This window comes from Paenibacillus sp. FSL P2-0173 (genome assembly GCF_038008045.1).
Lineage (GTDB): Bacteria > Bacillota > Bacilli > Paenibacillales > Paenibacillaceae > Paenibacillus > Paenibacillus polymyxa_B.
Genome location: NZ_JBBOYK010000005.1, coordinates 173,015 through 230,685, shown reverse-complemented (window position 1 = coordinate 230,685; position 57,671 = coordinate 173,015). Strand labels below are relative to the sequence as shown.

Sequence of the window (57,671 nt, the reverse complement as noted above, 5' to 3'; positions counted from 1 at the left end):
GCGTAGCATTTTGTCATCCTTTAGATTCATCAATAGGGATTGACACCGCCTTTCCTATTGAATCGGAATACGATAATACTAAGTACGGCAATCATTGCACCGACAATTAAGCCAAGCGCAGAAGCATATCCAAAATTGAACTGCTCCATGCCCTTTTGAAAAATATACAAGCTGGATGTCAACGTGGCCGTTCCCGGTCCACCCTTGGTTAGTACATATACTTCATCAAATACACGAATAGCTGACATGAGTGATATAAGGGTACAGAACAAAACGTAAGGTCTTAACAGTGGAAGAGTAATATGAACAATCAGACGCCATCGGCTTGCTCCGTCGACTCTAGCGGCTTCGTACAGATCTTGAGGAATATTTTGTAATCCAGCCAGATAGAGCATCATATAATACCCGAGTCCCTTCCACATTGTGATGAACATCAGTACATACAAGGCCAAGTTGCTGTCCGATAACCAGTGTATGTCTTTGCTAATCAAGCCGACCTGCATGAGCAAGTAGTTCACTACGCTGTTATTGCCCAATAGCCAGCTCCAAATTAAGGCTACAGCTACCATCGAAGTCACAACAGGGATGTAGTAGGACGTACGAAATATTTTAATTCCCGGGATACGGCTGTTCACAAGCACAGCCATCAGGATGGAGAAAATTTGGAGAAAGGGGACAATGAGCACGTACAACAATGAGTTCCAAATTGAAATAAGAAAGTTACGGTCCTTAAACGCCGCTTCAAAATTATCCAAGCCGACAAAATGGGTATCTGATATGACAGAGTAGTCTGTCAATGCCAGCGGGATGCTGTAAATAATAGGCCAAAATACAAAGACGGCAAGCAATAACAGTCCTGGCGTCATAAAGGCCCAGGCCGTAAAGGACTCCGACCTTAACCATTTGATCATGCTGCATCACCACCTGATTTTGATAAATGAACAGGGGAGTATTCACTTACTCCCCTGTCAAACCTATTGCTTTAAAATATCGTTCACTTCCTGCTCTAGGGCAGTAAGCGTCTGCTTCGTATCCGTGCCGTTCAATACAATATTTTGCAAAGCTCGCGCGATGGCACTGTTCACATCTTTGGCATTAGGCACACCGACCATATAATCTGTCGCCTTATCCAAGCTTTGCGCGGATACTACCTTGGCTTGTGCTTCTAATGATTTGTCAGACTGAGTAAAATATGGATCTTTAATGGAGTCTTTCGTGGAAGGTAGTGTATTCGCCGCTTTAGAAAAAGCTGTTTGACTCTCTGCGTTTGTCAAGAAAACAGCAAATTTCACTGCTTCGTCCACATGTGCAGACTTAGCAGGTACGACCAGGTCCATGGAGTTGGAGAGCCGCACATCAGCTTTACCGGTTGGGACAGGAACAGCAATTGTGTTCTTATAAACATCCGGCGCTGCCGTTTTGATAAAATTGATGAACGTTGGGCCTGCCAGCTCGAAAGCAACCTGCTCGCCGGCATAATATTTCACTTGTTGTGAGAAGTCAGCGTCTTCCTTGAGTACAACGCCATCTTCCATCTGTTTTTTTAGATTATCAATCATAGTGACTGCTTCTGGTGTATTGAACGCCGCTGCTGTCTTTTCTTTATTTAGAATAGGAATGCCGTCCACAGCGAAAAGCTTGGATACAAGCTGCTGAGCATAGCCTGCTTTGCCAATTTTTCTATTGATTTGACGGCCCCAATCAGACAATTCCTCCCGGGTTTTGGGCGGATGAGCAGGGTCCAATCCGGCGGCTTTGACCAGCTTTGTATTCATGTAAAGCACTTCTGTACCGGTATACCAGGGTAGCGCATAAGCTTTACCGTTAATGACTGTGGAATTATAAATACCCTCGAAATAAGCAGCCTTTTCCTCGGGCGACAAATGCTCATTCATATCAACAACAGCACCCTTGGAGCCCATTTGGCTAGCAAATTCTGTATTGAGATTGACTACATCCGGACTGCTGTTACTAGCGATACTTGTCAACAGCTTGTTGGTCACTGCATCATAAGGGTAATCCTTCCAGTCAATTTTGACATTGGGGTTCTTCTGCTCATAATCGGCAATCACCCGATTGAAATACGGGGTAAATGTAGGTTGTAGTGCAATGGTCCAAAATTGCAGTGTTACTTTCCCTCCGTCAACCTTTTCCGACTTTGATCCTCCACCACCGCAGCTGCTCAGCAGTACAACCAGCGCCAGCATAGATACAAGCAACCGTAACCTGCCTTTCGCTTTCTTTGTCACATGGTGACCCCCTTGTTCTTAGTTGATTAAGGCAAATTATAGCAGAAATACCGCTAAAGAAGGAACGTTTTTTCAATAAAATAAATTTAGAAGGAATAATTTTTCTTTTATTGGATACAAAAAAGACGCCTCTTCAGCAGAGACGCCATTTTCCTAAATCAACCCGCAAAGGGTTCACATCTATTAATAGTATGGGGCCATGAACACGTACACCAGTACCCCGGTCAAGCTCACATATAGCCAAATTGGCATCGTCCAGCGCGCAATCTTACGATGTTTTGCTACCTGCATCGTCCATCCCCATACAACCGTGAACAGTGCCAGCGGTACAATAATCGCAGCCAGTATGCTATGCGAAATCAACAGCGTAAAGTAGATCGGCCGAAGGATACCCACCCCACCATATTTTGCAGTTTCCGGCGAAATGTAGTGAAAGGTCAGATAGGAAAATAAAAATAAAACGGTACTGGCGAAGGCCAGCAAAACAAAGGTTTTATGAAGCTTAATGTTCTTTTTGAAAATAGCAACCAGTGCAGCCACCAGAAAAATAAATGTGAAGCTGTTAAAAATCGCATTCAGCCTTGGGAAAATAGTGAGATCAAAACTCACACTACCCTGGTATCCGATCGGCGAAAAGAACAGCAGCAAAATAATCACGTTGGCTATAATGGAAACGGTGATAATCAAGGCTGTAAAATTACGATTGCTCGTTGGAACGTACTGCTTGTCCTCACTCGCTTTATTCATCATGAGCGTCTCCTTCGTTAAATTCAGGTTTTCGTTACTGTTGTAGTCATAACCATAATATATTATATAGAACTCATGGACAGCCTGTGAAGTGACAACAGTATGAACAATTTCACAGCCATCTGTCAGAAAATATGCTTCAACATTTGAAAATAGCCCTTTACTTCCCTATATCAACGGTAGAATGCATTGATTTTACAAGCTTTATGCACACAAAAAAACACCGGGAAGGTCTGATTACCCGCTCCGGTGTTGTGTCGGTTATGCAATTAAACAGCCTTGATGATCCATATTCATTGCTGCCATACGTCACTGTATTCCTGATGGCGCTTGAACAGAGCAAGCGCGTACGAGCAAGCAGGAATAACCTTTTTATGCTGATTCCTTGCCATATCAACCACTCGGTCGATGAGCTCCTTGCCGATTTTTTGACCCCGTAACTGCTCGGATACAAATGTATGGTCAATGACCAATGAGTGGTCATCTATGGATTTATAGCCTACTTCTGCAACTACCTGTCCATCATCCACCATGACTACTGCATGGTCCTCCTCGCGAATTTGTCTCATGAAACCAATCTCCTTTCTGACTGAAGAAAATCCCGTTACAACTCCATGCTAACGTATTACTGCAATCACTTCATGCCGACGCTAGATATCCTTATCATTCCCCTATTTAGGAATCAGCGAAACATTACATACGAGGATTTTGCAAAAATCCCATAAGCGACTTCCAATGAACAAGATATAGATCGAAATGGTTTAGTTCGTCTATATCTTGCACTTCGGAGCGACTGGAATCGAATTTTTCAAAATCCTGATACATAAAATAGGATCTATCGTCGACACTATATTTATTCCAATTAAGGCAAGGGAGGTGCTGCGTTGCGTACGGAATTAAAACCTGTCATCCCGTTTGAACCGGAACTGAGCGAAAAAGTACCTGTAGATCCGGGCCTTTGGCGTTACGAAATAAAATGGGACGGTACGAGAATTATGACGTATCACGACCAGGGCGGTACGCGTCTGTTCAACCGCAAGCAGCATGAGCGAACGCTTTTATACCCGGAGCTTGCTCTCTTCCCCTCCTACTGTAAGGCTGATTCGGTCATATTGGACGGGGAAATGATCGCACTCGGTGCCGACGGTAAGCCATCGTTCCATGAAATTATGCGACGGGATCTGATTCGTCGGACGGATCGAGTTCAGTCAGCCTATGAAGCTGTACCCGCTACTTACATGTTGTTTGATATTGTTTATCTGAACGGGGAGTGGGTTCATCTTAAACCGTTACAGGAAAGGCTTGAACTGCTGCATCAGATCATCATACCGAATGAACGGATTCAACTGGCTCCCGCTCATCCTGATGGACAAGCTCTATTTCAGGTCATGTGCAGCCAAGGAATGGAAGGCATTGTGTGTAAAAAGCTAGATAGTCCGTACACATTGGGCGGAAAGGACGGACGATGGCTCAAGGTCAAAAATTATGGCGATATCATTGCCGTTATCGGTGGCTATACCCTAAACGGAGGCATTATCAATGCTGTGTTGCTGGGCCAATATGATAAACAAGGAATGCTGCGCTATATCGGGCATGTGGGGACGGGTAAGCTGACTCGGGAAGATTGGCGTCAGCTTACCGAGCGCCTGCTACCACATACCATATCGGAGCGACCTTTTAGCAATAAACCGGATCGGCATCAAGACGCATTTTGGGTGAAACCCATGTATACCGCCAAGGTTCAATATAGTGAATGGCGGTGGCAAGAAGGACGTACCCTGCGTCAGCCCTCCATACAAGCCTTTGTGAATCAGGGCCCCGATCAGTGTATCGGCCCCTGGATGTGACGTTTTACAGATATATTTTCAAAAAAATGCGGAACAAAGTTTGTATAAATCATTGCAACCAGTGGTTAATTAAATTACAGTTAACTAATTAACTACATCGAGGTGGATCGCATGTTCTTTTTTTTGGACTCCGAAATTCGTCAACTGGCCTATAATCTCTTTCCAGGTGGCAATAAACCGATTGGTGTTTTGGTAGATTTATTTTCCATAACGTATGAAATACGTAAAAACATGGAAAAACGTTCGCGTGAATTTGGTCTGTCCTACGGGCAATATATCGCGCTTTGTGTACTTTCAGCGCAAAGAGATGAAATGTCATCTCCTTCTGCTTTGGCTGAAAAGATGGGGGTAAGCCGGGCAGCAATCAGTTCTATGGTTATTTCTCTCGAACAAGAGGGATTCATTAATAAATATGACGATCCCAATGACAAGCGGGGAGTGTTCGTGTCCCTGAACGATAAAGGAAGAAGTAAAATTCAACAGATGGACCCCTTTTTCGTAGGGCTGGCTTCACGTCTGATGTCAGACTTTAGTGAGTCGGAAATCTGTCAGTTCCAAACCTATTTGTCACGCGTACGTTCTGCGTTTGAAGATGTCAAAGGTTCGCGTCTAACCGACTCCAGAGAGGAGAGAGAAAAATGGTGCGAAGACTGAGACAAAAACTGTTCGTCAAACTTGCCCGCATATCGGCTGGCAGAATGGTAGCTGCGTCCGATTTCAAACCTTCGCATTCTCCCAAAGTACATCGGAAAGAAAGGATCATTCCCACCTCTGTTGGTGACTCTAGGGTGATTGTATATGAACCTTCTCACCGGTCTGCTGATCCACTCCCTGTATTTGTAAATTTCCATGGCAGCGGCTTTGTAATGGGCAGCGCCGAAATGGATGATCCCTGGTGTCCGGTCATTACTGAACGTGCGAATTGCGTTGTCGTTAATGTCGATTATCGCTTGGCCCCGGAGCATAAATTCCCTATCCCGCTACAGGAAAGCTATGATGTAACCCAATGGTTGTACGAGCATCCTGATGTGCTCAACGTAGATCCTCAACGCATTGCGGTCGGGGGACACAGTGCAGGTGGTAATCTAGCGGCAGCGCTGTGTCTTATGGCCCGGGATCGCAAGGAATTTCCGATTGTATATCAGGTACTGGATTACCCACCATTAGATATTGCTACAGATCCCAAATTGAAGCCCCAATTCGAGAAAGCGATTCCGCCACGAGTAGCAAAAATCTTTAATGAAAGTTATCTGCACTCACCAGATGAGGCGCGGAATCCGTTAGTTTCCCCCATTTTTGCAGAATCACTACATAATCTCCCTCCTGCTTTGATCATAACCGCGGAGTTGGACTCCTTGGCTGACGAAGCCGAGTTGTACGCCAAACGGCTGATTGAAGCAGATGTGCCCGTGACGTATAAAAAATACATGGGTGCCGCACATGCATTTACCCATAGCGGCGATCTCGCTGTAGCTGAAAACGCCTGGCACCTGATGAGCGATCAGTTGAAATTGGCATTTGAATTCCGCATCGGAGACGTCCTGGCAGAACTGAAGAAATAGAAATAAGCCTCCTGCTTCCACTGCCATTATGCAGGGGTTCAGGAGGCTTATTTTTTATCCTTACAAACTGTTAAAAGCGTCAGTCAATACAGGCACAATTTGCGATTTTCGCGATACAACGCCTTTTAGAACAGCCTTGTTGTCATCCAACTGTACATTATAGGCTTTCTCAACCGCTTGTGCTTGGCTTCCCAGGGCAATACCAATGGAATCACTGTTCACAATGTCTGTTACAACGAACAGGAACAGATCGAGATTTTTGGCCTCAATGGTTTGGGATAATGCAACTTCTAGGTCAGCTTGACGCGATAGCACATCGTTGACGTCTACTGCGTTCACTTGAGCAATTTCCACTTTGCGACCATTCATCTGAAATTCTTTGGCATCCAGACTTACTAACTGTTCAATGGTGTGACCACTCAAATCAGCCCCCGCTTTAAGCAAGTCAAATCCGTAACGATCTGCATCCACACCAGCAATTTCAGCCAGTTCACGAGCAGCAGCTACGTCTTGATCCGTGCAGGTTGGGGATTTGAACAACAGGGAATCGGAAATAATCGCGGACAACATTAGACCTGCGATTTCTTTCGGAATCGCTACACCATTTTCCTTGTAGAGCTTGTTCAAAATGGTGGCTGTGCAACCCACTGGCTCAGCGCGGAAGTATAACGGCTGGCTTGTTTCAAAGTTAGCGATCCGGTGATGGTCGATGACTTCAGTTACACGTACTTTGTCAATATCAGCGGCGCTTTGCTGGCGCTCATTATGATCGACCAGAATGACGTTGTCCGTTTCAGCAGCAACCTGCTCAACTAGACGTGGCGCGCTCACTTTGAAATAATCCAGTGCATACTGCGTTTCCCCGTTCACCTCGCCCAGACGAACCGGCTCTACGTCCGCACCCAGTTTGGTTTTTAAGTCTGCATAAGCAATAGCTGAGCAAATGGTATCCGTATCCGGATTTTTATGCCCAAAAATCAATGTTTTTGCCAACATAATCGACTCCTTTGCCTTAGGCATTTTACATGATTGTGAAACCTCAACAATTCCAATGCAGATTATATCATTAAATCTCGCATTCTCCCATTCCCCTTCGATTGTTTTCAAAAATAATCTAGTAAATTCATAACATTTCCATGGAATCTATATGTGATGTTACCCTTATTTTTTCTAAAAATATAAAAAACATATAGTAATATATCCCACCAATATGGTAAGATATGCCTCAAAACTGGCAAGTTAGTCACCAGTGGTCAATTCTATTATTTTAGATATTAAGGGAGGCGTGAGAACAACGGCAGTGGCTTCAAATCCTAGTATGTAGACATATCATATTTTGATTGAAAAGAGGGAAATCTTTGAAAAAGCCGATCATTTTGCAAAAAATACCTGTCGTATCACTCGCTCTTGCCTTGACGGTAAGCTTGTCTCTGCCGTCTGTCAGTTCTGCTGCTACCGCAGATCTGCAAATCAACTCATTTTTGGAAGCTCAGCAAGCATTGACTATTGAGGCGGCTCCGGCCTTCATTTCGCCAGAGCTAAGCACAGATTCTTCCCGCCAGGTCAGAGTCATCGTACAGCTTGATGGTGAGCCCTTAGCCGTGGACAAGTATGCGGCACGTTCAGGCTTCCAAGCTTTCACAGCTCAATCTGAGCAAAAAGCGGAATCCGCGATTGCCACCGAGCAAACTACGTTCGTAGACCAAGCCGCTGAGCATGGTATTTCTCTTCAGGTGAATTACCAGTACAACACGGTGCTTAACGGCTTGGAGGTCACACTACCAGCCAATAAGATTCCAGAACTGGCTAAACTGCCAGGTGTAAAATCCATTCATGAAAACAAAACGTATTATTCCATCCCCGTACAGGACCCGCCAACACTTACAGCCAGTGAAGCCACTTATGATAACGCACCGCTGGACCAGATTGGTGTTCCTGAAGCCTGGGCCAAAGGATTGAATGGCGAGGGAATCAAGGTCGGGGTTATTGATACTGGTATCGATTATGAGCATCCGGATTTGAAAGAAGCCTATAAAGGCGGATATGACTCTTTTGAACAAGACAACGACCCTTACGAGGAACCGTTCCTTGAAAAAGAAAATGACCCATACGGCACAGGTTTTAGCGGAACGACACATGGTACTCACGTCTCCGGCACAATTGCCGGTAAAGCCGCAAATAAATCCTCGGATATTGTGCAAAAGGGTATTGCCTATAAATCGGACTTATACGTGTATAAAGTGCTTGGACGCAATACCAAGACGGGACGCTCCTCCGGTTCCTCCGCACAGGTCATTGATGGCATTGAACGCGCTGTCAAAGATGGTATGAACGTCATTAACCTGTCGCTGGGCTCGGATTCCGAAAAGGACCCGAACTCCCCCGACTCCATTGCTATTAATAATGCTGTACTTTCCGGCGTAGTCGCGGTCATAGCGAATGGTAATGCGGCACAGGAAGGCCCCTATTTTTATTCCATGGGTTCTCCCGCAACATCACAGTTGGCGATTTCCGTCGGTGCAGCCACTTCGCCGAGCAAAAGCTTCTCGGGTACAGCTTCGGTCACCCGTGACTCCTATTGGGAGGCTAACGGTGAATTGAAAAAGACCGTAACTGATGATGCTTATGTACATTATGATTTTAATTTGATGGGCTGGGAGACAGGCAGAGAAGACTTTGCCTCCATTTTGGGAACTGCCCCTTATGAGCTCGTATATGCGAATCTGGGACAACTTGATGATTTTGAAGGGAAAGACGTAGCAGGAAAAATCGTCCTCGTTTCACGCGGCAACTTGGCATTCGTGGATAAAATCGCAAATGCGAAAAAAAACGGTGCGAAGGCTGTTATCGTTTTTAATGGGAATACGAAAGCGGGTGACATCACCAAAGCTGATTTAGGGGAAAGTATTTCAGGTCGTAATGACTACGTAAATTCCAATTTGGGTGACAGCTTTGACTTTATTCCGACCTTTGACATGAAAGGTAAGGAAGGGCGCGCGCTGGCTAAACAACTTGTGGACAATGCTGGAGAGAAGTTCTCCGTCTCCTTTGGGGCAGATTATATTCGTACAGATAATGCAGGCGATACGATGGCCGGTTTCAGCTCCCGTGGACCGAACGGAGATGAACTGCTCAGCATCAAGCCGGATGTGAGCGCACCGGGTGTGGGCATTTTATCAACCTACCCTGCCTTCGCCAAGTTCTATCCGGATGCATCTTATGAGCAAGCCTACAAACGCAGCAACGGTACAAGTATGGCGTCTCCGCATGTGGCTGGACTTGCTGTGCTGCTGAAACAACAGCATCCAAACTGGACACCGTTTGATATCCGCGCTGCTCTGGCAAACACTTCGGTTACACTCTTTGATGAGGATAAAATCCAATATGATGTGTATTCCCAAGGTGCAGGCCTTGTAAACATCGCTAATGCGATTCAGACGCCAGCCCTGCTGGAAACCGTCGAAAAGATTACGATTCTCGACAAAAACTTTAATCGGCAGGAGGTTGTGAATTACAATCCTTCCGCCAGCTTCGGGGTGTTACGACCTGGTAGTGATGCGAAGCAGATTCAGCTTCAACTCAAAAACTTGTCGGCTAACACTGTGCAATATGAAGCCAGCACCGTTTTACATGATAATGTAACTTCTGATCCAACTAAGCCGATTGCTACACCTGACGTGAGCAACATTGCCGTTCAGTTGCAAGGTGTGGGCGCGAATGGAGCAATCTCGGCAGAACCGGGTAAATCGCAACCGTTCTTCCTGTCTGTACAACCAAATTCAGGTGCAACCACAGGTGTATATGAAGGGGAAGTTATTCTGAAAAGCGCCGGACTGCCAACACTTCATCTGCCGTTCGTCGTTCATGTGGGCAAAGAAAATCCTACAACTGGCTTCGGCTTGCAGGACTTGAGTGTCACCAACCCGATTATTTATCCGAGTCGTACAGGTGCTCAACGCTCAACAGATTTGGCATTCCGCCTGACCACAGATAAAACCAACCAGATAGCGCTTTATGTATACGGCGTTGATGATAAATTAATTGGTCTTATTGACGGCATTACGACTTCAAAAGAACAAGGAGCCAACGCTCGCCTCAAACAAGGCGCATATTCCTTCAAGGATATTGACGGAAGTTACGTCGAATTAGATGACAATGGAAAACCTGTTCTGGATGCTAACGGTCAGCCCGTTATTCAGCATTTGAAGGACGGCGTATACAAGCTGGAAGTCAGTTCTCCAGAACTGAATAAAGACGGCGAAGTCGTACGCAATACCGACGGTCCTAAACTCTTCACCGCCACTAAAGCTATCCGTGTGGATAATAGCGCCGCATCCAGCGGTAGTGTTGGAGGCAGCGGTGGTGGAGGTGGCGGCAGAAGCAATACTACACCTTCTGCTGCAACGAACACATCCACTCCTGTCTCTACATCTGCACCTTCACTTCAAAGCGTTGTGAAACAAGGGCAGGCTGTTAAAACTGTCACTACAGCCGTTGCATTGAACAATAATGTACAGTCGCTGACAGTAACCGAGGCAGATTTACAGGCTGCCGTGACAGCAGCAGGTTCCAGCCCGACAGCTATTGTACTGTCGGCTACTAGCCAAGCAGGCCAAACGACGAAAGCATCGCTCACTTCCACACAACTGGTAACGTTGGGCAAGGCTGCAGCAGGAAGCAGCTTGATTGTAAGCAATACAGGCTCTTCTCTGGCTTTGCCAGTATCCGCTCTGAAAAATGTTCCTGCTGGTGCAGGCATTGAAGTGATAATCAGCAGCCAGAGAGAGGCGAGTGGCACTTTTACAAGTAAGCTGAAAGGCTCCAATGTGATCGGCACCCCGGTAGGGTTTGAAGCTAATGTTGTCACTGGTGGCAAGAGTCAATCGCTCAAAGTTGCTCCAGGACAGTTCATAAGCAGATCCTTTACCGTACCTGGTCAAATTGATTCCAATACAGCCGGTGTACTTTATACGGCAAACGGAAATGTCTATCCCGTTCCATCCGTCTTCACCAAGCAGGCTGATGGATCTACCGTCGTCAAGGTAAGCCGACCGGGCTTCTCGACGTATGCAGCGGCGACACGTCCCGTTAGCTTTGAAGATATTTCATCGTCGTATGCCCAATCCGAAATTCAATCGCTGGCGAACAAGTTGCTGATCAATGGCACGACCGACACGACTTTCTCACCGAAGAAGAAAGTGACACGTGCAGAATTTGCAGCCCTGGTAACCCGAGCACTCGGCCTGACACCGGGTACTGCTGCACCATTCAGTGATATCCCGGCAGGTAGTTGGTACTCCGGCGATGTAGCAGCCGCTTATGAAGCTGGTTTGATTACGGGTCGCAGCAGCGACAAGTTTGATCCGAACGCTAATATCAGTCGTCAAGAAATTGCTGTCGTGCTGGGTAAAGCTGTAGATCTGCTTCAAATCAAAGCAGCAGTCGATGGCCCTGCACGTACACCGTACCATGATGCTTCATCCTTTGCAGGCTATGCCAAGGACAGTATTGAAAAAGTAAGTGCAGCAGGTATCATCAACGGAGAAGCGATTAAAGGCTCCTCCTACTTCCAGCCGAATGCACCTACAACCCGTGAGGCATCTGCCAAGGTGCTGCATGTGCTTTTACAGAAAGCTTCGCTGATTAACTAACAATAGAAAAGCCTCCCGAGCCGTGTTATAACCAAAGCTGCGGTTCGGGGGGCTATTTTTATGTTACTCCATAATCTTAAATACTATACTGTTCCCGCTAAAGGTAACGTTACTTTGAATACACTTCCCGTTCCCGGTGTGCTTTCGGCCGTAATGTTCCCGCCGTGTGCTTCTACGATAGACTGTGTAATGGCCAGACCAAGGCCCGCCCCGCCTGAGCTACGTGTACGCGATTCATCTCCACGATAAAAACGCTCAAATATCCGCTCCAGCTGTTCTTTACTCATGCCTGGTCCGTTATCACGAATTTGGATATCCACCAACTTCTTACCTGCAGACAGGTTTACCTGGATCACACCTATTTCCATATCGGTATGCTGAACAGCATTGTGAAACAAGTTGAGCACTACCTGCTTGATTTTATCCCCCTCTGCCAATACCCGTATACCTGCCGTCATATCAAAAACCACTTTACGTGTACCTGCCAGCATAAGGAGCTGCGGTTTCATTTCCAGCAGCAACGCATCTAGTGATATGTCTTCCAGCTTCAACTCCGGTGTTCGATCCAGTTTAGCCAACAATAGTAAATCAGAGACAAGTTTATTCATCCGCTTGGATTCACCATACATACTTTCTAGTGCCGACTGAAGCTGCTTCGGATTAGATGCTGCCCCACGAAGCAGCACTTCCAAGAAGCCGTGAATAGACGTTAGCGGGGTGCGCAGTTCATGGGAAGCATCCGCAATAAATCGTCTCATCTGCATCTGCAATTCCCGTTCGGCAGCAAAAGAATGCTCCAGCCGTTCCAGCATCCCGTTAAATGAAACCGCCAAACGATCCACCTCATACTGCCCTTGCTCTGCGTCAAAGCGTTCGGCCAGATTGCCCGCATCAATACGTTTGACTGCCTCGACCATCCTGGAAAGGGGCACCAACGTGCGGCGCAGCACAGGAAGCATAAGCGCCAACCCAATCGCAAGCGCAATCAGAGACAATAAAATAAAGGTGCGGAGCTGGTTAATCAATTGCTCTTGCATAGAAGTCGTGGATACGCCCATTTGAAGTAAACCGGACGAACGGTCAGGTGGACCGAGCGGACGGAATACAACCAGTTGCTCTTTCCCCTGAGCATCCGTGATTAATTGATAGCCGTGGCGCATGCGTTTGCTCTGCTGCATTGCATGATATTGCTCAGTGGTGAGACGTGGCGGCTTAAGTCCGTTTTCGTTGGACAAGCTCTGGAAAGTGCCGTCTGTATCTATAGAAGCGAGCGACATATCCGGCCAAAACAAAAACGGCCCCGGTCGATTATTCCTCCGATTGGTTTGTTCTTGGGGAGCGGTTACCCCACTCTGCTCCTGCGAATCCTTAATCAATAAATCGGCAGGAATTGAATTTAACTGCGTATCCATAGCTTCTGCCCGACTGCGATACAGAAAATCTTTCATCAGAAAATATTGTAGAAAACCAATCAATACGAGCAGCAAAGCCAAAATGAGTAACGTTCTAGCCAAAAGCTGGGACCGGAGAGAACGAAGTGCATATTTTCTCCGACTTTTCCCGCCCGCCTTCATATCAGATCCACCCGGTAGCCCACACCGCGCAGCGTACGAATGACCCGGTGCTCCTTGTCTTTGAGTTTTTCACGTAAGGAGCGAATGTACACCTCAACAATATTATCCTCGCCTCCAAAATCGTACCCCCATACCCGGTCCAGAATACGACTTTTACTCAGCACAATCCCGTGATTAAGCACCAGAAACTTCAATAGTTCATATTCGGTAGGCGACAGCTCCAGCACCTGACTCTGATAACGAATTTCCTTGCGTCGATCATCCACTTGAAAGGGGCCGTGAACCACTTCCCCCAGCAGATCGGGGAACTGATTGCGCAAGCGCGCTTCAATGCGAGCCAGCAGCTCATTAAAACTGAAGGGCTTTACGACATAATCATCCGCGCCGAGTTTTAATCCCTTTACCCGATCGTCTACATCATCCTTGGCGGTCAGCATAATGACCGCGATGTTATCCTCCGTCTCCTTGAGACTTTGGCACACCTCAAAACCGTTCATTTCCGGCATCATCACATCCAGCACCGCTACATGCGGACGAAACTCTCTTGCCAAATCGATCGCTTTACTCCCGTTCTCGGCGGTTCTGACTTCATATCCTTCATTAATCAGTCCAAGCTCTAAAAATTGCAAAATATGAGGCTCATCATCTGCCAGCATAATTTTAACTCCGTGTATTGGATTCATTATTAATCTTCCCTTTCATGTTGCCGCATTTTTCTCATAAAAAAGTCAGTTCATTTTTACCTGTATCTAATATACCTGAATCCTGTCGCAAAAAAAGTACCTCTGCTCAGCTTTCAGCTAACGTTCAGGGAGCGCTCAGAACCCATTAAGGTACGTATGGCATGATAATAGCAAGCCGGTAGTTCACCGGGCCAAGATCAGAAGCGACTGGTCATTCCGCAGTCCTGAAGATAGCGGCTAGAACAACGGAATAAATACAAAGAATTTTCACAGGGAGTGGAATGAACATGATTAAGAAATGGTTTAAGACCAGGGCGGACATCCCCCTGATCATCATTATGCTGATATCCGCATTTTTGAACGGATACAACATCTGGCAAGACAAATATGTAAACACCTATTACACGACGGCCGTAGCAAGCATGCTACAGAGCTTTCACAACTTCTTTTTCGCCTCACTTGATTCTGCTGGATCGGTAACGGTAGACAAACCGCCTGTGGTTTTCTGGATTCAGACACTGAGCGCCTATATATTCGGGCTTCACGGATGGAGCGTTATCTTGCCACAGGCGCTGGCTCAGGTCGGATCAGTCTTGCTCGTTTACTTACTCGTCAAACCGAGCTTTGGTACGATGGCCGCACGATTGGCCGCCTTCGCTATGGCAACGACACCGATAGCCGTAGCGGTTAGCCGCACGAATAACATCGATGCTATGTTGGTTTTCACACTGTTGCTCGCAACATGGCTATTGTTCAGAGGCATTAGAAATAGCAAAACCGGGCTGATCCTTGCTGCTTTCGCAGTCGTAGGCATTGCCTTTAACGAAAAAATGTTGCAAGCCTATATGATCGTTCCGGCATTGGGTCTGTTCTATCTGCTGGCCTCCAAGTTTAACTGGAAGCGAAAAGCAGTAACACTGGTAGGATCAGCAGTTGTCCTCCTGATCGTATCGCTCTCCTGGGCAGTCGTAGTGGACTCCACTCCGGCAGATGAACGCCCTTATATGGGGAGTAGCGGTACGAACTCTGTGCTGAATTTGGCCTTTGGTTATAACGGCCTGTCCCGTCTGACAGGAGATCAGGGTACAGGTGGCAATCGTGGCGGTGAACGCACGGATCGGAACAATAACGCTACAACGAATAGCAGCGATACGAACACAGATCAAGCTCAGACGACTACAACATCGGACAGCACTACCACTACGGATGACTCTGGTGCCAACAACATGGCAGCAGGCGGATTCGGTGCAGGTGGTCAAATGCCGCCGGGTGGATTTGGCGGCAACGGACAAGGTGGTCCTGGAGACGGGCAAGGTGGCCAGGGTGGTCCAGGCGGTGGACCGGGAGGAAATTCCGGTGGCGGCATGTTCGGCACTGGCGAAAAAGGACCTTTGCGGTTGTTCCAATCTTCCCTGTCAGGTCAAGCCAGCTGGCTGCTTCCATTCGCATTGATTGCTTCCATCGGTCTGCTTGCAAGCATTCGACGTCGTAATATCACACAAAAACACAAAGAGGTCATCTTCTGGCTGGCCTGGTTGATTCCCGTAGCTGCGTTTTTCAGCGTAGCAGGATTCTTTCATCATTATTACCTGATTATGCTCGCGCCACCAATTGCAGCGCTCTTTGGAGCAGGATTCGTAGAATTGTGGAAGCAGTATCGTGAGCGTTCCAACTGGCTCTCCTGGCTGTTACCCGCAGCAGTATTGGCAACCTCGGTATTTAGCTGGTTTGTTTTGCAAAATTACAACGATACCATTGGCAGCGGCTGGTCCATCGCGGTATTGATCCTAGGGATCATCGGCACGGTGCTGCTGATAGTAGCACGAATGAAATCTGAGAAGTTCACAAGATTCGCCATCATTGCAAGTGTACTCGCTATGTTTATCGGTCCTGCATACTGGGCATTGACACCGATCATCTACGGGGGGAACAGCATGATTCCACAAGCCGGACCCACTCAATTTGGCGGTGGTGGTGGCGGAATGCCGGGCGGCAATGATCGCAATAGAGGTCAGAGCGCCAATGGACAACAAGCCGAAGGAACTCAAACGAATAACCAGACCAATAATGCAGAGAATTCCAGTCCTGATGGAAATACTTCAAGCACACAAACAAGTACAGACACGGAACAAAAATCTTCTACCCGTTCCAGAGGAATGGGGGGACCCAACGGTAGCCAAAGTTTAGATCAAAAAACGTTGAGCTACTTGCAAAAAAATAACACAGGTGAAACCTACCTTTTCGCAGCAAGTAATTATTCAACGGCTGCTCCTTACCTGGTCGAGGCCGGACAAAAAGTAATTATTATGAACGGTTTTGTATCTTCCGATCCAGTCTATACCGTCGATAAAATCAAGGCGCTGGTCGAAAGCGGCCAAGTGAAGTACTTCATGATTTCTGGTGGAGGTGGCGGACCAGACGGCGGTAACTCTGAAGTCACTGCATGGATCAAAGAACACGGCAAAGTGATTCCTACAGATGAATGGAAAACAACAACAGGCGAAACAAGTACAGACGTTAAAGCAACCGAGAGCGGAAGCGACACCACGAACAGCAATGCGAACGCCCAGGATGGTCAAGGTGGCCCTGGCGGAGACGAACGTGGCGGAAGCGGTACTTTATACGAAATCACATTATAAATGAGGAGGAACTACGAATGAGTGAACCCATCCGTTATTCCATAGTTATTCCGATGTACAACGAGGAAGCCGTTATTACGGAAACCTACCGGAGGCTGAAACAAGTTATGGGCTCGATGGGTGAGCCCTACGAGCTGATCTTCGTAAATGATGGAAGTTCGGACCGCAGCGTCCAATTGATCAAGGAATTCAGTCTCAGAGATGACACCATTGTATTGATTGATTTCTCTCGCAATTTTGGTCATCAGCTAGCGATTACTGCCGGGATGGATTATGCGGTGGGGGAGGCGGTCGTCGTCATTGACGCCGACCTCCAGGACCCGCCGGAACTGATTGTTGAGATGGCTAACAAGTGGAAGGAAGGCTATGAAGTGGTCTACGCCAAACGACTCAAACGCAATGGCGAGACTCGCTTCAAGAAATGGTCTGCCAGCCTCTTCTACCGTGTACTTAAAGCATCAACGGATATTAATATCCCGGTCGACACCGGGGACTTCCGCCTAATGGATCGCAAGGTCATAGAAGAATTGAAACGGCTACCGGAAAATAACCGATTCGTTCGTGGACTGGTCAGCTGGATCGGTTTCAAACAAACTGCTGTAGAATATGAGCGCGACGAGCGGCTCGCAGGCGAAACCAAATATCCGTTGAAACGAATGATCAAGCTCAGTCTGGACGGGATCACATCCTTTTCGATTAAACCGCTCAAGCTGGCAGGGTATATCGGTGCACTTCTATCCATGTCCGGCTTCCTGTATCTGATGTACGTACTGTTTCTCAACTTTTTCACCGACTCCTATGTGATGAAGGGCTGGTCGTCTATGATCAGCATCAGCCTGATCTTCGACGGGGTGATCCTGATCATTCTCGGTATTATGGGTGAATATGTTGGACGCATTTATGACGAAACCAAAGCACGTCCGCTTTACATTGTCCGTGAGCATCTGGGTGGACAATACGAAAACGGTCCGACGCATGCTATGAAAGTCCCTGAACCCCGTGACTCCCTGTACATGAAAGGAGCCCGTGAGAGCCTGATTTCGACAGGACGCACAGTGCGCGGCAACAGTGCGGTATATACCGGACCCAAATCCGGTCATGGAGCCTAACCCATGAAAAGTCGCATGGCCCAGCTGCTTCCTATGATCCGATTTGGCATCGTAGGTCTGGTGAATACGGGTGTAGATTATATCATTTTTATGCTGCTGGCTTGGGGCGGAGTGCCGGTCATTGTAGCGCAGGTCATTTCGTACAGCTGCGGCACAGCTAACAGTTATATTTTGAACAGCAAATGGACATTCAACAAACAACTATCAAACAACACTAATAAGGGTCAATTACCTAAATTCATCATCATTAACCTCATCGTATTGGGGATAACCTCCTTATTACTGCAAGTGCTTCACACTGGAACCGAGTTGCCGCTTGCTTTAGGCAAGCTGATCGCGACCGCAGCCGGAATGATCATCAATTATATCGGGAGCCGATACTGGGTATTCGGTTCCCCATCCCGAAAGGAAAGTGAGTTTCTATGAGAAAAATTACAAAAGCTGTTATTCCAGCCGCCGGATTAGGAACCCGTTTTCTACCAGCTACGAAAGCTTTACCGAAAGAGATGCTTCCCATCGTAGACAAGCCGGCTATTCAATATATCGTAGAAGAAGCCATCAAGTCCGGAATTGAGAGCATCATTATCGTAACGGGGCGTAATAAAAAAGCCATCGAGGATCATTTTGACAAGTCTGTGGAATTGGAGCAGGTACTGGAGAGCAAAGGTAAATATGATCTCCTACGTGAAGTTCAAAGCATCGGGGGTAAAGCAGTCATTCACTATATCCGTCAAAAAGAACCCCTCGGCTTGGGACACGCGGTAAGCTGCGCTCGTCAGTTCATTGGCGATGAGCCCTTTGCCGTGTTGCTGGGCGATGATATTATGAATTCCTCCACCCCGGCGATTCGTCAAATGATGGATGTTTACGAAGCGACTGGCAAGCAAGTGGTCGGCGTGCGCACAGTGGAAGAACAAGATGTGAGTAAATACGGCATTATTGACTCCACTCACCAGAACGGTCTCATTCACGAAGTCGGCGGACTTGTTGAAAAACCATCTCCGGCAGATGCCCCTTCGCGGCAGGCAGTCATTGGTCGGTATGTATTAGAGCCTTCCATTTTCTCTATATTGGAAAACCTGTCCACTGGAGCGGGCGGTGAATACCAATTGACGGATGCTCTTCATCAAGTAGCGTTGCAGAACCAACTGCTCGCATTAGAACTGGAAGGCACACGTTATGATATTGGAGATAAAGCTGGATATCTGGAAGCCGTGCTCCACATGGGTATGCAACGCGAAGATTTGCGTCCAATGCTTGACTCCATGATGCGCGAGTGGGCGCTTGCTTCAATGATAAAATAGGGGGATTTCCTCCCTCCGAAATCCGACGGGTGCTGTGAAATCACGAGAGTAGATGGATGAACATGTAAAATTGTACACTATAGGAGTACAGCAGCATTTGAGTCTACACGGCCGCCCGGTCGATACTAAGGAGGAAAAGAACCCATGATCCCTGAAGGAAATCTGCAAAGTAATGTGGATCGTTTCAACGGTTTTGCCGACAACTACGATCAGCACCGCCCGGAAGCACCGTCACTCGTCGTGGAAATCATCAGCCGCTATCTGGAGCGAAACGTAGAGCTAGTTGCCGATATTGGCTGCGGTACAGGACTTTCAACTTTCATATGGGAAAACGCCGCTCGGCAAATCGTCGGTATCGAGCCTAACCCGGACATGAGAGGAAAAGCGCAGCACAAGCTGGAGACGGCAGGAACGACAAGGGCAGGAACCATTTCCTTCAAAAGCGGGTTCTCCAACAACCTGCCCTTTGAGGACGGAACTGTAGACGTCATCACCTGCTCTCAATCCTTTCACTGGATGGACCCCGAGAGCACGCTTCAGGAAGCGGGCAGGGTCTTGGCTCAGGGCGGCGTGTTCGCGGCCTTTGACTGTGACTGGCCTCCGGTGCTGCAATGGCAGATAGAGCAAGCTTATACAGAGCTTATCACCAAAGCGGATACCCTTTTGGAACAGGAAGCCCCAGTAGAGCAACAAGCTCATAAATGGAGCAAGGATCAGCATTTAGCTAATCTGCACCGCAGCGGACAATTCCGATATACCCGGGAGATTGTCTTCCATAACCGTGAGCAGTGTGACGCAGCTCGTTATACAGGGCTCGCTCTAAGCCAAGGGGGTATTCAAAGTCTCTTCAAACTTGGCAATCGAGCGCTTGACGTCGATATAGCCCGCTTCGTGAAGCTGGTAGAGAATCATTTTCAGGGCAGAACACTAGACATCCTGTTCAGCTATCGTATGCGGCTCGGCATCAAGTAGAAAGGAATCAAGGTCATCGTGGATGATACGCTCTTCGGCTTAGGGCAAAAAAGACTCTCCCTCGCCTCGTAAAAACGAGTGCGTACAGGAGAGTCTATTTTGCTTCAATAAATAGCCACAGTCATATCCTTGCAAACCCTTAGTCACAGTTCCAATGTGTCTTCGACTTAGGAAGAGCGAACAGCCAATAAGTGCGCCAACCGGTCAGGATAGTCCGTGATGATGCCGTTCACCCCGGCCTCCAGCAGACGCTTCATTTCTTCTGGCTCATTCACCGTCCATGGGTGGTATACGACGCCTAATGCCAAAGCCTCTGATACAGCTTCTGGCGTAACAACTTGTTTGTAGGCATGGAGTGCTGTTACCCCGAATTGGGTTGCATACTCGGATGGACGAACCATAATTTCGATATACAGCGCCCCCGTCTTGATTTCAGGAGCAAGCTGCGCACAGAGCGCCAGCGATTCGTGATTGAAGCTGGATATGATTACACGCTGTTCCAACCCAAAACGCTTCACGGCAGCAATGACCTCTTCCTCCATACCCGGATAGAGATAAATGCTGTTTTTCAACTCCAAATTAATAATTGTATTCGAGGACTGGGCTAGTTCCAGTAGCTCATCCAACATCGGGACCCGCTCACCTCGGAATTTCTCATCAAACCAACCGCCCGCATCCAGTTTATTTAATTCTTCCAGCGTAATATCCCTTACATCCAGTGAGCAACCTGTCGTACGCTCCAGCGACTCATCGTGAATCAGCACCAGATGCCCATCTTGGGTACGCTGCACATCCGTTTCTATACCTGTTGCTCCCAGTTCCAAGGCGTGGCGGAATGCCGCCATCGTATTCTCAGGACATACACCTGAAGCTCCGCGGTGTGCGAAATTAATCACCTTTTCGGTTACAGTCACAACATAACCCCTCCTGTCATTTCACAGGAACATTATACCTGCTCATTGTTTGGGCTGTATAAAATATTCGTCACAGCTAACACTTCTTCTATGCCGTTTGAACAATTTTCCCGATCCAATCGGAATAAAACGTATTCCCGTTCCGTCGATCAAAATCAGCCGCCGCTGACTCTGCCAGTGGCCTAAAATACGCAATGATTTCTGTCAATGTGCGATCCTCTTTACCCCATTCCAAGGAAGCCGGCAACCGGATCAATCGTTTTTCTCCCGAAGTATCCAACTTTTGTAGCAGACTCACCATCGTCGCGTAAAAATACATCTGCTCCAGCCCGCTCTCATAGTCTAGCGCCATATGTAGATGACGCTCTACCACTTCGATTCCTTGAATCGGATCAGCAACCGCCAGATATTCGATATGCTCCGCTATCGTTTTCAGGAAGTCGCGGTCATCCCGAATTAGGCGATAGCCTTTGCGATGATTGTCCTTTGCCTGATCAACCTCGCCTTGACGATAAAGCGGCAACAGCACCTGCGAGAGCGTCACATGTGGTACTTCTGCACATTTCATCCGTCCCGACAAAATCGGTTTTGCCACGGCAAGCGCCTGCTCGTTTTCTCCAGTCAAGTAATAGAACCGTACCATCTGGCTCTGCTCACAGGCCTCACAATCACTCATACTGTCCGACTCAATCAAGCGGAAGGTATCCAGATACCGCCGTGCTTCATCCAGTTCACCCATGTCCATCGCGATGCGGAACTTATAATAGTAATATGGACGCTCATTATACCCGTATTCGGCATAACGTCTGCGCATATCCTCCGCCAGATCTTCTATTTGAGTCTTCGATATATTGGAAAAGCTGCACACCTTCCCGAGTATCCATTTGTAATTCCACAACAGCTCATCTGCGTCGTATTCCTCTGGATTTTGATCAAATTGGCCCAACTGCCACGAAAAAGCAATCAGCGACTTCAATGGATATCCGTTAAAAATAGCGCAGTCTACAATCTCTCCCCGGATTTCATAAGCGAGTTCCTTCAATCCGGAAGTATCTGCCAAGCGAACTGCTTCTTCCAGAAGCGCCAGCTTTGCCGCCCCTCCGGGCAGATCCTGCGCCTGCTCCATCAAATCATATATCGTATCTTCCATTTGGCTCCCCCTATAATTACGCAATTACGAATTTTGTCCGTTCCCTAATCCCCAATTGATAAAATGTAGTACACTCCGATTCATCAGTCCCAACTCACTGCGGTTCATCGGGTAGTGCCCCATCATAAGCGCATTCACATACATCATTTCTGTAGCAGCCGTGACCATCTGCGTATCGGTAGCTTCAAGAATCCGCGCCACCACTGGGTTGTTCAGATTAAAGTATAAGGTGGAATAACCCGAATTCTGCTGGACTCCTGCTTTCAGACTATCAAGCACATTGGAAAAAAGTGAGGTTGTCTCCTCAACCGTGTTTTCCATGGAGCGCAAGGTCAGTGCATCCTGAGAAATGGTATACAACACTGGCAAACTCGCAGGCTCAAAACGCTTCAACTCAGCGCGGCAACGCATCGGCTGCAAAGCAGCATCCATGACACGTAGCACACCGTAATAATTCTCGCGTTCTTCCTGTGTTAGCCCGGTAAATGAAAGAGATACTTCCTCAGGGCTAAGACGCTCTGTTTGTAGGTTAGAGTCAATCCAATGCAGCTTTTCCAAAATGTCTGAATCATAAATATAGCCGCCATTGATCACCAACATGGATTGCGCCGCCGCCACATGCGTAATCTGACGATACTCATCTACTGTCGATGTGTAATGCAGTGGACGTCCGTCCGCCTCTCGGATCAGTTCACTCAGCTCACGCCGCCCAAATGTACTTTCGAAGGAAAACCAACGGTACATTATCCGCAAAAATTCATCATCCTCCACGGCGAGCGCCTTCATAGACAGCTCATGCAAACGAATCCAGTGCTGCAAGCGGTCTGGCTCATACTGCGCCATGCGTAGCAGTTCTTCCCGAATACAGGTCCCCAGTTCAGAACGAACATCGTCAAGCTGTTCATTTTCATAAAAATACTCACGTGATGCCGTTGGTTGCAACTCATCTGTCCAAATTAGGCTTTTAATGAAGAATGCCCATTCCGGCAAAACATTTTCCGCCTTGTCCGACACCAGCATATGCTTCAGGTACACCCGATGCAGCCGCTTGCTGTTCAGATTAACACTGCGAGGCAAAATGAATGCAATCCCGCCTGTTCTGCCCGATGCCGTCCGCAACGGTATAAAATCACTGAAGCGCTCGCCCATCAGGCGATAGCCTAAATCCAGCACCTCACTACGGCGACTCCGCAATTGTTCGGGATCCTGCATCCAGCTCGTCGATGGAAGATTGACGCGCTTGGTGTCCCCGTCTACAGACAGCATGACCGGATACGGCAGCAACGCACCATAATAGATTAAAGACTCCTCTACATGCGCTGGCTCATAATAAAACTCACTTCCCGGCTTGCAGCGCAAATAAATTTGCGTCCCTACAGGCAGCTCGGTTTCCAATCGACGAATCGTATACGTCCCATCCGGCTTCCCTCTCCATTCCATGGAGATGCCTTCCTTCACCGAGCGGGTCAGCACTACAATTTCATCGCTCACCATAAAGCAGGATAGTAACCCAATCCCAAAGCGTCCGATAAACGAAGTCTCAGAAGCCAGCAAATCGGCTCCCTTCTTGGAAGACTGACCGATAATCGACAAAAAACGGTGAATGTCTTCTTCTGACAATCCAATGCCGTTATCCTGAATCATCAATACCTGATGCTCCCCAGAACCAGATAACTCCACGATGACTTTACCTTCATAGTCGTTACTCTCAGAAGCTGTATCTCCAAGAGCCTTGTCTTCTTTCAGTACTTTACTTTCAGCAACAACCTTCCGCAGCTCCTTGCGAGCCGTGATCGCATCTGTTGCATTTTGCAGAACCTCACGTATAAACACTCGTGGACTGCTATATAAATGATTGGCCAAAATATCAATCATACCGCCCAAGTTCACTTGAAAACGATATTGGTCTGTCTGACTCATACAGATCATTCCTTTCTCGAAATGCTACAACCACCATTTGGATTTAAATAGACTATCTTTTAAAGTATAACGTGGATTTAAGTCGGATTACACACCCTGCATTTCAGATATCAATACGTTGACAACGATATAACAGGGTCTTTTTTCACCTAGGAAGTCTGGAACTGGGTCTAATTAACTTCATAAAAATGTACGGAGTACGAGCACTTAGTGAATAAAGGTCATCTTTGTCTAGTTAAATTTAGTAATAAACATAATATTTATTTAAAATCTACCCTTCTCTTAGAAACCTATATCTATGGAGGGACAAATGGCTCATTTTACGCAAAAAGCTCGCATTGCCGCTCTTGTAATACTCTTACAAGAGAGAATGCGAGCTTATTTAGATACAGTCGAAGCTCTACCTTTTACAGAAGAGAATTAATGGGACTTAGCAAGACGGATAACGTTCCACGATGCTTTGCCCAAATGAGCTTTTACAATTCCGTCTTCAAGCTTGGCGTTGCCGCCGTTGTGAGGCGTAACTTTTTCACCGGCTGGACTGTTGGTCGCTTTAAGATCATCATGCTCCAATACAGTATGCTCGACAATGCGGTAGCCTTCAAAACTGCGTACATCTACTGTCAACTCCAGCGATTCAGACAAATGACGGTTCACTGCAAAGACAGTCAGTGCGTCTCCCTCTTCATCATAAACTACAGCGCTGTCCAGATAAGGAATGTCTGTGAAGTCCTTGGAATCGTATTTTTCCGAATCTACGACAGGCATCAGCGATACCCCACGACCATAACGGGAGGCATGCAGATACGGATAGAAAATCGTTTGTTTCCACGCCTTTCCGTTATTCTCGGTCATGATTGGCGCAATAACATTGACCAGTTGGGCGAGGCAAGCCATTTTCACACGATCCGCGTGGCGCAGGAACGTAATCAACATGCTGCCCACCAACAATGCATCCTCAAAGTTATAGATATCCTCAAGCTGCGGTGGTGCCACAGACCACGGATCAATTTTTTTGTCCGCATCATTGGAGTGATACCACACGTTCCATTCGTCAAAGCTGAGCATCATTTTTTTCTTGCTGCGTTTCTTTGCTTTGATATAGTCACAAGTCGAAATGACCGTATGAATAAAATGATCCATATCCATAGAGCGTGCCAGATAATTAGCCGTATCATTGTCATGATTTCCGTAGTATTGGTGCAAGGAAATATAGTCGGCTACCTCATAGGTATGATCCAGCGTGGTTGCTTCCCATTCCGGGAACGTTGGCATCGTAGAACTGGAGCTGCCACAGGATACAAGCTCAATGTCAGGATCGATCAGCTTCATGGCTTTTGCAGATTCTACAGCCAGACGACCATATTCTTCTGCTGTCTTGTGGCCAATTTGCCATGGGCCATCCATCTCGTTACCAAGACACCAGGTTTTAATCTTATGTGGTTGCTCTACACCGTGACTACGACGTAGATCACTCCAATAGGAGCCACCTGTGTGGTTGCAATATTCCACCAGATTACGCGCAGCATCAATTCCGCGCGTACCCAGATTAACCGCCATCATGACTTCGGAACCTACATCCTTGGCCCACTTGAAAAATTCATTCGTACCCACTTCATTCGGCTCGACCGTTCTCCAAGCCAGCTCCAACTGTCTAGGTCTGGACGCGACAGGGCCGACACCGTCCTCCCAATTGTAACCGGATACAAAGTTGCCTCCCGGATAGCGTATAATAGGAACATCAAGCTGTTTTACCAACTCTTTAACATCATTTCGGAAACCGCTTTCATCACTAGTTGAATGAGTAGGCTCGTAAATGCCGCCATATACGGCACGCCCGAGATGCTCTACAAAAGAGCCATAAATGCGTTTATCGACTTCAGCAATACGAAAAGATTTGTCTACAATCATCTTTGCTTTTACAGCTGCTGCCACCTAAACCATCCTCTCTGAATGCGAAAATAAAATCCGTTGTACCACCAAGACTAAGAAGCCGTTTTATTTACGGTTTTAATATAACACACCATATTTATTATAGTCAATATTATTATTAAATACTTAATATATTTATTAACATTAATGATAAACGATAAGCAATTGGTTACGTACTTCAAAATATTTCGTTTTATAAACAAACTTATTGAGTGAATAACCACTTTGCTAAATAGTAATAACGGATTACTGATGCGTTCAAAGTAGTGCCTACTGCCATATCTTGCAGTCTGTTTTAAATAGTGAATATCAGTCTACCAACAGTTGTTCTAAATATGTATAAATACCACCTATATCACCCACGTTTAAATTCGAGAGGACCCCTTCTTTCAAATATCCCTGCTCTGTCCGTATAGATATATAAATGCGTTCAGTTTCCGCTTTCACCAGGATAGAAAGCTCAATATCAACGTCTAATAAAACTCGTTCTTTGGTGCAATGCGTAATATTCGTAGCCTCTACACACAAAATAGCAATATCCGTATAAGCGTTATATGCCATTGTACCCGCATTATATAACAGTTCCTGTAATCCATTGCTTGCATCCGAAGGGAGCGTATACTCCATATCATGCAACACTGCCGCGGACTGGTCCACCGCGATCCAGCTTTGATATCCATCCCGGGCAAATTCCCCTCTCAACTCATGCAAAAAATAAATAATGTCAATGCCCTTGTCATAATAAATACAAATAAGCGGAATGCGAGAATCCTCTATTGCGATTGCCTTCTCCCGCGTCATAAAGAGCCCCCCCTCTTGCTGCCACCAGCGCAAATAGCAAGACGAAAAATTCAGTGCGGGGATATGTCGTTGATTTTTAGAAATATAGACGACATTTTTTCCATAACGTGAAGCCAATTGCTCCACTTCCTGCAAACTCACTGGCTCCATTTCCCCTAGCAAGACAATCGTATCTGTAAGGCCGTATACCCGTTGTCCACCTTCGAGCGCTGTGTCCTGTTGTTCTCGCTCCCGCAGGATGGCTTGTTCGAAGATCGCAGCAATTTTGTCGCCAGGGAGTTGAGCTTCACATTGGGTCTGAAAATAATAGGGTGCTTTCGAACTAATTGCACAATCCTCTATAAACACATAGGCGCGCCGTATCCAATCCGGATGTCCGTAACGCATTACGGGGATTATGGTATCCTGTAGCGGATGATAACTATACTTATGTAAAATATGTTTTAGCTTTTCTATGGAAGGAACACGCTTGGACTTCTGCAAAACTTTACATACCTGTGCTGTAACGAATGGAGTGGCATAGCTATTGCTGTTGGGACATTGTACAGCCTCTCCAGCTGCACCTATCAGCTCATGCTTGGCAAAAGCGGTAAAATCGATACCACTTGAGAATGCTTTCTCAGCATCATATGTATATTGTCCTGCTGTGAGTATACCGCTATGATCGCAGCGCACACCAATCACATTGGCAAAGGAAGCCGGATAAGTAAGAAGTCCTCCATTTTGTGCTGCACATACCATAATTAATCCCGCCATAGCTGCATTATTTACAGCTTCCCGTAGCATGCCTCGATCTCGATAATTTATACTTCCCAGGCTGATATTGGCTACCTGTACACCATGCTTTACACACCAATCCAGCGCAGCACAAAGCTGAGCTGCATTTCCTTTTCTATGGTTCATTATTTTTACACTACTGATGATCGCATCTGGAAAATACGTTTGTACAATAGCTGCACATATCGTACCGTGATTTAAGGTGCGTCCATCTTCTACGTCTCCATGAGCTATTTCGACGTTATATAATAATTGGGTGTTTAAAAAGCCAGCATTAACCCCGTCGTCAATAATGGCTACATGGATCTTGCCATTCATTTTTTCTCCCCCTGTCTCTTCGGATTGTGAAATGAATCTCACGGCTCTGTTCCGTTCCATTAGAGTAAGCGGAGGGTGCCTCTGCGAACGATAGCGTTCGTCTGAAAGCACCCTCCTAATTTAGCGAACCATGTACATGATAGCCGGATCAGACTGCAATATTTACCTTCGTGCCTGCAGTCTTCGCCCCGTCTTTAGCCGAGTCTAGATAGGCATTGAGCTCTTGTTCAGTCCACACCCTGCCAGCCTCTGCATTCGCCTCCTGCTCATCCTTAGGTTCAACCCGATCTGTAATCATCGGTTCGTTATTCACTGCTTCGCTGATACGCTCATTAATATTCGCAGCGATTTCCATGATTTCTCCATTAAGTCCTTCTGCCTTTTCACGCAAAGCCGCTGATTTTGCAGGGTTAGCGTTTTCCCACCCCTTAGCCTCGCTTCCCAATGTAATTTGTGCCGTTTTGGCTATTTTGGCACTCTTCAACTCATTGTTTGCAGATACAATACTATGCATTGTATAGGTGATCAATCTTTGCTGCTGCTCCTCAGCAGTCTTAGGCGTATATTCTTCCTTTTTGCCTTTCTGAGCTTCTTTTTTACTTTCCTCATCCATGCCTAAAGCCTTTTTTTGCTCTTCCAGTGACTGCTTTTGAATGTTCTCGTCAATTTGCTGAATCTGCTTATCTATCTCTTCCATTTCAGCTTTTACAGCTTCCGGACCGAGACCACGCTTGAGAGCATTACTTAAATAGTCCGAACGCCTCTCCATCAAACTTTGCTTTTGCTCTGTCAATTGTTGAATAACCTTGTTTTGTGGCTTGCCTATACCCTTCCTTTCAGCCTGAGCGGAAAGGGAATGCCGTAGTTCAAGTCGGTTGTTATCTGCGGTGCGGAACGGCGATTGGTGAGATGATGTAAATGATACATTCATCCTAAAACCTCCAATTCTCTTCTAAATGAGGATTTTTCAAAAATCCTGAAATAAGTGATTCTAGAGGTATATCGGATTTTTTTGTATGTTTTTGTATGTTTTATCATCATTTTCACAAATCCTTCATTCCTTTTCCACTGTTAAGCAGTCCTTTATCGTCTCATACAAGCTGTTATATGTAAGCAACCCCCCTCCCACTATACGCTCTTCCGGAATTAGGATAGCAAAGCTTTTTTCCACTTCAAATAATAGATATACCAGATCTCTGGGGAACAACCCCATATCAGGACCCAGTAATGTAGCCTCTTTATTTATCTCACCCGCTTTTATTTTAAAAAGCTTCCAAAATATATTTTCCAGTTTCATTCCTGTTCCCGTTACATCCTGAGTAAAGTTCATGTTCTTCCCTCCATTACAACTGAACTACGTGATGATCAACCGAAAAATAATGTAAAATATCCTGCGTCAGCCTATTCATATCTTCATCGTTGGACAGATGGAGTACAGGCACGGAATAATTGGAAAACTCCTGCTTTTTCTCTTCCACGAAACGATGATCAACAGATGCATATTGCATATTGACTGTGGAAGAAGAGTAACTGTCGAATACATTGTTACATATGGCATATCCTAATAATGAAGAGGAAAAACGGTTTTCCATGTACTGTTTCACATGCTCCAAATATTTTATATTGTATTCATCATAGTGAAGACAACAGATTAGGCCATCCGCTCTAACAGCGCGGGATACCAAAAATGAGGTTACTCCAAAATAATTCGTGAACGTATTGTTAAAGGGAACAATCCCACCTGGAATGCCCACGAGTATTAGATCAGGCTTTTCGCTCTGCTCTATTTTTTTCAAATACCGATTAAACATGATAATCTTCTGGGTTTCCGTCATACCGCTCTCAAACATAAACTGTGGAAAAGAATGTGCACCAATCAGCTCCCCGCATCCATTAGATGTGATTTGCGACACCCGATATCCTTGTGCTTCAAGCTTCTGCCGAAGGTTAAGCTGCAAATTAAGCTTATGCGTTCGCTCGTTCAGCCCTAATACAAACAGAACCGGTGTAAAAAAATCATGAATAACAGAGCCCGGGTCAGGCGGTAAAATATCTTTCGTACGTACATCAAATGTATTTTTTAAAATCAGCTTGTCAGCTTGCTCCTCACAGGGTTCGATGAATTCCATACATGAGTCTGGCAAAGTGAAATTACACATGACTTTTTTGCCAAGTTGTCCAGCCTTCTGGATCACGGGAAGATACACCTCAGCTACATCCAGCTTGAAATTGGATTTCACCAGTAATATGGCATCACAACGCTCCATTTCTTGCTCCAAACAAGACTCTGGCTTCACTATGAAGCCTGTCACTTCCCCCTTGTCCGTTACACAGGCATCTTTCCCGATCATACCCGACCCTTGAAAAGAAATAAGTACAACTTCCTCATAACTTCCTAATAGATTCAAGTTCCTAACCAGGGCTATCGTTTCATAATCAAACGGAAAAATGATTAATTTATTGGTCATGGAGACACCCCTCATGCTTTTTCAAAATCGAGAATCGTATCCTCGGAGAAATCATAGCCCAGCTCATTCATCATGCAATAATCAAGTAAGGTGTGCCTAATATCATTTTTGACTACCGAACAATGACTTAGCTTCTTTTCTTTGGACAAGGTATGCAAATCATCTGCTACAGCAACACACAGCGTACAAAAACGGAAATTCCAACAGTTTTTACATGCATCCTCCGTGATTGTCCCTACATTCAAAATCTGGCTGATTTTATCCACTTCAAAGCCTGTGTCCACCTTTCCAATCTGCACCACCTCCGACTGCTCACTGACCCGTTCACATGGATAGAGATTTCCATGCACATCCGCAAACAATCGCTGTACACCAGGCACACAGGGTCCACCATGATGCGCTTCTATCGGCATTCCCGCAGAAGGCTTTCTATAATGAAACATACGGAAATACATCTGAATATAATAGTCCTTAATCAGCTTGGAGACATGATTTTCATCTACTCTTCCAAACTTGGAAAGCATCATTTTAACTACCTCATAGCCTCTCTGCTCAATAAATTCATTTCTGTACAAAATTTCATCCTTCACATAAGCATCGTTAATGTAGGACGACCTTACACTGTACAGGCTTTCGAAGGTTTCATAATTCGTATAAAAATCATTGATACAACCAAAATCATTACGGGTATCCAGCACCACATTAAAATTAATCCATTCAAAGAGGTCCGGGTAATTTCTCTTAATTTTATCCACATTGGCAATAATCGTATCGAAGGTGCCCCGCCCGTTAACAGCAAATCGTCTGTTTCTGTCATGATTCTCTTGATCTCCGTCCAGACTGATCGTAAGCACAAAACGATGTTCATCCAGAAAGGCCAAAATATCGTCATTAAGCAGCGTACCATTGGTCGTCAAATGAAAGCCTACATCTCTATACGCTACCTGCTCCTTGATATATTCCACACACTTCTTGACCAACGGAAAATTAATAAGCGGCTCTCCCCCATAAAAACCAAAATCCAAACGGTCACTGTCTACTGACCTATCAATGACAAAATCAATACACTTGCGCGCTGTCTCAAAATCCATCATCAGACTGGTATGACCTCGATTGTCATATCCTCCTGAATAAACGCAGTAAGAGCATCTAAGATTGCAATTTTGAGTTACCTGTAAGGTGAGGGTCTTCAGCTGATGCTGAAGCATATGCTCCAGGTGCTTTGTCTTGGGATGATTCATAATCTGCGGACGCTGTGAAGATAAAAATCCGTTATCCAACAAGTCACGGATATAGTGCTGCAATTCCGGTGTAGCCTCCATCTGATCCAGGTCGAAGCTGGAATGCGAATTCAGGAAATGGTAAGCCTCCTCTTTAATCCTCAAAATTAAATTGGTATTTACATCATATACATAATGGTGGAGTCTCGTCTGAAATGTGTATATAAAGGGTTGGCACATGTTCATGATTCACACCTACTCTGTTTTGATGTGGACAGAAGCCTGGAATGCCCAGGCTCCTCCATACAGATACAAGCTTAATAATTACCAATTCCAGTTCCGTTATCTCTGCGATAAGAACCGTCACTTTCACGCTGAGTATTGGAGCTTCGAGTCAAACTGCCTGCGCAATAACAGGAGCAAGGACAATAACAGGAACAACCACAGCCAAATGCCTCAATCGTGTCGCCTACATTCGTGCTTCTTTTCACAAGCTTACGCATGTTAAACTACTCCTCCCATTCATGATATGATTTAAAAAGGTGTTCACCTATACTAATTCCGTACATGGTGTTAAATCACACTATGAAAGCGTTTGTTTTTTTCATCATTTTATGGGGACCTCTTCTTCCCCTAATACCCATCCTCTGTATTCTGCATGACAGGTCATAAAATGGGAGTGTGATCCTATTTGGGCTGGTTCGCCGTTCTCCAACAAAATAACTCTATCAACATGCGCTAGTATCTCGCTGCGATGTGTAACGATGATTACGGTCTTTTCACGCAACCGGGTCTTCAACAATTGCTGAACATTTAGCCTAGCTGCTGTGTCTAGATTGGAGGTCACCTCGTCGAGAATAAACAAGGGCGCTTCCCTGATCAATGCCCGGGCCATAGCAATTTTCTGTCTTTGCCCACCCGACAATCTGGAGCCATTCGAGCCTATAGGGAAGTCATCTGCCGAGTTCTGAACCAATTCTTCCAGACCAACCTCCGCGATAATGGCCTCTATTGCATCATTAGTGACTTCTGTGCCTATGCGGATATTGCCAAAAATAGTAGTATCAAATAAATACACCTGCTGACTGACCAAAGCTATTTGACTTCGATACTCATCTATCTCATAGCTTTGGATGTCAATGCCGTCATAAGTGATTATCCCTTGATCAGGCTGGCTGAATCTCATAATCAGATCCAGCAACGTAGACTTCCCTGCCCCATTTGCTCCAATGATAGCTACTTTTTCCCCTCGGGCAATCCTAAAGCTCACGTGGGGCAGTACGGGTTCGTCCTTGGTATAGGAAAAAGAAACATTATGAAATGCAATGTGATCTTCGAATGGCGGCTCAGTTAGTAAAGACGCTGGAGTGACTGAATTAGATGTTTCTTCCTCTGCCCAATCCAAGAACTGATAATATCGAATGGCGGAGGGAACGACTTCAGCCAGCATGTAGCCAATGTTTAAAATAGCGAAAACAGGAGTGGTAACATAAGCACTGTAAGAAACAAAGGCAAAAATCCCACCTACAGTAAGCTGTAAACGAAAAATAAGATTAGCACCCACAACGTACAAAAACATCATTAGAAGCTGAATTAAAATAGATTCCGAAGCGATATTCCAGGCGTCCAGAAGTGATAATTTTCGTTCTGATTCTACAATTCGACGCTGCTTGGATGAGAACTGCTGATGCTTATGTGGAATAAGACCAAACATTCGCTGCTCCTTCATGCCCCCGACAGATTCCCCAAACCACTGAGCAAAATCACTACTGCCTTCAATTAAATCCCCCACCAGTTTTTTTCTACGCTTCACAAAATACTTCACCACAACATATTTGATGGGTAAAAAGCACAGCACGATTACAGTCATTTTCCAGTTAATGAGCAGCAAACCACATAAACCACCAATCATGCTGAACGCCTGCATAATGACAAAAAATACTCCACTATCTGTGATCCTCGATACATTGCCTACATCCGTGCCAATTTGGTTCAGCAGCTCCGCTTCATTGGTTCGGTTAAAATAACTCATTCGTACTCTTGTCAGATGCAGATACGCCTTTTCAAATAATGAAAAGGTAACCTGTGCGCTTAAGCCTGCCCGAAAGGTTTCTTTACACACATTCAGCAGCTTATCCAAGCAAACGATTAAAAACGCAGCAGAAGTGTACAGGATTACAGCCTGCATATTCCCTTTCAGGAGACCTTGATCCACAATAATCTTGCTTGTTAAAGGCAATAATATATTCAAGCCCGCTGATAGGATGAGACATATCAAAATGATAGTGACCGTCTTCAGATAAGGTCTAAATGTTGCTGCCAAACGTTTATATACTATGGATTCTTTCATCCTTCCCCCCCTTTCACCAGGTGCACCCTCTCCCCCTATTAACTAATTCCGTATCAGAATCAAAATCACTTTAAAATATCTTTTAACTGTTCTAGTAATTCCACATTTACGAGATTAAATATGATTTATGTCATTCTTGAAAATTGGAATTAATGTATATGATTGGCACATACAAAAATCATTTATTTTTTATCCGTCCAAAGGGGGCTTGAACAATGCCGACTACGATGGTTATCGACTGTTGCAAAGAGGATCAGTGCAGAGGTAGTTCCAGATGCTTTTACAGAAAAATTTGTGAACTTTATCTGAGTGAGGTATATCGTTTCTGTATGCATTTAATCAAGAATCAGTCTTGCTTTACATTTATGGCAGAAGAATGTACACAAGATACTTTTGTAGCGGCAAGACAGCAATTGCTCAAGCTCAAACATCACCCCAATGTAAAGGGTTGGCTGTACCTTACGGCTAAAAATCTTATATATAAATCATTTAGGTGCTACTATACACAAAAAAAGCATGAAACTACGCTTGAATGTGAGAAAATCTGTAGTTTTTCAAATTCGGTAGAGGAGGAGTGGGAAAATCGTAGATTGGGAGATGTGGATACGGTTATCGTTAATATTCTAATGCAGCTTTCCAACAATGAATATACACTCTATGAAGACTACTTTTGTCGACAACTGTCTGTGCCCTTGCTCGCTACCAAATATAATATTTCGGTTACGGCTACAACGACTCGAATCTATAGACTGAAAAGAAAACTTCGTACATTGTCCCATCAATATTGTCTAACTCATATATAAATATATCTATGTACAGCAAAAACAGCGGAGCCCCTCTCCCAAAGAGAAGCTCCGCTGTTCGTTCTTGTGACTATGACTTGTATTCATACTACACTATTACTTAATCCCCGAAATCGTGTAGTTCTCAATAATATACTTTTGGAAAACAATGAAGATAATCATGATCGGAACGACCATGAAGGTCGAGCCTGCCATTTGAAGAGCAAATTGACTTTCGTTCTGCCCCTTGAGCAGTGACAGCCCGACGGACAAGGTGTACAGCTTCTCATCGTTCGCAATAATGAGCGGCCACAGGAAGCTATTCCATCCACCAATAAAGGTTAAAATGGCCTGTACTGCCAGAATTGGTGTCGAGATAGGCAATACGATTTGCAGAAAAGTACGGAACTCCCCTGCTCCATCGAGACGTGTCGCCTCCAGCAATTCTTCCGGGATATCGGACATAAACTGCCGGAACAGGAAGATCGCGAACGCGCCTACCAATCCAGGAAGGACAATCCCCAGCATGGAATTGGTCAATCCCATCTGGTTCAGGATCAAGTAGACGGGAATCATCGTCACTTGACCTGGAATCATCATCGTTGCCAGTACCAGGTAGAATAGAAACCCTTTGCCTTTAAATTGGAATTTGGCAAAGCCATAACCTGCCATGGCATTCAGGAATAATCCGAAGAAGGAAGCTAAAACAATGATCAGCGTATTCGTCAGATAGGTTCCAAAAGCCATGCTATCGAATAGTAATTTAAAATTATCCAGTGTAAAATGCTGCGGCCAGATGGTCGGAGGAATTTTGGTTACCTCACCCTCTGTCTTAAAGGAGGATAATATCATCCACGCAAAAGGCAGCACCATCAACAGACCTCCCACGGTCAGGAGAATCGCCACGAACCATTGAAATGTTTTTTCACCACTGCGCGTATTGGCGCGGGCTTGCTGAACAGCTGTTTTCACGTTCATCACCTCTCTCTATCAGGACTCCGCTTTATTTTGCAAACGGAACTGAATCAGCGTCACCGCGATGATCGCGAAGAACAGAATGAACGATCCCGCCGCGGCATACCCGAATTTACTAAATTGGAAGCCGTTATTGTAAATGAACAGGGATGCTGTCAGCGTGCCATCGAGCGGTTTCCCTTTAGTCATGACAAACGGTTCCTCGAAAAATTGCAGCCAGCCAATCATCGTCGTGATGGACACGAAGAAAATAGCGTAACGAAGCTGCGGAAGCGTAATATAACGAATTTGCTGCCATGTATTGGCACCGTCAAGCTGAGCCGCTTCATAATAAGAACCCGGAATCCCTTTAATAGCCGCAATAAAAATAATCATGTTTAAGCCGATGCCCCGCCAAACTGCCAACACAATCAACGAAACCTTCGCTACTGTTGGATCGGTCAGCCATGGGACGGGACCTAAATTCATTAAACCAAGTACATAGTTGAATAATCCAAGCGTCGGATTATATAGATAGCTCCAAACGACTGCGACCGCAACCACATTCGTTACGGACGGTAGATAGAACACAACGCGGAATACTTTGAAAGCACGTGATTTACCCATGTTAATCAGAATCGCGATGCTAAGCGAAAATATCAGCACCAACGGAACACCGATGATGACGAAGAACAGGGTATTACCAAGGGACTTTATAAAGGAAGGGTCCAAAAGCACGTTCGTGTAATTTTCCAATCCTATAAAGCGAATACTTTCATAATTAACGAGTCCTGACAGATCCATATCCGTGAAGCTGATTACGAGCGCCAGTAGAATCGGCAACAGCGAAAACAGCGTCAACAGGATGATGGAGGGACCGATAAACAAGTATGGCGCAAGCTTCTGCGAGCTTCCTTTCATGCCTTCACTCCCTTTGACAATGGCGGATATGGATCATTATTTTTTCATAATACTTGCAGCCTGCTGATTAAAGTCATCCATTTCCTTCTGTACGTCGGCTTGACCACGGTAAACACGCTCAAAGCTCTTGATGAATTGTTGAGAAACCTCTTCCCATGCTGCCAGTTGCGGTAATGCTGCGGAATGATCCAGCTGTTTACGAATCGTTTGAAGCATCGGATCACTCTTAAGCTTGGCGTCTTCCCACGATTTAGTAGCCGCAGGCAAGTTACTGGACAGTTCCATCCATTTCAGCTGCGTTTCTGGTTTACTCATGTAAGCCATGAATTTGGCCGACTCCTCTGGGTGCTTGCTGAATTGCATAATTGAAAGGTTCGCTCCACCCAAAACGGACAGGTTGTTTACTTTGCCAGGAAGCTCCGCTATATTCCATTTACCTTCCAGTTCTGGTGCCTTGCTCTTGATTTCTTTAATCATAAAAGGACCGCTGATAAACATTGGAACGATACCATCACCTTGTAAACCTTGAACAGAGTCAATTCCAATATCCACTGCGTTAGAGCCGTTTTGGAAAAAAGTATTCAAATACTTCACAGCATCTACAAACGGTGGTTGGTTGAACAACGGATTGCCCTGCTCGTCAACCAGTTTGGAACCGTTCTGGAGAGCAAACATAAAGCCCATAGACTGCTCCTTTGCACTAAAGGAGATACCATATTTGCCTTTGCCCCGAGCCGCCAGCTTTTGGGCAGCATCGGAAAGCTCTTCCCACGTTTTAGGTGCTTCATTATATCCGACTTGTTTCAGTAGGTCGGAACGATAGAACAAAACTCTCGTTTCAGTGTACCAAGGCACACCGACCGGTTTCCCTTCAAATTTTGTCGTACCTACAGCACCCTCGAAGAAATTCTTCGATTCCAGTTCAGGATACTTGCTGATATAAGGGGTAATATCCGTCAATGCACCCGCAGACGCAAGCTCCGGTACCCATGACGTGCCCAATTGGACCACATCCGGACCAGACTTCGAGGCAACAGCCGTTAGCAATTTATCGTGAGCGTTATCCCAAGGTAACGCCTGTACATCGACGTGAATATCTGGATTTTCTTTCTCAAAATCTTTTACAATTTCAGGCAGCAGCTTTCCTTCCGCTCCCATGCCCCACATGGTGATGGTCGTCTTGCCGTTCGCATCTTTACCGGACGAATCATCCTTGGACGAACAACCTACCAGCGCGCCCCCCAGTAATAAGGTGCTTGCCAAAATGATCCCCAACGTTCTTTTCATCATACGAATTCCTCCCGAGATGATCGGTTTACCGATCATGCAATATGATAACGGATTCAAATACGAGGATTTTGCGAAAATACAATTAGCGACTTCCAATGAACAATATATAGAACGAAATGGTCTCGTTCATCTATATATTGCATTTTGGAGCGACTGGAATCGAATCTTGCAAAATCCTGATGCATGTAAATACATAGCGATTAAAGCATACCGCTATAACACTTATGTTCAAAGCACAAGGACCATACCCGTCAATAGAAACGTTTCGATAGTCATTATAGAACAAATTGAAACCGTATTCAATAGGAATATTATATTTTATTCGCTCAGAATCCCGACTTTTTTTCGTTTATATCATCTTTATTACGTTATTTAGCCTATGAAAACCCCCTGAATTGGATTTGACTCTCCATTTGAAAGCGTATATAATCCAACTGAGTTCAACAATAGAAACGTTTCGATTAATAATACGACAGAATATTATGCTTCTATACTAGCTATTAGCCTGTTCAGCACTTTTTTGAATCAATTTTATCCAAAAAATCTCATGAATCTGAAAAAAAAGAGCTGTCCACCAACAATACAGCTTATGGAGGATTATGATGGAACAACAACTGAATTCCTATTTAGAAAACATGACGCTTGAAGAAAAAGTCGATCAACTGCTACAGCTTGTGGGTGCCTTCTTTGAAGAAGCGGGAACGGATAGTCAAATTACTGGCCCCATGGCTTCTCTCGGCATCACAGAGGAAAATGTCCATAACGTCGGTTCCGTGCTTGGTATCGCAGGGGCCAAGGAAGCGATTCGTGTTCAGCAGGCTCATTTGAGTAAAAATCGTCTGGGTATTCCGCTTTTAATTATGGCAGATATTGTACACGGCTTCAAAACGATTTTCCCTATCCCGCTGGCCATTGGTTGCTCATGGGATATGCAACTTGCAGAAGAGAGCGCTACCATTGCAGCCCGCGAGGCGGCTGTATCCGGTGTTCACGTCACATTCGCTCCTATGGTCGATCTGGTGCGTGACCCGCGCTGGGGCCGTGTGATGGAATCTACAGGGGAAGACCCTTACCTCAACAGCGAATTTGCTCGTGCGTTTGTGCGCGGGTTTCAGGGTAAAGATCTGACGAACGATACCGACCGGGTGGCCGCATGCGTGAAGCATTTTGCCGCATATGGAGCTGGCGAAGGCGGACGGGATTACAACACTGTAGATGTATCCGCCTGGCAACTGCGAGAGTATTATCTCCCCTCCTACAAAGCTGCTTTAGATGAAGGCTGCGAAATGGTGATGACGTCCTTCAATACCGTAGAAGGCGTAGCCGCAACGGGCAATAAGCGCCTGATGCGTGATTTGCTTCGTGATGAATGGGGCTTTGATGGTGTGCTCATCTCGGATTGGGCCGCCATCAAGGAGCTTATCCCTCACGGCATCGCCGAGGATGAGCGCGAGGCAGCGAAGAAAGCACTGCTGGCTGGCGTAGATATTGAAATGATGACCTCCTGCTATAACGGGCATCTGCCTGAGCTGGTTCGCAGCGGACAACTGGATGAAGCGCTCATTGATGAAGCCGTGATGCGTATATTGAAGCTCAAGCAAAAGCTGGGCTTGTTCGAAAATCCGCTACGCGGCGCAGACCCTGAGCGTGAACGTGAAGTTGTGTTCTGCGAAGCTCACCGTACGGTTGCCAAAGAATTAGCTATTAAATCTTGCGTGTTGCTCAAAAATGATTCCGTTCTTCCATTGAATCGCAATCAACATATTGCGTTGATCGGACCTTTTGCAGAGAGCGGTGATATCCTGGGCTCTTGGTCGTGGAGTGGTTCACAGGAGGAAGCTATTCGCGTTGTTGACGGATTCCAATCGAAAATATCCTCCTCGCTGCTCACGGTTGCGGCAGGTTGCTCTATCGACGATATAACTGAGGAGCAATATGCGGAAGCTCTGCAAGCAGCCAGCCAAGCAGAGGTTATCGTGTTGGCGCTTGGTGAGCGCTCCGATATGAGTGGTGAAGCAGGCAGCCGTTCCAATATTCGCCTGCCACAAGCCCAGTTGGAACTAGTGAAGCGCCTGAAGACGCTGAACAAGCCTATGGTAGCCGTATTATTTAATGGTCGTCCGTTGGATCTGCACGGTGTCATTGAAGAAGCAGACGCCGTATTGGAAGCCTGGTTCCCTGGTGGTGAAGGCGGCGCGGCGATTGCCGAATTGTTGTACGGTGATGCCGAACCTACGGGTCGCCTGACCATGTCATTCCCGCAATCGGTCGGACAGGTGCCCGTGTACTACAATCATTTTAATACGGGACGCCCGCAGTTAGATCCGAATACAAAAGAACGCTACGTGTCCCAATATCTAGACGTACCAAACGAACCTTTATTCCCGTTCGGCTATGGACTGAGTTACACCGATGTAGCCTATGACAGCGTACAGCTTTCCGGCGATACCCTTATACCTGGTCAGGAACTGACCATTAAAGTGCAGGTAACGAACACAGGAACACGTCCGGTCGAGGAAACCGTCCAGTTCTATATTCGTGATATCAGCGGTGATACGGTTCGTCCAATGAAAGAACTGAAAGATTTCTGCAAAGTCCTTCTTGCCCCAGGAGAAAGCCGGGAAGTTGAATTTGCATTGACCGAGCCTCAGCTGCGCTATCATCATGCAGATTTGAGCTTCAGTAGTGACAGCGGTGAATTTGCCGTCTTTACAGGACCTAACAGCCGAGATACTAGTGAAAGCCGTTTTCGGTTAATGAAATAAACAGGAAAGTGAGGCGTTCCCTTTGATGAATACAAGTCTGGATCAAAATATTTTGCTGCGAGCTGGCGACCTGTCTTTTACCTTCTTGAGCAGCGGTGATGTGTATAAGATCGCCCACGGCTCAACGATGATCAACCAACTGTTGACCAATTCAGTCGACGGTTCCTTGAACAATCTGTACTTGAGATTGTACCGTCCGTCCGGTGTAAGTATCACTCCCCTGCTTGGAATTCGCTCACCGGGAGTCATCCGACAAACGGATCAGCAGATTATTTGGGAGGGTTTCACCGCTGGTGTAGGCTATCAGGTGACCTTCACGCTAAGCCGCCTGGGAGTATGGTTCTGGGATGTAACCCTACAGGGCGATGACGTGGAAGCAGATGTCGTGTACGGTCAGGATATTGGCATTGCCGATACCGCCGCTGTGCGCAGTAATGAAGCTTATTTGTCTCAATATATTGACCACACCGTCTACCATGATGAACAAAGAGGCTACACCGTTTGCTCACGTCAAAACCAGCCTCAAAGTCAGGCGTTCCCATACATTCAACAAGGCTCGTTAACCCGCACTGTTGGTTACTCGACTGACGGATTTCAGTTCTTTGGACTTTCGTACAAAGAAACGAATGAGCCGGAAGCACTCCATCGTGACTCGCTCGCCAATGAAGTGTACCAATACGAATTCGCCTATACCGCGTTGCAATCTGAGCGGGTGAAACTTGCAGGGGAAGCTCGCTTTACTTTTTACGGTCTGTTCCAGCCCAATCATCCAGCCGCAGTGACAAAGCTGGAGTATCAGGAGCTGGTGACAAAGGCACGTGACGAAGTAGCTACCGTTCTAGCGGACGCTTCCGAGACCAGTATACCGGCACACGCGGCAAGTGATCTTCAGGCAGGGCGTGTGGCTCCAGCTCAAACCATCGGTGAGCCGCTGCGCACGCTGGACTTAACCGCTGCCGAAGTGAATCAACTTTTCCCGAAACGGCAGGAAGAAGAACGGGATGGCGATGAACTACTTTCCTTTTTCACGGACAGCTATGAGCATGTCGTACTCAAATCCAAAGAGCTTCGTGTAGAGCGTCCCCATGGGCACATTTTAATGGGCGGGCATTACTCAGGAGGCAAGGAAGAAACCATTACAACCACCTCCTATATGTACGGGGTGTTCAATTCCCAGCTCGTGATCGGCAATACAAACTTCAACAAAATGATCACCAACGCGCGTAATGCGCTCAATATTCCCAAGACATCCGGTCAGCGTATCTATGTCGGAATCCAAGGGAAATACCGCCTGCTCACGATGCCTTCCCTGTTCGAGATTGGCTTTAATTATGTGCGCTGGTACTACAAAACGGCTGACGATACATTCATTATTACAAACCATACGAATGCTGATAGCCCAGAAGTACGGCTTCATATGCGTGCGGCAAGCGGCAAAACCTATCCGTTCCTCATCACTCAGCAAATGTCTATGCATGTGAACGAATATGAGCTTCCGTTTCATATGGAACATGAAGGTGACGCCCTGCTCTTCCGGGCAGACTCTGCTTCCCTGAGTGCCGAAGCCTATCCAGACCTGCTGTACCGAATGCACGTCGAGGGCGCTCCATTACAGCAGGTGAGCGACGCTCACGTACTGCTACAGGGTACAGCTTCCGCTGATGCGTCCCTAGTCGTGCTGGAGCTGGGTGACAGCAGCGAATGGACCTGCACCGTGCAGGGTTGGCTGAATGGGCTTTCAGCCGGGCAAGAATCAGCGCACAAAGAGCGTCACGCTTCCTTTGAAGATGAGCGCGAGCGCTATCGGGAATATTTTGCCGAGCTTATGAACGGTTTCCATCTGTCGCTGGGTCAACATGAAACGAGTGAGCTATTCCGTGTGAACGCAGTGGCTTGGTGGTACACCCACAATATGCTCGTTCACTACTCTGTGCCTCACGGTCTGGAGCAATACGGCGGTGCAGCCTGGGGAACACGTGATGTGTGTCAGGGGCCTGTGGAATATTTCTCAGCTACGCAAAAGTTCGACGAGGTTCGTTCCATTCTGCTGACTGTTTTCAGCCATCAGTACGAGGACAGCGGAAACTGGCCGCAATGGTTTATGTTTGACAACTATACTCACGTGCAGCAAGAAGAAAGCCATGGGGATATTATCGTCTGGCCGCTCAAGGTACTGGGCGACTATTTGACCGCTACCCGTGATTACAGTATTCTGGGAGAAAATGTACCTTACACCCATCGGCATACTTTCGATTATACCAAGCAGACCGCGACTCTCATGGAACATGCCCTGAAGGAAATCGAATATATTCGGGAGAATTTCCTTCATGATACGTATTTGTCGGCCTATGGCGACGGCGATTGGGATGATACCCTCCAGCCAGCCAATGCTCAGCTGAAGCAATACATGGCGAGCAGCTGGACGGTTGCACTCACCTACCAAGTTATTAGTAACTTTGCTGCTGCTTTGGAGCAGGCCCCCGCGGGTGTAGTAAGCGAAGCCGACAAGATTGCACAAGATCTACATCAAATGGCTAATGGCATCCGTAAAGACTTTAACCGCTACATGCTGGAGAGCGGAATTATTCCGGGCTTCGTGTATATGGAAGAGCCCGGCCAACCTAAGCTGATGCTCCATCCGTCTGACACCGAGACAGGAATCCATTATCGGTTGCTGCCAATGACACGCAGCATGATCAGCCAGCTGCTCACGCCTGAACAAGCATTGGCTCATGAGCAGCTCATCCGTGAGCAGTTCCTCTGCCCGGATGGTGTGCGTCTGATGAACCGCCCTGCACAGTATGATGGCGGTGTGAGCTCGCACTTCAAGCGTGCAGAGCAAGCGGCCAACTTTGGACGTGAGGTCGGGCTGCAATATGTGCATGCCCATATCCGCTTTGCGGAAGCGATGGCCAAGTTGGGACGCAAGGATGACGCTTGGCACAGCTTGAAGCTCATCAACCCGGTCGGCATCCGTGCGTCCGTACCGAATGCCGAATGGCGCCAAAGCAACGCCTATTTCAGTAGCTCGGACGGTAAATTTAACACCCGCTATGAAGCACAGGAGCGGTTTGGTGAACTGCGTGAAGGAGCCATCCCCGTCAAAGGCGGCTGGAGAATCTATTCCAGCGGTCCGGGAATCTACATGAATCAGCTCATATCGAATGTCCTTGGTATTCGTCAATCGGGCGAAGACCTGATCCTGGACCCTGTACTGCCGGATCATCTCGACGGATTGGAATTTGAATTTTCCTTTGCAGGAAAACCAATTACCTTCGTCTACCGCATGCTGCAAGAGCGTACTGGTAGTGAGCAAGGCCGTGCAGTATTGAACGGGACACCACTGGAAAGCGTGCCAGCCGATGATAATCGCTACCGCTCTGGTGCCTTGCGCATCAAACGTGAGATTTTCGAGCAGGCCTTAGCAGAACATGACGGTGTACACCGTCTGGAGATTATTTTATAAAGAGTTTTTGATGCTAAATCTGGTATAGGCAACAAAGGGATGGCGATCTTGCGGGATCGCCCTTTGCTGCTTATGTGTAGAACTACGACATTTGGAATAGATATGTGGTTAATAATGAATATACAATAGCAATTATAAGACGGACGACAAGGAGGTGACGATGTGGTCAGCATTAAAGATATCGCCAAACAGGCGGGCGTTTCCATATCTACCGTTTCATATGCCTTGAATGGTAGCGATAAGGTAACAGAAGAAACTTGCGCACGTATTTTAGCGATTGCCAAAGAGCTTAACTATGTGCCCAATGCCGCCGCACGTAATCTCAAGAAAAGGCAGACCAAAATTATTGGCGTTTTCCTGACTGATTTTCGTGGAGACGTTTATGGAGATTTACTGTACGGCATCAAGGAAATTTTGAACCGCAAGGGTTATGATCTCATCGTATGCAGCGGTAAGCAATCTCACCGAATGCTACCGGAACGCATGATCGACGGCGCCATTGTGCTGGATCAGACGTTTGATAGTCAGGAGCTACTGAACTACGCCGAGCGAGGACATAAAATTGTCGTGTTGGACCGTGAACTGAATCATCCTAACATTAACCAGGTGCTGCTGGATAACAAAGCGGGCGCCGCTCTCGCAATCGAACATTTATTGGAATTGGGACACCGTAAGCTATATGTGGTTACCGGACCAGAAGGTTCTTACGATTCATGGCAACGGATGCAGGCGGTCAAGCAGACCATTGAGCGTAACGGCGTCGCTGAAATGATCGAAATTGACGGCGATTTTGAGAAATCGGGTGGCGAACAGGCGGCTGAAATCATTTTGCGGCAACAAGATGGCCCGGGTTCGGAACCTGTAGCCGTATTTTGTCTCAATGATGAAATGGCAGTGGGCTTTTACAATCGAATGGCTCAATCAGAACTGACAATTGGCAAGGATATTCATATCGTCGGCTTTGATAATATCGAGCTGGCGCAATATATTCAGCCTCGTCTGACAACGATTGACTATTCCAAACGTAAATGGGGTGCTGTAGCTGCCGAACAAGTTCTCAAAATCATTGCTGGGGAAGACGTGGAGCATGAACGTTTATACGTTACGCTTGTCCAAAGAGAATCGGCAGGCGCAGCATTCATCACCCCAGATCAACAGAATCTGTGATGAACAACGCAGAAGTAACCCGCTCGCCAGCCTCAAAAAAAGAACTTCCATAGTCCCAGAACACGGGTTGGAAGTTCTTTTAGTTATACTTTTTTAACCTAACAAATCCTCAATTAAATTCGTCAACGACCGTAAGGGATTGTCAATCATTTCCCCCGTCTCCAGCTCCACCTGTAACGCAGCATCAACCATAGACAACTGTGCTACAGCCAGACCTCTGCTTGGATCAGCCTTCCTCAGCTCATACAGCGAACGGACCAGCAATTCCTTATACTCGTCTTCACGTCCCTGCATAATCAGTTGAAAAGCGTCCTCCACCACCTTAATCTCCATCCAAGAAGAGATATCTGGTTTGCCTAACAGAGCAGCCGTATGATAAAGACGCTTCATCGTTCCCTCTACAGTAGCCGGATTCGTGAATACCAAGGTCCGTGGCAGCAAATCATCGCATATCTCATGAAAAAAGGGCTCATCCAGCGCAATTACTGGTGTAGACATGGTCAATTGAGCCTTTTCTGCCAAAACGATATAATTCGTGCACGTTATCAAAATAACGTCTATGTCGCTTTGGGCAATCCAACTTAGTTGCTCTTCTACCTTGCGACTGGCATCGTCCGCAGAAAAATGCGGGTCTGACGAGATCCGGCGCATAAGCCCAGGGTCCACAAAATGTATCAGCTCCACCTCATAAGAAGCAAAAGCTCGTTCCACATAGGCTATGTTCGAGTGATGTGCATGCAGGCAGCCCACACGCTGCTTCAAGCCTTCCATCGTTCAACCCCCTGTTATATGTTTGCATCATTTTAACAGGAACAGGACGGTTGGGAAAGCGTGCCAATCAGGCCATACCCCAAACTCACTTTTTTTAAAACTTACCGTTTGTATTTTTCCACTCTGTTTTAGCTGGAACCTCCTGAACTACGTCCCAATGTTCTGCTACCTTACCGTTCTCTACCCGGAACAGATCATAGACAGCGGCTGAAGTTCCCTTAGATGATGTCAATTCACTCACAACCAGCACGAAGTTGCCTTCTCCAATAACCATGTGAACCTGACCATATCCAAAAGAAGCTCCTTGGCTTCCCGCTGCGGAAAATGCTTGCTTCAAATTGGATACACCGTCACCAAAAAGAGGGTTATGCTGAATGTAATGATCACCGTTATAGTAGCTTTCCAATGCAGCACGATTTTTGCCAACCAGGACATCATCCACAAACTTGCGGATCAGTGTTTTGTTCGTCTCAGTTTGGTTGAGATCCGTGATCTGTGTTGTTCCGTCAATCATTGTACGTCCGCTTGGATTAGCTGGAGCCGAGTCCTGAATATTGTCCCAATGCTCAACGATTTTACCATTGCTATCGAAGCGGAAAATATCAAAGACAATGCTTGATTTACCTGCAATTGTCGTTTTATAATGAACAGCTACAAAATTCCCATCCTGAAGCACACGATGGATTTCAACCTTTGTACCAGCTTGCTTCAATTGGCTAATTCCTTGCAGCAAGGCATCTCTTCCGCTGGCAAAGCTCAGATTGTGCTGAATGTACTGATCTTTGCTGATCCAGGTCTCGGCCGCTTTCGTATCTCCGGTTTCAAAGCTTTTCACGATTTCAACGACCTTATCCTTATTACTCACCCCGATTTGCACCGTTTGGCTAGCCGGGTCCCAAATCACTTGCTTGCCCCATGCTTCTTTGACGACATCAACCGGTACATAAGTTACCCCTTGCTTGGTCAATAGGGTCGAGGTGGATAGCGGTACCTTAATCCCGTTGATTTGCGCTTCCGGACTGCCTGACACCAGTACAACCGTCGCCTGATCATATCGGATAGTCGTGCTTTGTCGCGCCGTATTGAACGTAATATGCTTGGCATCCATTGGAATTCCCAAACTGGAGGCCAATTGTCTCAAGGGAATTAAGACCTGCTTATTTCTCACGATAGGCGCAATTTTGTAAGCCTCCTTCTTGCCATCTACCCAAACCTGAATACCCGTAGTAGGTTTTACCTCGGCTGCTAAAGCCGGTACAGCAGAAGACAGAACAAGCAAACCAGCGAGTGCAGCAGTAACCGTATGTTTTTTCATGAATGTGAACCCCTCTCAACCTATAAAATAAAATATGGAAGACAATTTTCTTTTATGTAACTTATATAGTTACACCTAATCGCAAAAAGCAACTTTTCCCCGCCTATCTAACTTTAAACCCCATTTAAATCTTTTGAAACCTCAATAACCCTCCTTTCAAAAATTTATAATTGTACTGCTACAATGCAAGCCACAAGCCTTAGAATAAAGGATATGGGGAGCAATAACAATGTATGATAATTTGCTAATGCCGAAACTCAAAAAAAGCGGCTCCTATCATCAAGCGAATAAACGCTTTTTGAATAGTAAGCCGCTGTTAACCCCATTGCTATTGTTATACGGATAACGTTCTCCGAAACTTGATAAAGCTTCCAATTCGCCAGATTGAGATATACACCAGCGCCATCGTAATTGCCAGCATGCTAATTTCAGTCGCACCCAGACTACTGAGGTACTGGGTCAAAACAACGCGAATCAAGATAATAGCGATAATAATATATTTAAAATATTGGTTCGGCTTGGGATAAATACGACCGTCATCCCGTCTTTCATACGCCGTATGCAGCAAAATAACATAGCCAAACAGAGCCCCTAATAGCCCGGCAACCAGCAGTTCCCAAAAGGCGGGGGGCGCATACGTTTGACCGGGAATATGCATTAATTGGTACACAGACATCATCATAAGCGGGAATGCGATAAACAAGGGGAGCAGAATCCGGATTCCGTTTCCTTTTACCGGCCCCCCTCGTCTTTTGGTTCTCAACCAGATCATCAGCCCCACCAAAACAGCCAACAATGCATATATAAATATCGTCGTCATGGTGAAACTCCTTCCTCATAGATCCTATAGATACGCTAGCCTAAATCGACAGTTTTTTCTCCAGTAGATAAGCGCTCAAGCGGATTAATACATATGCAGCAACCCAACTGATCAACACCGCAATCGGGAAATGCCAGGTAAAAGAAAACCATTGTCCTGTTTGAACATGGTCAAACTGCTCATAAAGCCCCTGATCGCCTGACCAATAAAAGACACTCCCGCCACCCATTAAAAGAATCCAGAGTATCGGGCTAATCGGCCGCAAGGTGCTGTATTTGGTACTGGCCGTCAGCAGACCCAGCGCAATAACCAACGGTGTGAAGGCGATAATCATCACAAACCAGTTCAATCCAGCTATAATAAAGGACGCTGCATCCGCAAACGTATAAGGCTGGATGGTGGATGAGATGAACAGCGCGTACAGAGAACCTACCGCAAACAGGGACAAGGTCACGACCACGGCTTGTAAAATAGCAGCAATCCATTTGGCGCTAATCAGCCACATACGCGGATAGGGCAGAGTCAGCCACCATCCGTAGGTGTCATTCTCCCATTCTCTTCTCAGACTTCCCACACCCATGAAAATGATCATGTACGGCAAACCCAGGGTGACATACCACAGCCTTGTCAATTCGAGTTGGTTATGAAGCGCGAAATACAAGGAAATAACGAACGCCGCAATTAGAAATAATGAGAAATACACAAGTCTCCACGATCTCGGTAGTCGATTGCGGCTCTGCTTTCTCCAGCTTCCTTTATTTCGAAATTCATGGCGTATCAAATCTTTGAACAGCCCTGATGAATTCACGCCTTCCACTCCTTTTTGTACAAATTGCGGAACACCTGATTCAGCGAGCCATGCTCTGCACGCAGATCGTCCGAATCACCAGACCATATAACCCGTCCGCGGTCCATCATGACCGTGTAGTCAAACAAGCCTTCCACTTCCTGAATATCATGCGTGCTAATGAGTATAGACTGCTGGCGACCCTCCAAATAATCAATAATCCCGGCCACGATCGCTTCTCTGGAGAGGACATCAATGCCCGCAAACGGTTCATCCAGGATCATGAGTGGAACCTCACGCGCCAGACATAAAATCAGTAGCACACGTGCCTCCTGTCCGCGACTCAACCCGGCCATTTTCAACTCCAACTCCACGTCCATATGATCAGCAAGTTTATAGGCATCTTTTATATTGAAGCCAGGCAAAAAGGATTCCCCCCACTCCAGTGTCTGCTGCACCGTATGATTGGGGTACCAGCGAGCCCGGTCAGGCAGGTAGGATATACCACGATTGGTTTCCCAACCCGGCTTTTGCCCCAACACCTGAAGCTCGCCCCCATCTGGCCGAATTAATCCGGTGATTGCTCGAAAAAAGCTGGACTTCCCACAGCCATTGGGTCCAAGCACCCCTACAATGCGTCCCGCCGGAATGACGACATCCAAGTGGTCCAGCGCTTTTTTACTTTCATATTGCTTCGTCAGATGACTCGCAACCACAATAGATTCCGTCATGCCCCTTCGCCTCCTCCCTCGTCATTTCCGTCCTGTTTGCTTCTTATATACTGCTGTACATCTTCCCACGATAACCCCAGGCTGCTCATCTGTCCGAGAAACTGCTCTATATATGTTATGGCCAATTGTTCCCTAAAGCTGGCAATCCGTTCACTGGACGAAGTAACATAAGTGCCTAACCCGCGCCGCTTCTCAGTCAATCCGTCCCGCTCCAGCTCCTGATACGCCCGCATCACAGTATTTGGATTCATGCGTAATTCCTGCGCCAGATCACGAACAGATGGCATTTTACTTCCCATTTCGATCTCCCCTTTAGCAATGGAGCTTCGTACTTGATTTAATATTTGTTCATATAATGGCTGGCTGAAGTCAATTAAAAATCGGAACGAGCCAACCCGTTGTTCTTCCATGGGTGTTTCCCCCTAATCGGCTGCATCTATTGTGCCTGTAGTGTATTATATCACTTAATACACGTAATACAAGTACCATCTTACTAAAATGTTAGTCTCGCTCTCCAAATTTCATTCAGTAAATGCTCAGCTTGCACTCAGATAGCATTCAAGTTGATCCCTTATGATGTATCACGTACCAAACAAACCATAACCGAAAGGTGGAAAATGAAGATGAAGAGCACCAAGAAAGCAATTTTGGCCGGAACGATGGCCTTGGCATTTTTAGGAGGCGGGGCACTGTACTCCACAAGCGCAGCCCATGCTGCTTCAACTACACCTGAGAAGGCTCCCATCGCAGACAAAGCACAGACACCTAAGGGTAACCCCGGCGATGCTAACGGCCCTAAAATCGCAGGAGGAAACTATGCTGAGAACAAAGCTCTCCTGAAATTATTGAAATTGTCCTCCAGTCAGTTGGATACACAGTTGAAAGCAGGTAAATCCCTTGCTACGATCGCCAAAGCACAAGGCGTGAGCGTAAATTCCGTTATTGATGTGATGGTTTCAGATATGAAAGCGAAACTGGCTACGGAAAAACAAAACGGCAAGATTACAGCAACTGAATATAACCAACGTGTCTCTAATCTAAAAAAAATGATGACAGATATGGTGAATGGCGTAAAACCCTCCAAACCACCAGTAGATGGCGGTAAAGCGGATGCAGGTAAAGCTCCTGCCCAAGGAGATGCAGCCAAGGCTCCTGCTAAAACCAATGCAGCTAAAGCCTCTGCTAAGCAGAAATAGCTAAAGCCACCCATGTATAATAAATCTCTATCCGGCTTCCCTGTACGGATAGAGAAATCAATAAGCCTGTCCCCTGCTGCGATACAACATAAGGAGACAGGCTTATTTGTCATGTAAACAAGATAATATGTGGTAGACTAACATGATCCAGAGGTCATTTTTCACTAAAATTCATAATAAGGAGAATGTAATGAAAATAAATAAACAGGAATTTGATATACGAGGAATGAGCTATACGATCAGATCTGCCATGATTCAAGATGCGAAGAATTTGTCTGAAATCCGTTTGCTGATTGATGGAGAGACTGAAAATTTAGACAGAGAGAAGGGAGAAGCGTTTATAAGTACATCCGGTTTTGAACAGCTCATTGAATCAGATACAGAGAATAACAGAAACCTATTTTTAGTTGCGGTAGTTCATGATAAAATCGTCGGCTTTTCAAGATGTGAGGGCCATGTTCTGAGCAGATTCTCTCATAAAGTTGAATTTGGCGTATGCGTACTAAAGGATTTTTGGGGTTATGGGATCGGGACGTATCTTTTAAAAAAATCTATTTCTTGGGCTGACTCCAATGGCATCAAGAAAATAACTCTACAAGTTTTGGAAACGAATGATAAAGCCATTGAGCTCTATAAAAAACATGGATTTGAGATCGAAGGGTTATTAAAAAACGATAAGGTTCTTTCAGATGGCAAATACTACAACACCATAATCATGGGGAGATTTCATAAATAAAAAAAGACCCTGTTCAACAGGATCTTTCATCTTTGTATCGCCACACATCCCCTAGTAGCGATAATCATCATAAGGATTGCGATTACGATACTGATCACGCGGCTGCTGGGCTGCGGTAATCATCAAAAATATGCCTGAGATCAAATGCATCAACCAGCCCACAATCGGAATCCATCCAATAACCGAGGTCACGATCCCTAAAATAGATCCATAATAAGACTCTCTATTCGTCACCGATAGCCCCAACGTAACAATGTGGAAAATCAGCATAAAGAACAATATAGTATACGCGGAATTTACGACGAGCAGCCCGCCCAAAACGGGAATAGCTAAAAACAGCTCCAATCCGCCTGTAATCCATTTTAATGTTTTTGATGGTGTCATTGTTCCACTCTCCCGATGCTGTTTCATTCCATAATTATATCCCATCCCTATCTAGGATGACATACATTTTTTAACATAATATATGCTTATATCGTGACAGTCTCATCCCTTTTTCGAATGAGCTAAGCCCTGGCTACATATATGTGAGAGAGAATGAAATTTCGTGATTTCTAAAGGGGTGAACACGATGGGATATTATATTGAGGTGGAACGCGGCGTGAAGCTGTATGTCGAGGATATTGGAGAAGGCATCCCTGTTCTGATGGTTCACGGCTGGCCGCTGGATCACCGAATGTACGAATATCAGGCCGCCTTGTTGCCTGCTTACGGGTATCGCTGTATTCAGGTTGATCTTAGGGGGTTCGGCAAGTCTGATCGACCATGGCATGGATACAATTATGATCGATTGGCGGACGATCTGCTGGCTGTTATGCAGGCGCTTCAGTTAAACCAGGTACGGCTGATCGGTTTTTCGATGGGGGGAGCTGTGGTCACACGCTACATGAGCAGGCACCGGGGATTTGGCGTCAATCAGTTGATCTTGATCGGAGCAGCTACGCCCCGATTCACCCCAACCAGCGACTTCCCTTACGGTACTCCTGTCACAGAGGTAGATAAACTCATCAAACAAGCCTATACAGATCGTCCACAACTGGTAACTTCTTTTGGCGAGATGTTGTTTGCCAATCCCGTTAGCCAGAGCTTACGCGATTGGTTACGTGATCAGGGTTTCGCGGCTACAGTTCATAGCATGGCTTGTACTTTGTATTCACTGCGTGACTCTGATTTGCGCGCTGACCTACCATGTATACACGTGCCTACTTGGATTCTACACGGCAAGCTGGATCGGGTCTGTCCTTTCCCCCTGGCTGTCCAAACTCAAAAAGGAATTGCCGGATCAAAGCTTATTCCTTTCGAACGAAGCGGGCACGGTGTATTTTACGAAGCGCTACCCGAATTTAATTCTATCTTACTGAGCATACTAGCCCCATCCTCCACACCATAATTGAAAACCTGTTCATTCTTATGTATAATTCATATTTATAAAAAACAAAAAAGACGCCTCAGCGCCGTTAATGGCTATGGGGCATCTTTCACTACAAACATTTATCCGTTTAGGATTGTTTGGTATGATTAAAGCTCGTATTATTTAAAACAGCCAGCTTTTTCTCGCCCTTCACCATGGCAGAACCGCAAATGGGGCATGTCGGCTCGACAGAAAAAGCGAAGTTATCCCGCATCCAGCCGTTACATGTATCGCTGGCGCAATTCCAGACAGTTGTAATTTCCTCAGGAATCTCATCCATTGGCTTTTTCCGTGAATTGTACATAAACATCCCTCTTTCTTCATGATTTATAAAGCGATAAGATGTAATCAGTTCAAAAACGGTCTTGTGAACAGATAAAAACAAATGCCCCAAACGCTATGTTCGGGGCATCTGAAGTAGGCTGTAATTTTAAATTACAGTTTTACAACGTTCTCAGCTTGTGGTCCACGGTTTCCTTCAACTACGTTGAATTCTACGCGTTGGCCTTCGTCCAAAGATTTGAAACCTTCGCCTTGGATTGCGGAGAAATGTACGAATACGTCGCTTCCACCTTCAACCTCGATGAAACCGAAACCTTTTTCTGCGTTAAACCATTTAACTGTACCTGTTTGCATGGAATTACCTCCAAAATGTATTTATATGACCTTTATTTTTGACAAATAAAAATTCACATATTGCACAAGGTTATTTCAACCTAAAACAATAACCCTCTACAATATGTGAATCTCAGGTCACAATTTCAATATACTCATATTACCATAAGTGTATTGAAAACGCAAGCACTGGTGAATTTAATTTATGCAGAGTGCTTATGTCTTCTATTGCTGCTTCAAAGCTGTGTTCATTCGGCGGGAGTGAGTCATTAACGCCTACTTAAAACATTATATCCGCAGTTGCTTCCTATTATACCAGCAATCAAGAAATAAATATACAAAACATTGTGCAGGAGACGAACTTCTTACTAAAAGCTCATCTCCTGCGTTTATTTGCTCATTTTGAATTACAATTCTGCCAGTGCTTTAATTTCCTCTGCTGTCAGCGCTTTGTTATACATTTGAACTTCATCCAGGCTGCCATTGAAGTAAGCATCGGCGGCAAAGCGGCTTTTGCCGAGATAAGCCTCGCTCGTCAGCAACTCATTGGGATTAAAGGTAATGCTGTCATTAACGGCTACTTCCTCACCATTTACATACAGCTTTCCTGTATTCCCTTTCAGTGTAACCGCTACATGCGTCCACTGGTTTAGAGGTAATGATGATTTGGAAAGCAAGCTTTGATCCGTACCCTCATGGATTGTAAACTGGAGCACACCGTTTCCTTGGGAAGGGGTAAGAAACATATGCCGGGCTTGGCCGTTGCCGAAGTCAAAAATCCGTTGCCAAGCTGCACCGCCCTTCCAGTTCACCCAAGCGGAAAAGGTAAAATCCTTCGCATCTGTTACTGTATTTGGTAGTTGCACGTAACCATCCTTACCGTTTAGGACAAGCGCACCGCCAAGCTTCCCGTCTTTATCCCATGCAGCACCACCATAGGTCTTACCATCGAATTGATTGTATGTGCTGTCGACAACCGAAGTTCCTTGATCTTCACTCCACGAATAGCGTGCGAGCTGAGGACCTCGGGCCTGCCCGGGAACAATGGCTGTAAAGTTTTTCTTAGCTGTGGCTTTGTCCTTTTTGATGGTCGCTGTCAATGTAACTGTTACAGGCTGAGAGCCGGCTTCTGGACGGTATACTTCACCTGTCACAGAAATATTCTCCGGGTGGGTGGATTCCCATGAAATAGTGGTATCTTGTGCTGCTTGAGTAGGTAGCGTCAGATTATAAAGAACATTGCTCGTATCGCCCAGGCTCAGATCCTTCTGCACAGCAGCTACAATCTTGCTGGCCTTCAGGTCAGGCTTTAGCGAACCCCATACCGCAACACCCTTGGAGGACAACGCGGTAAAAGCAAGCGTCTTGGCACCTGTGTCTGGATCACGGTGCCGCAGGAATACACCTTTGTAATTCGTGCCCTCTGCTGTAATTTCCAGCTGATTGCCTGCCCCCAACTTCCATGTACCGTTCACTCCACCAGACAGCTTGCCGCCACTATCCAGACTGACGTTAACGGCTTGCTTAATATTTGCCGAAATTTCCTTCCCGTGATTTACATACGAATATTGACCGAGGACATCCTTTTCTGACAGCTTTTTCAGTGAATCTTCATCTCCCGAATAACGATAAGGAGCAACCACAGGCCAACCGTCAGCGTTCATGAACATTTCATGTACCCGCACTTCAAACTGTTCGCCTCTCCCCGGGAAACGGGAATGGAAAATGACAAAATGCTTTTTCGTCTTGGGATCATAATAAGCCGAGTTGTGTCCGGGTGACACATAACCTGCACCCAGTCCAGTACCCGGATCACCAATTTCTCTTGGAATCAGGTAATTACCTATCAGTTTGACACCGTATGGTTCAATGGAAGCGTCATCAAAAAGTGGTTTATCAGGATTCGCCTTGACCTTGATCATATCATTGCCTTCAGCATCGTAGAAAGGACCATCCGGTGTTTTGGACCGAGCCACCCGCAGGTTGTATCCGCCATCCGCTGACAATCCACCATAGGACAGGAACAAGTAATAGTAGTCCGTTTGCGGACTGTATTGTATGTACGGCCCTTCCATACGAGCATGATTACCGCCTGTCAGCTTTTTACCGTAGCCTTGACCAGGGAGCGGCTTCCCTGTTTTTTCATCCATCTGCATAATGAAGATGCCTCCTGAGTAAGAGCCATAAACCATCCACAGTTTGCCGTTCTTATCATAAAAGGTGTCCGGGTCTACGGCATTTGGATGCTTGGTTGCGTCATAGATCGTCCCATCCTCACTCGGTTGGTCCCACATGCCGGATTTTAGAAAAATGCCTTTATTCTTATAAGGCCCTTCAATTTTATCAGCAACTGCTAGGCCCATTGCTGAACGCGGTGAGTCACCCTTGCAAGCGTTATAATACATATAGAACCTGCCATCTGCCAGTTGAATGACATCAGCTGCCCACAGGGTGTCTGTCTGTGCCCAATCCAGTGCTTCCTTTAATTCTTCTTTGACGTTGGGAATCAATGCATTACCATTCGCCACTCCTGTAGCAATCGTATCCCAATTCATGAGGTCTTTGGACTTGGCAGCCGCCAGATGTGAGCCGAAAATGTAAAATGTGTCTTTCACTTTCAGGATGGATGGATCATGTACGGAAGTCTCCTTGAAAGAGACAGCCTTTTTACTTTGAATTGAAAAGTTTTCTAGGTCTTGAGCTTGAAGGGAAGTTTGCCCCACATTTTGAATTCCATCTGTATCTGAATTGAGTGTTTGCTCGGCGCCTACCAAAGAAGCAGGCAACAACAGTGCACCTGCCAGTGAAGCTGCCGTTACTTTACGAACAAATGATTGCTTCATAAATCAATCTCCTCTCGTTTTGAACATCCCTGATAACATAAAAAAATATTGAGAAAGCGGTCAGGATTATGTTTGTATTAACTTCTTCAGCCTCGAATTTAATGTTGCTCATCCCTCCTATTCATCATTAAAGCGCTTTCACTTGATTTGAAAATAAAAGCACCTTCTGTTAAGAAGGACGTTTCAAACCTAGCGGTTAACCGTACCTCTATATTATTCAATGGATATGGAAAATTCAATATGTAATTTTATATTTTTATAAATTATTCATCGAATTATTAACATTAATAAATGTATTGCGTAAATTTCTAGTTTAAAGTTATAATTTTACAAGTAAAATTTTATATGTTTCCTGCCGATATACCTAAAAGGACAATTTTACGGATACTGTAAAGAACCGTTTAGATTTTATAAGGAGGTGAAAAATATATGCAATGGTATTTAAATGCATTAAAAAACTATGTAGGATTCCAAGGTAGAGCAAGACGTACAGAGTATTGGATGTTTATCCTATTTAGTGTAATCGTTAGCTTTGTAATCAGTCTGATCGATAGTCTTGTTGGCTTATCACCGATATTGACTTACATTTATTCTTTGGCTGTCCTGCTGCCATCCTTGGCCGTCCTGGCCCGTAGACTGCATGATACAGGCAGAAGCGGATGGTGGATTCTAATCGCTCTGATTCCTCTGGTAGGGTCAATTATTTTGATTGTATTCACATGCCAAGACAGTCAGCCTGGCGACAATAAGTATGGGAAAAACCCTAAATTGTAATGGTTGTAGATGTCTAAAACCTCTTTCACTTTTGTGAAGGAGGTTTTTTTCATATCTGTATCTCCCCCATCGAAATTTCAGCAGTAAGTTTATCTGGAGACCCCTGCGTCCATACTGGATTAAAAAGTATCCTCAAAGAG

Annotated in this window: 49 protein-coding genes (1 of these 49 cut by a window edge); 17 read left to right on the top strand and 32 right to left on the bottom strand. The window is 46.0% G+C overall.

Annotated features, from left to right (window positions below):
• From MKX30_RS24130 to MKX30_RS24110, 5 genes are all read right to left on the bottom strand, one after another.
• Positions 1 to 30, bottom strand: the beginning of a protein-coding gene (locus MKX30_RS24130) for a carbohydrate ABC transporter permease (RefSeq protein WP_023986649.1). The gene continues 861 nt to the left of window position 1, outside the view; the window shows 30 of its 891 coding nt (coding positions 1-30); it begins with the start codon at positions 28 to 30; the stop codon falls past the left edge of the window.
• Positions 30 to 911, bottom strand: coding sequence for a carbohydrate ABC transporter permease (locus tag MKX30_RS24125; RefSeq protein ID WP_013308405.1), 882 nt, complete (start codon positions 909 to 911; stop codon positions 30 to 32). The genes MKX30_RS24130 and MKX30_RS24125 overlap by 1 nt, the downstream gene beginning before the upstream one ends.
• A 63-nt stretch (positions 912 to 974) precedes the next feature.
• On the bottom strand, positions 975 to 2,249 hold the full coding sequence (locus tag MKX30_RS24120; protein ID WP_023986647.1) for an ABC transporter substrate-binding protein: 1,275 nt from the start codon (positions 2,247 to 2,249) through the stop codon (positions 975 to 977).
• 183 nt (positions 2,250 to 2,432) lie between these two features.
• Positions 2,433 to 2,999 carry a DUF420 domain-containing protein gene (locus MKX30_RS24115; RefSeq protein ID WP_013308403.1) on the bottom strand — a complete coding sequence of 189 codons (567 nt, stop codon included), beginning with the start codon at positions 2,997 to 2,999 and terminating at the stop codon, positions 2,433 to 2,435.
• Positions 3,000 to 3,289: 290 nt separating this feature from the next.
• Entirely contained in the window at positions 3,290 to 3,565 is a 276-nt protein-coding gene (locus MKX30_RS24110; RefSeq protein ID WP_013308402.1) for a GNAT family N-acetyltransferase, read from the bottom strand.
• A 315-nt stretch (positions 3,566 to 3,880) separates the two neighbouring features.
• On the opposite strand from MKX30_RS24110, the gene MKX30_RS24105 reads away from it, so the two are divergent.
• From MKX30_RS24105 to MKX30_RS24095, 3 genes are all read left to right on the top strand, one after another.
• Positions 3,881 to 4,843, top strand: coding sequence for an ATP-dependent DNA ligase (locus tag MKX30_RS24105; protein ID WP_068938321.1), 963 nt, complete (start codon positions 3,881 to 3,883; stop codon positions 4,841 to 4,843).
• A gap of 111 nt (positions 4,844 to 4,954) precedes the next feature.
• A complete protein-coding gene (locus tag MKX30_RS24100) occupies positions 4,955 to 5,497 on the top strand; it encodes a MarR family winged helix-turn-helix transcriptional regulator (protein ID WP_023986644.1) in 543 nt (180 codons plus the stop codon).
• A complete protein-coding gene (locus MKX30_RS24095; RefSeq protein ID WP_341063662.1) occupies positions 5,482 to 6,405 on the top strand; it encodes an alpha/beta hydrolase in 924 nt (307 codons plus the stop codon). Before MKX30_RS24100 ends, MKX30_RS24095 begins: the two co-directional genes overlap by 16 nt.
• Positions 6,406 to 6,465: 60 nt before the next feature.
• Here MKX30_RS24095 and MKX30_RS24090 read toward each other — a convergent pair whose 3' ends face one another.
• Positions 6,466 to 7,401, bottom strand: coding sequence for a manganese-dependent inorganic pyrophosphatase (locus MKX30_RS24090; RefSeq protein WP_269321404.1), 936 nt, complete (start codon positions 7,399 to 7,401; stop codon positions 6,466 to 6,468).
• A gap of 362 nt (positions 7,402 to 7,763) precedes the next feature.
• Here MKX30_RS24090 and MKX30_RS24085 point away from each other — a divergent pair, with 362 nt between their 5' ends.
• Entirely contained in the window at positions 7,764 to 12,056 is a 4,293-nt protein-coding gene (locus tag MKX30_RS24085) for a S8 family serine peptidase (protein WP_341063660.1), read from the top strand.
• 83 nt (positions 12,057 to 12,139) lie between these two features.
• On the opposite strand, the gene MKX30_RS24080 is transcribed toward MKX30_RS24085, so the two are convergent.
• Together MKX30_RS24080 and MKX30_RS24075 are read right to left on the bottom strand one after the other, a co-directional pair.
• Positions 12,140 to 13,630 (bottom strand): sensor histidine kinase, encoded by a 1,491-nt coding sequence (locus tag MKX30_RS24080; RefSeq protein WP_341063659.1) that lies wholly within the window; start codon positions 13,628 to 13,630, stop codon positions 12,140 to 12,142.
• Complete coding sequence (locus MKX30_RS24075) at positions 13,627 to 14,313, bottom strand: response regulator transcription factor (protein WP_341063658.1); 687 nt, start codon at positions 14,311 to 14,313, stop codon at positions 13,627 to 13,629. Before MKX30_RS24075 ends, MKX30_RS24080 begins: the two co-directional genes overlap by 4 nt.
• Positions 14,314 to 14,600: 287 nt before the next feature.
• On the opposite strand from MKX30_RS24075, the gene MKX30_RS24070 reads away from it, so the two are divergent.
• The 5 genes from MKX30_RS24070 to MKX30_RS24050 all read left to right on the top strand — a co-directional run bounded on the left by MKX30_RS24070 (position 14,601) and on the right by MKX30_RS24050 (position 20,337).
• The gene (locus MKX30_RS24070) at positions 14,601 to 16,952 is read left to right on the top strand and encodes a glycosyltransferase family 39 protein (RefSeq protein WP_316243203.1); all 2,352 of its coding nucleotides are present in this window, start codon (positions 14,601 to 14,603) and stop codon (positions 16,950 to 16,952) included.
• A gap of 17 nt (positions 16,953 to 16,969) precedes the next feature.
• Positions 16,970 to 18,061, top strand: a complete 1,092-nt coding sequence (locus tag MKX30_RS24065) for a glycosyltransferase family 2 protein (RefSeq protein WP_160788965.1) — start codon at positions 16,970 to 16,972, stop codon at positions 18,059 to 18,061.
• Positions 18,062 to 18,064: 3 nt separating this feature from the next.
• Positions 18,065 to 18,487, top strand: coding sequence for a GtrA family protein (locus tag MKX30_RS24060; protein WP_023986637.1), 423 nt, complete (start codon positions 18,065 to 18,067; stop codon positions 18,485 to 18,487).
• Positions 18,484 to 19,365 carry a UTP--glucose-1-phosphate uridylyltransferase GalU gene (gene galU / locus MKX30_RS24055; protein WP_023986636.1) on the top strand — a complete coding sequence of 294 codons (882 nt, stop codon included), beginning with the start codon at positions 18,484 to 18,486 and terminating at the stop codon, positions 19,363 to 19,365. Before MKX30_RS24060 ends, galU begins: the two co-directional genes overlap by 4 nt.
• A 144-nt stretch (positions 19,366 to 19,509) precedes the next feature.
• Positions 19,510 to 20,337 (top strand): class I SAM-dependent methyltransferase, encoded by an 828-nt coding sequence (locus MKX30_RS24050; RefSeq protein WP_071559451.1) that lies wholly within the window; start codon positions 19,510 to 19,512, stop codon positions 20,335 to 20,337.
• A 167-nt stretch (positions 20,338 to 20,504) separates the two neighbouring features.
• Here MKX30_RS24050 and MKX30_RS24045 read toward each other — a convergent pair whose 3' ends face one another.
• The 11 genes from MKX30_RS24045 to MKX30_RS23995 all read right to left on the bottom strand — a co-directional run bounded on the left by MKX30_RS24045 (position 20,505) and on the right by MKX30_RS23995 (position 34,187).
• Entirely contained in the window at positions 20,505 to 21,251 is a 747-nt protein-coding gene (locus tag MKX30_RS24045) for a glycerophosphodiester phosphodiesterase (RefSeq protein ID WP_069080765.1), read from the bottom strand.
• An 88-nt stretch (positions 21,252 to 21,339) separates the two neighbouring features.
• Positions 21,340 to 22,401: a hypothetical protein gene (locus MKX30_RS24040; RefSeq protein ID WP_254349117.1), complete on the bottom strand. Its 1,062-nt coding sequence runs from the start codon at positions 22,399 to 22,401 to the stop codon at positions 21,340 to 21,342.
• Between the two features lie 24 nt (positions 22,402 to 22,425).
• The gene (locus MKX30_RS24035) at positions 22,426 to 24,321 is read right to left on the bottom strand and encodes an HSP90 family protein (RefSeq protein WP_028541965.1); all 1,896 of its coding nucleotides are present in this window, start codon (positions 24,319 to 24,321) and stop codon (positions 22,426 to 22,428) included.
• A 420-nt stretch (positions 24,322 to 24,741) separates the two neighbouring features.
• Positions 24,742 to 26,256 (bottom strand): arabinosylfuranosidase ArfA, encoded by a 1,515-nt coding sequence (gene arfA, locus MKX30_RS24030; RefSeq protein WP_025723872.1) that lies wholly within the window; start codon positions 26,254 to 26,256, stop codon positions 24,742 to 24,744.
• 306 nt (positions 26,257 to 26,562) lie between these two features.
• Positions 26,563 to 28,149 (bottom strand): S8 family serine peptidase, encoded by a 1,587-nt coding sequence (locus MKX30_RS24025; RefSeq protein ID WP_341063656.1) that lies wholly within the window; start codon positions 28,147 to 28,149, stop codon positions 26,563 to 26,565.
• Positions 28,150 to 28,297: 148 nt separating this feature from the next.
• Positions 28,298 to 29,080, bottom strand: a complete 783-nt coding sequence (locus MKX30_RS24020; protein WP_053324446.1) for a hypothetical protein — start codon at positions 29,078 to 29,080, stop codon at positions 28,298 to 28,300.
• Positions 29,081 to 29,203: 123 nt separating this feature from the next.
• Positions 29,204 to 29,479, bottom strand: a complete 276-nt coding sequence (locus MKX30_RS24015) for a peptide maturation system acyl carrier-related protein (RefSeq protein WP_023986627.1) — start codon at positions 29,477 to 29,479, stop codon at positions 29,204 to 29,206.
• Positions 29,480 to 29,492: 13 nt separating this feature from the next.
• On the bottom strand, positions 29,493 to 30,617 hold the full coding sequence (locus MKX30_RS24010; protein WP_341063654.1) for a TIGR04066 family peptide maturation system protein: 1,125 nt from the start codon (positions 30,615 to 30,617) through the stop codon (positions 29,493 to 29,495).
• 11 nt (positions 30,618 to 30,628) lie between these two features.
• Positions 30,629 to 32,083, bottom strand: coding sequence for a Cys-rich peptide radical SAM maturase CcpM (gene ccpM / locus MKX30_RS24005; RefSeq protein WP_028541961.1), 1,455 nt, complete (start codon positions 32,081 to 32,083; stop codon positions 30,629 to 30,631).
• 71 nt (positions 32,084 to 32,154) lie between these two features.
• On the bottom strand, positions 32,155 to 32,340 hold the full coding sequence (locus tag MKX30_RS24000; protein ID WP_071559456.1) for a CLI_3235 family bacteriocin precursor: 186 nt from the start codon (positions 32,338 to 32,340) through the stop codon (positions 32,155 to 32,157).
• A gap of 104 nt (positions 32,341 to 32,444) precedes the next feature.
• The gene (locus MKX30_RS23995) at positions 32,445 to 34,187 is read right to left on the bottom strand and encodes an ABC transporter ATP-binding protein (protein ID WP_254349119.1); all 1,743 of its coding nucleotides are present in this window, start codon (positions 34,185 to 34,187) and stop codon (positions 32,445 to 32,447) included.
• 215 nt (positions 34,188 to 34,402) lie between these two features.
• Between MKX30_RS23995 and MKX30_RS23990 the strand changes: the two genes are divergently transcribed.
• Positions 34,403 to 34,990 carry an RNA polymerase sigma factor gene (locus MKX30_RS23990; protein ID WP_028541959.1) on the top strand — a complete coding sequence of 196 codons (588 nt, stop codon included), beginning with the start codon at positions 34,403 to 34,405 and terminating at the stop codon, positions 34,988 to 34,990.
• Positions 34,991 to 35,086: 96 nt separating this feature from the next.
• Here MKX30_RS23990 and MKX30_RS23985 read toward each other — a convergent pair whose 3' ends face one another.
• Genes MKX30_RS23985 through MKX30_RS23975 form a run of 3 tightly spaced genes read right to left on the bottom strand, consistent with a single transcriptional unit; the run spans position 35,087 to position 38,134 of the window.
• Positions 35,087 to 35,941 (bottom strand): carbohydrate ABC transporter permease, encoded by an 855-nt coding sequence (locus MKX30_RS23985; protein WP_023986622.1) that lies wholly within the window; start codon positions 35,939 to 35,941, stop codon positions 35,087 to 35,089.
• Positions 35,942 to 35,959: 18 nt separating this feature from the next.
• Positions 35,960 to 36,844: a carbohydrate ABC transporter permease gene (locus MKX30_RS23980; protein WP_023986621.1), complete on the bottom strand. Its 885-nt coding sequence runs from the start codon at positions 36,842 to 36,844 to the stop codon at positions 35,960 to 35,962.
• A gap of 36 nt (positions 36,845 to 36,880) precedes the next feature.
• Positions 36,881 to 38,134, bottom strand: coding sequence for a sugar ABC transporter substrate-binding protein (locus tag MKX30_RS23975; RefSeq protein ID WP_034094959.1), 1,254 nt, complete (start codon positions 38,132 to 38,134; stop codon positions 36,881 to 36,883).
• 602 nt (positions 38,135 to 38,736) lie between these two features.
• Here MKX30_RS23975 and bglX point away from each other — a divergent pair.
• From bglX to MKX30_RS23960, 3 genes are all read left to right on the top strand, one after another.
• Positions 38,737 to 40,899 carry a beta-glucosidase BglX gene (gene bglX / locus MKX30_RS23970; RefSeq protein ID WP_341063668.1) on the top strand — a complete coding sequence of 721 codons (2,163 nt, stop codon included), beginning with the start codon at positions 38,737 to 38,739 and terminating at the stop codon, positions 40,897 to 40,899.
• A gap of 25 nt (positions 40,900 to 40,924) precedes the next feature.
• Positions 40,925 to 44,365: a GH36-type glycosyl hydrolase domain-containing protein gene (locus tag MKX30_RS23965; RefSeq protein ID WP_023986617.1), complete on the top strand. Its 3,441-nt coding sequence runs from the start codon at positions 40,925 to 40,927 to the stop codon at positions 44,363 to 44,365.
• 162 nt (positions 44,366 to 44,527) lie between these two features.
• Complete coding sequence (locus MKX30_RS23960) at positions 44,528 to 45,532, top strand: LacI family DNA-binding transcriptional regulator (protein WP_341063652.1); 1,005 nt, start codon at positions 44,528 to 44,530, stop codon at positions 45,530 to 45,532.
• A 93-nt stretch (positions 45,533 to 45,625) separates the two neighbouring features.
• Here the strand turns inward: MKX30_RS23960 and MKX30_RS23955 are convergent, their stop codons facing one another.
• The 6 genes from MKX30_RS23955 to MKX30_RS23930 form a co-directional block, all read right to left on the bottom strand.
• Positions 45,626 to 46,303 (bottom strand): hypothetical protein, encoded by a 678-nt coding sequence (locus MKX30_RS23955; RefSeq protein WP_068938332.1) that lies wholly within the window; start codon positions 46,301 to 46,303, stop codon positions 45,626 to 45,628.
• 94 nt (positions 46,304 to 46,397) lie between these two features.
• Positions 46,398 to 47,618, bottom strand: coding sequence for a stalk domain-containing protein (locus MKX30_RS23950; RefSeq protein ID WP_028541953.1), 1,221 nt, complete (start codon positions 47,616 to 47,618; stop codon positions 46,398 to 46,400).
• 334 nt (positions 47,619 to 47,952) lie between these two features.
• Positions 47,953 to 48,438, bottom strand: a complete 486-nt coding sequence (locus MKX30_RS23945) for a CcdC protein domain-containing protein (protein WP_068938333.1) — start codon at positions 48,436 to 48,438, stop codon at positions 47,953 to 47,955.
• A gap of 40 nt (positions 48,439 to 48,478) precedes the next feature.
• Positions 48,479 to 49,246, bottom strand: coding sequence for an ABC-2 transporter permease (locus MKX30_RS23940; protein WP_068938334.1), 768 nt, complete (start codon positions 49,244 to 49,246; stop codon positions 48,479 to 48,481).
• On the bottom strand, positions 49,243 to 49,956 hold the full coding sequence (locus tag MKX30_RS23935; protein ID WP_023986611.1) for an ABC transporter ATP-binding protein: 714 nt from the start codon (positions 49,954 to 49,956) through the stop codon (positions 49,243 to 49,245). The genes MKX30_RS23940 and MKX30_RS23935 overlap by 4 nt, the downstream gene beginning before the upstream one ends.
• Positions 49,953 to 50,366 (bottom strand): GntR family transcriptional regulator, encoded by a 414-nt coding sequence (locus MKX30_RS23930; RefSeq protein ID WP_258297472.1) that lies wholly within the window; start codon positions 50,364 to 50,366, stop codon positions 49,953 to 49,955. Before MKX30_RS23930 ends, MKX30_RS23935 begins: the two co-directional genes overlap by 4 nt.
• A 213-nt stretch (positions 50,367 to 50,579) precedes the next feature.
• Between MKX30_RS23930 and MKX30_RS23925 the strand changes: the two genes are divergently transcribed.
• Entirely contained in the window at positions 50,580 to 51,152 is a 573-nt protein-coding gene (locus MKX30_RS23925; protein WP_258297471.1) for a hypothetical protein, read from the top strand.
• 190 nt (positions 51,153 to 51,342) lie between these two features.
• Positions 51,343 to 51,888, top strand: coding sequence for a GNAT family N-acetyltransferase (locus MKX30_RS23920; RefSeq protein ID WP_023986608.1), 546 nt, complete (start codon positions 51,343 to 51,345; stop codon positions 51,886 to 51,888).
• 51 nt (positions 51,889 to 51,939) lie between these two features.
• Here MKX30_RS23920 and MKX30_RS23915 read toward each other — a convergent pair whose 3' ends face one another.
• On the bottom strand, positions 51,940 to 52,272 hold the full coding sequence (locus tag MKX30_RS23915; RefSeq protein ID WP_341063649.1) for a hypothetical protein: 333 nt from the start codon (positions 52,270 to 52,272) through the stop codon (positions 51,940 to 51,942).
• 187 nt (positions 52,273 to 52,459) lie between these two features.
• Here MKX30_RS23915 and MKX30_RS23910 point away from each other — a divergent pair, with 187 nt between their 5' ends.
• Positions 52,460 to 53,278 carry an alpha/beta fold hydrolase gene (locus MKX30_RS23910; RefSeq protein WP_023986607.1) on the top strand — a complete coding sequence of 273 codons (819 nt, stop codon included), beginning with the start codon at positions 52,460 to 52,462 and terminating at the stop codon, positions 53,276 to 53,278.
• Between the two features lie 109 nt (positions 53,279 to 53,387).
• Here the strand turns inward: MKX30_RS23910 and MKX30_RS23905 are convergent, their stop codons facing one another.
• The 3 genes from MKX30_RS23905 to MKX30_RS23895 all read right to left on the bottom strand — a co-directional run bounded on the left by MKX30_RS23905 (position 53,388) and on the right by MKX30_RS23895 (position 56,757).
• Positions 53,388 to 53,603 carry a cold-shock protein gene (locus tag MKX30_RS23905; RefSeq protein WP_013308357.1) on the bottom strand — a complete coding sequence of 72 codons (216 nt, stop codon included), beginning with the start codon at positions 53,601 to 53,603 and terminating at the stop codon, positions 53,388 to 53,390.
• Between the two features lie 131 nt (positions 53,604 to 53,734).
• Entirely contained in the window at positions 53,735 to 53,935 is a 201-nt protein-coding gene (locus MKX30_RS23900; RefSeq protein ID WP_007428290.1) for a cold-shock protein, read from the bottom strand.
• A 386-nt stretch (positions 53,936 to 54,321) separates the two neighbouring features.
• Positions 54,322 to 56,757, bottom strand: coding sequence for a LamG-like jellyroll fold domain-containing protein (locus MKX30_RS23895; RefSeq protein WP_341063647.1), 2,436 nt, complete (start codon positions 56,755 to 56,757; stop codon positions 54,322 to 54,324).
• A 429-nt stretch (positions 56,758 to 57,186) separates the two neighbouring features.
• Between MKX30_RS23895 and MKX30_RS23890 the strand changes: the two genes are divergently transcribed.
• Positions 57,187 to 57,531, top strand: coding sequence for a DUF805 domain-containing protein (locus MKX30_RS23890; protein ID WP_023986605.1), 345 nt, complete (start codon positions 57,187 to 57,189; stop codon positions 57,529 to 57,531).
• The last annotated feature ends 140 nt before the right edge of the window (positions 57,532 to 57,671 follow it).

Excerpts from the sequence above, each read along its gene's own strand:
- MKX30_RS24110 (WP_013308402.1), bottom strand. The coding sequence starts at position 3,565 with ATGAGACAAATTCGCGAGGAGGACCATGCAGTAGTCATGGTGGATGAT.
- MKX30_RS24095 (WP_341063662.1), top strand. The coding sequence starts at position 5,482 with ATGGTGCGAAGACTGAGACAAAAACTGTTCGTCAAACTTGCCCGCATA.
- MKX30_RS23920 (WP_023986608.1), top strand. The coding sequence starts at position 51,343 with ATGAAAATAAATAAACAGGAATTTGATATACGAGGAATGAGCTATACG.
- MKX30_RS24015 (WP_023986627.1), bottom strand. The coding sequence starts at position 29,479 with ATGAACTTTACTCAGGATGTAACGGGAACAGGAATGAAACTGGAAAAT.
- MKX30_RS23995 (WP_254349119.1), bottom strand. The coding sequence starts at position 34,187 with ATGAAAGAATCCATAGTATATAAACGTTTGGCAGCAACATTTAGACCT.
- MKX30_RS24125 (WP_013308405.1), bottom strand. The coding sequence starts at position 911 with ATGATCAAATGGTTAAGGTCGGAGTCCTTTACGGCCTGGGCCTTTATG.
- MKX30_RS23980 (WP_023986621.1), bottom strand. The coding sequence starts at position 36,844 with ATGAAAGGAAGCTCGCAGAAGCTTGCGCCATACTTGTTTATCGGTCCC.
- MKX30_RS24040 (WP_254349117.1), bottom strand. The coding sequence starts at position 22,401 with ATGGAAGATACGATATATGATTTGATGGAGCAGGCGCAGGATCTGCCC.
- MKX30_RS23935 (WP_023986611.1), bottom strand. The coding sequence starts at position 49,956 with ATGACGGAATCTATTGTGGTTGCGAGTCATCTGACGAAGCAATATGAA.
- MKX30_RS24010 (WP_341063654.1), bottom strand. The coding sequence starts at position 30,617 with ATGACCAATAAATTAATCATTTTTCCGTTTGATTATGAAACGATAGCC.
- MKX30_RS23975 (WP_034094959.1), bottom strand. The coding sequence starts at position 38,134 with ATGATGAAAAGAACGTTGGGGATCATTTTGGCAAGCACCTTATTACTG.
- MKX30_RS23990 (WP_028541959.1), top strand. The coding sequence starts at position 34,403 with ATGCCGACTACGATGGTTATCGACTGTTGCAAAGAGGATCAGTGCAGA.
- bglX (WP_341063668.1), top strand. The coding sequence starts at position 38,737 with ATGGAACAACAACTGAATTCCTATTTAGAAAACATGACGCTTGAAGAA.
- MKX30_RS24100 (WP_023986644.1), top strand. The coding sequence starts at position 4,955 with ATGTTCTTTTTTTTGGACTCCGAAATTCGTCAACTGGCCTATAATCTC.
- MKX30_RS24070 (WP_316243203.1), top strand. The coding sequence starts at position 14,601 with ATGATTAAGAAATGGTTTAAGACCAGGGCGGACATCCCCCTGATCATC.
- MKX30_RS23930 (WP_258297472.1), bottom strand. The coding sequence starts at position 50,366 with ATGGAAGAACAACGGGTTGGCTCGTTCCGATTTTTAATTGACTTCAGC.
- MKX30_RS24020 (WP_053324446.1), bottom strand. The coding sequence starts at position 29,080 with ATGAATGTATCATTTACATCATCTCACCAATCGCCGTTCCGCACCGCA.
- MKX30_RS24075 (WP_341063658.1), bottom strand. The coding sequence starts at position 14,313 with ATGAATCCAATACACGGAGTTAAAATTATGCTGGCAGATGATGAGCCT.
- MKX30_RS24000 (WP_071559456.1), bottom strand. The coding sequence starts at position 32,340 with ATGCGTAAGCTTGTGAAAAGAAGCACGAATGTAGGCGACACGATTGAG.
- MKX30_RS24060 (WP_023986637.1), top strand. The coding sequence starts at position 18,065 with ATGAAAAGTCGCATGGCCCAGCTGCTTCCTATGATCCGATTTGGCATC.
- MKX30_RS23905 (WP_013308357.1), bottom strand. The coding sequence starts at position 53,603 with ATGTACAATTCACGGAAAAAGCCAATGGATGAGATTCCTGAGGAAATT.
- MKX30_RS23915 (WP_341063649.1), bottom strand. The coding sequence starts at position 52,272 with ATGACACCATCAAAAACATTAAAATGGATTACAGGCGGATTGGAGCTG.
- MKX30_RS24080 (WP_341063659.1), bottom strand. The coding sequence starts at position 13,630 with ATGAAGGCGGGCGGGAAAAGTCGGAGAAAATATGCACTTCGTTCTCTC.
- MKX30_RS23895 (WP_341063647.1), bottom strand. The coding sequence starts at position 56,757 with ATGAAGCAATCATTTGTTCGTAAAGTAACGGCAGCTTCACTGGCAGGT.
- galU (WP_023986636.1), top strand. The coding sequence starts at position 18,484 with ATGAGAAAAATTACAAAAGCTGTTATTCCAGCCGCCGGATTAGGAACC.
- MKX30_RS24065 (WP_160788965.1), top strand. The coding sequence starts at position 16,970 with ATGAGTGAACCCATCCGTTATTCCATAGTTATTCCGATGTACAACGAG.
- MKX30_RS24050 (WP_071559451.1), top strand. The coding sequence starts at position 19,510 with ATGATCCCTGAAGGAAATCTGCAAAGTAATGTGGATCGTTTCAACGGT.
- MKX30_RS23955 (WP_068938332.1), bottom strand. The coding sequence starts at position 46,303 with ATGGAAGGCTTGAAGCAGCGTGTGGGCTGCCTGCATGCACATCACTCG.
- MKX30_RS23945 (WP_068938333.1), bottom strand. The coding sequence starts at position 48,438 with ATGACGACGATATTTATATATGCATTGTTGGCTGTTTTGGTGGGGCTG.
- MKX30_RS23925 (WP_258297471.1), top strand. The coding sequence starts at position 50,580 with ATGAAGAGCACCAAGAAAGCAATTTTGGCCGGAACGATGGCCTTGGCA.
- MKX30_RS23910 (WP_023986607.1), top strand. The coding sequence starts at position 52,460 with ATGGGATATTATATTGAGGTGGAACGCGGCGTGAAGCTGTATGTCGAG.
- MKX30_RS24025 (WP_341063656.1), bottom strand. The coding sequence starts at position 28,149 with ATGAATGGCAAGATCCATGTAGCCATTATTGACGACGGGGTTAATGCT.
- MKX30_RS23965 (WP_023986617.1), top strand. The coding sequence starts at position 40,925 with ATGAATACAAGTCTGGATCAAAATATTTTGCTGCGAGCTGGCGACCTG.
- MKX30_RS24035 (WP_028541965.1), bottom strand. The coding sequence starts at position 24,321 with ATGAGTCAGACAGACCAATATCGTTTTCAAGTGAACTTGGGCGGTATG.
- MKX30_RS24115 (WP_013308403.1), bottom strand. The coding sequence starts at position 2,999 with ATGATGAATAAAGCGAGTGAGGACAAGCAGTACGTTCCAACGAGCAAT.
- MKX30_RS23900 (WP_007428290.1), bottom strand. The coding sequence starts at position 53,935 with ATGCAAACAGGTACAGTTAAATGGTTTAACGCAGAAAAAGGTTTCGGT.
- MKX30_RS23890 (WP_023986605.1), top strand. The coding sequence starts at position 57,187 with ATGCAATGGTATTTAAATGCATTAAAAAACTATGTAGGATTCCAAGGT.
- MKX30_RS23950 (WP_028541953.1), bottom strand. The coding sequence starts at position 47,618 with ATGAAAAAACATACGGTTACTGCTGCACTCGCTGGTTTGCTTGTTCTG.
- ccpM (WP_028541961.1), bottom strand. The coding sequence starts at position 32,083 with ATGAACATGTGCCAACCCTTTATATACACATTTCAGACGAGACTCCAC.
- MKX30_RS24090 (WP_269321404.1), bottom strand. The coding sequence starts at position 7,401 with ATGTTGGCAAAAACATTGATTTTTGGGCATAAAAATCCGGATACGGAT.